Source organism: Elusimicrobiota bacterium (assembly GCA_016182905.1).
Lineage (GTDB): Bacteria > Elusimicrobiota > Elusimicrobia > UBA1565 > UBA9628 > GWA2-66-18.
Genome location: JACPFR010000044.1, coordinates 57,672 through 113,092, shown reverse-complemented (window position 1 = coordinate 113,092; position 55,421 = coordinate 57,672). Strand labels below are relative to the sequence as shown.

Here is a 55,421-nt window from a genome sequence, read left to right as displayed (position 1 = left end):
GGGGGCCCTCGGCGCTTTTGCTCGAGCCGATCGCGGGCGTGCCTTCGACGCGAAACTCGTCCGGAACGATCACGTTGGATTACGCCGCTCTGGAGAAAGCGATTGTCGTCAACGGCAACGACGTGGTGATCTCCTTGCCGCGGCCCTTCGGGCCCTTCCTCGGGATCATGGCCAGATGGTCATATATTATGTCCAAGCCCTGGGCGGTCGCTCACGGAGACTGGGACGGGACGGCCGCGACCTGGAAGGATTTCAACGATCCGCCCAAGGAGAAGTCTTACTTCCACGAGCACATGAACGGCGCGGGGCCCTTCAAGCTCGTCCGCTGGGACAAGACCGCCCGGTACGTGCTGCTGGCGCGTCACGACGCGTACTTCCGCGGCCCGGCGAAGCTCAAGCAGGTGCTGATCAAGGCCGTCCCCGAGCTCAACACGCGCAAGCTCATGCTCCAGGCCGGCGACGCCGACCTCATCGAGACCCCGCGCCCGTACGCGTCGCAGGTGGCGGGCATCCCCGGCGCCGTCCTGCTCGACGGCCTGCTCCGCCTGCAGACCGACCCGGCGCTGTTCTTCACGGTCAGGATCAACCCGGTCGCCAATCCCGACATCGGCTCCGGCAAGCTCGACGGCGAGGGCGTCCCGCCGGACTTCTTCGCCGACGCCGACGTGCGCCGCGGCTTCTCCTACGCCTTCGACTACGACGCGATCATGCGCGACACCTTCAAGGGGACCGCCGCCCGCGCCTTCGGGCCTATCCCGCCGAGCGTCCCCGGCTATGACGCGAAGCAGCCGCGCTACGCCTACGACCTGAAGAAGGCCGAGGCGCATCTGCGCAAGGCCTGGGGCGGCAAGGTCTGGGACAAGGGCTTCCGCTTCACCCTCACCTACAACACCGGCTCCGAGAACCGCGAGGCGGCGGCGCAGATCCTCAAGAAGAACGTAGAGAAGCTGAACCCGAAGTTCCGCGTCGACCTGCGCGGCGTGGACTGGGCGAGCTTCCTGGACAAGGCCCAGCGGCGGCTCATGCCGCTGTTCGCCCGCGGCTGGCTCGCCGACTATCCCGACGCGCACAACTTCATCTACGCCTTCTACCACTCGCAGGGGCGCTACCCGTCGGCCCAGGGTTACGCGAACCCCGAGCTCGACGTTATGATAGAGAAGGCCGCGGCTGAGTCGTCGCCCGCCAAGCGCGCGGCGCTGTACAAGAAGATCCTGGCCAAGGGCTTCGACGAGGCGCCGGCGATCTTCACCGTGCATCCCGCCGGGGTCTACGGCGTGCGGGGCTGGGTGAAGGGCTTCGTCGACAACCCCGTGAACCTCGGGATCTACTACTACCCGATCGAGAAGCGGTGAGCGTCAAGACCGAGCGCGTCCTCAAGCTGCTCAAGGGCCTGCGCAAGCTCTATCCGGAGGCGCACTGCGAGCTCGACTACAAGACGCCGCACGAGCTCGTCTTCGCGGTCATCCTGTCCGCCCAGTGCACCGACGTCCGCGTCAACGCGACGACGAAGGTCTTGTTCAAGCGCTACAAGACCGTCGACGACTACGCCAAGGCTGAGCCCGCCGAGCTCGAGGCGATCGTGCGCTCGTGCGGCTTCTACCGGATGAAGGCGCGGGCGATCATCGAGACCGCGCGGGCCATCCGCGACGAGCACGGCGGCAAGGTCCCCGACACGATGGAGGGCCTGCTCGCCCTGCGCGGCGTGGCGCGCAAGACCGCCAACGTCGTCCTCGGCGAGATCTACGGCAAGCCCGAGGGCGTCGTCGTCGACACGCACATGAAGCGCCTCGCCTACCGCTTCGGCCTCACCGACGAGGAGGACCCGGTCAAGGTCGAGCGCGACCTGAACGCCCTCGTCCCGCGCAAGGATTGGAGGTTCTGGTCCCACGCGGTGATCTGGCACGGCCGGCGCGTGTGCAAGGCCGCCAACCCGCAATGCGCCGCCTGCCTCCTGCGCCCCGACTGCCCCCAGCGCGGCGTCGATCTGGAATAACGCTCGCGAGCCGGATAGTCCGAAAAGATATCCGCAAACTTGGTACGTGCCAAGTATGCCGGGTGATGCAACTTTTTAGGCACCTCGATCGTCTGATAGTATGGATGACCCGAGGTCGTTGTCGAGCGAGGAACTGCTGGCGAGGCTCGATCGCTTCGTGGAAGAGGAGCGCGAGCGCCTCCATTCCTTTCTGTCCTGGCTCGGCGAAGCCGACAGGCGGAAGCTTCCCGAAGAATGGGGCTATTCTTCCACGTTCGACTTTTGCATCCGACGCTTGAAGCTCAGCGAGGATGAATCATATCGGAGGATCCACGCCGCGCGGGCGACGGTCTCCCGTCCCGAGCTGCTCTCAGCGCTGGCCGACGGTCAGCTGTCTTTGTCGGCCGTTTCGAAGATAGCGCCCTTCGTTCATCGTCCGGACGCCCCGGAGATCATCTCCCGGGCGGAGGGGAAATCCGCCCGGCAAATAGACGAGATGCTCGCGCCCTTGCGGCCTGAACCGGAAAGGAGGAGCTCGGTCCGTGTCGTCGCGGTCGCTTCGGGGTCGGGGACGGATGGCGCTCCAGTCCTGCGGGTCGATTTCAGTTTCCGAGGTCCCCTGGCCCTTCGCGAGGCGATAGATCGAGCCCGTCAACTGCTGGGGCATAAATGTCCGAGCGGAGCCATCGACGAGATCCTTCTGGAGATAGCCCGGGATTATCTGGCGCGTCACGATCCGGAAAAGGGACTGCCGGGCCGCCTATCGCCCGTTAAGGGCGGGAGCTCCCTCCCGGCAAGAGTGCGCCGCTCCGTTTGGGCGCGCGACGGCGCGCGGTGCGCCTACATTGGAACGACGGGAGTCAGGTGCTTGGCACGAAGGTCCCTGGAGGTGGACCATGTGAAGCCGCGCGCGCTCGGAGGCACGGACGAGATAGGAAATCTTCGGCTGTTGTGCAGGGCGCATAACGATTCGGAGCGGCGGCGGATTCTGGGGGAGGGAACGGCTATTTCCTAGGTTCCGCCGGCAGCGACGCCAGGAATTCCCGGATCGCCTTCGGGTAGGTCGGCCCCGAGTCGAGGAAGCCCTCGTTGTGGGAGCCCTTGAGGTCGACGAGGCGCTTCTTCGCCGAGCCGGAGGCGCCCAGGTTCTTCAGGGCCATCGCGTAGGGGATGATGTCGTCCTGCGGGCTGTGCAGGAAGAGCGTCGGGATCGTCACGCGCGGCAGGCGGGCGAGGTTGTCGAAGCGCGCGCTGAGGAGGCGGACCGGGAAGCGGGGCAGGATGTGCCGGGCCATGTCGGCGGCCGAGGTGAACGAGCTGTCGACGATCAGGCCGGCGGCGGGCACGCGCGAGGCGAGCTCGATGGCCGGGGCGCCGCCGAGCGACTCGCCGTAGAGCACGAGGCGCGAAGCGGGGACGGCCTTGACCGCGTTGAGCCACGCCCAGCCGGCGAGCGCGTCGCGGTACAGGCCCGGCTCGTCCGGGGTCCCGGCGCTCTCGCCGTAGCCGCGCCAGTCGAGCCACAGCTGGGCGGCGCCCGCGTCGTGAAACAGGCGCATCTTGTCGGTTCGGTGCGAGAGGTTGCCGCCGTTGCCGTGCAGGCAGAGCATGACCGGGGAATCCTCGGATGGGCCGGGGATCCACCAGGCCCGGAGCTTCACGCCGTCGGAGGCGGTCAGGAACAAAGGCTCGTAGGCGAGGCCGACGGTGCCGGGGTGGGCGAGCATCTCGCGCGAGGGGACGAAGGTCATCGACCGCTCGAAGCGGCGCAGGCCGAGGTAGAGGAGCGCCGCGGCGAGCAGCGGCCAGAGGAGCAGCGCCGGCTTCACTCGCCCATCACCTTGACGACGACGCGCTTGCGGCGGCGGCCGTCGAACTCGGCGTAGAACACCTGCTCCCAGGGGCCGAGGTCGAGGGCGCCTTCGGTGACCGGCAGGAGCGCCTGGTGGCCGAGCAAGGTCCGCTTGAGATGGGCGTCGCCGTTGTCCTCTCCGGTCCGGTGGTGGCGGTAGTCCGCGACGGGAGCGAGCCGCTCGAGCCAGTCCATCAGGTCCTGCTTGAGGCCGGGCTCCTCGTCGTTGACCCAGATGCCGGCGGTGATGTGCATCGCGGAGACGAGGCACATCCCTTCCTGTATCTTCGATTTCGCGACGATCGCGGCGAGGCGCTCGGTGATGTTGACGAGCGCCCGGCGCTCGGGGGTCTCGAAGAAGAGGTATTCGGTGTGGGCCTTCATCGTCTCACTTACACTTGGCTGAAGCCGGGAGCCTTCATGCCTTCTTCTGGAAGGAGGTGATGTCCTGGAAGGTGACGCCCGCGCCGACCACCTGCCCGTGCGGGTCCTGGATGAGCAAGGTCGAGTAGCCGAGCGTCCGGCTCTCGCCCTTGTGCTTCCAGCGCAGGTCCCGGCGCTTGACCGTCTCCTTCTTGACCAAGGTGTCCATCAGGATCTCGGCCATCTCGGGGATCGTGAGCAAGGTCGCGTCCACCGGCTGGTTCATCGGCAGGTCGCCGGGGAGGCCGAGGATGCTCTTCGCGGCCGGGTTGCACAGCATCACGCGGCCGTGGATGTCCACCGCGACGAAGCCGCCGCCGAGGTTCTCGAGTATGGACGCGTTGTGGGCGGTGACCTTGTCGACCGTCGACTCTAAACGGATCGCGCGCAGCGCGATCGCGCAAGCCGAGGTGGCGGCCTGGACGAAGGCCAGGTCGGCCTCGGAAAAAGGCCCGCCGCGCTTGTTGATGAGCTCGAAGACGCCGATCAGCTCCATCCGGTCGAGCAGCGGCACGGCGAGGACATGGCTCGTCTTGAAGCCGGTCTCCGCGTCGAGGTCCTTCAGGAAGCGCGGGTCCGAGTAGGCGTCGACGGTCAGCACGGGCTCGCGGTATTTCGCGACCCAGCCGCACAGGCCCTTGCCCGACTCGACGCGCCGCGACTCGACGCGATGTCCCGCGGCGCCGAGCGCCGCCCGCGCGATGAGCTGCTGCGGCTTGGGCAGGAAGACGAAATAGGTCGCGGCCTCGCAGTCGAGCGACGCGGAGAGCTTGTCGAGGACGCGGGCCCAGACCTGGTCCTCCTCGGCCTCCTTCGCCGCGGACAGGAAATGAAGGATGTCGACGAGGGCGGGCAGGGCTCCGGCGCCGGGCGTGATCATGGCTTCCTCCGCGCGTTCCGCAAGAACCGCTCGAGGCCCTCGACCAGCGCCCGGGAGAGCTCGTCGCGGAACGCGGCGTCGTTGAGCAGGGCCTCCTGTTCGGGGAGGATCATGTAGGCGTTCTCCACGAGGATCGCCGGCATCGCGCTCTGACGGGAGACGAGCAGGTTGCCCCAGCGCAGGCCTTCGTCGGGCAGCTTGATCCGCCCGCGGTAGGCCTCGTGCACGGCGCGGCCGAGCTCGAGGCTTTGCGGGTGGTAGTAGAAGACGGTGAAGCCGCGCGGCTTGGCCGCCGGGTTCTCGCCGTCGGGCAGGGCGTTGTTGTGCAGGCTCACGAAGAGGTCGGCGCCCCGCTCGACGGCCTGCTTCGGCCGGTCCACGAGAGAGACCTCGTGAAGGGGGTCGCTGCGCGTCATCAGCACGGACGCGCCGGCCCGCTCCAGGCGCGCCTTCGCGGCGACCGCGATCGCGTAGTTCGCGTCCATCTCGCGCGTGCCGAGCGGGCCCGTCGCGCCGGTCGCCGACGGCATGTGCCCGGGATCGAGCATGATCGTGATCCCAGAGAACGGCTTGTAATCCGATATCTTGGGGGCGCGGCGGAGCTCGAGGCGCAAGGCGCCCCCCTCGTAGGACGGCCACCAGCCCCACAGGACCTCGTCGGGCTTGAGCAGGATGGTCACGGCCACGACGTCGCTGGCCTCTTGGCGCCAGCGGACCTCCGAGACGAGGTCGGGGGCTTCGTTGACCGCCCAATTCGTGTGGCCGACCGCGTTGTAGAGGCGGATCGTCAGCGCGTCGAGCCCGGCCGAGGGCTCGACGTCGAAGGCGGCCTTCTCCGACAGGCCGATCTTCACCGCCGCGCCGAGGGCGGTCTTGGCGACGCCGATCGTGCCCGTCACCGCGCGGGGGGGCGTGCCGGAGGAAAGCTCGACGTCCTTGGCCTCGACCCAGCCGGACAGGGAGTCGGACAGGCGCACGCGCAGCGAGCTGTTCTCGCGCCCGGTCACCGTGAGCCGGGTGCCGGCCAGCGGGAAGGAGAGGAAGCCGTTGGCGGGGCCGGTCTTGACCGCGACGAAGCCCGCGGTGCTGGTCTTCACGGTCGCGATCAGGGAATCGCGCGCCGAAGCCGAGACGCGGGCCGTGCCGGAGAGCTTGACCGACGACCAGCCTTTCCCGAGCTCGTACACGACGGGCGCCGCCTCGAACTCCTCGCCGAGCGCGATCTGCCGCGTTCCTTCATAGAGCCCGAGCGCGGCGTTGGAGCCGCGCATCTCCTGCCAGGGACCCTTGCCCACGCGGAAGCGCGCGGGCTTGCCGGGGGTCCCCTTCATTCGCGCCGTCAGCCAGTCCCCGGCGCGCAGGTCGAGGTCGGCCCTGGGCGACAGGGAGGCGGGATCGATGCCGAGCTTCCCGGGAAAGGGCTGCGCGGGCATGGGCACGAGGATATGCCTCTCCGCCGTCGCCGTCGTCGTCGAGGAGAGCGCCAGCTCGGCCCGGAAGGTGAAGGTGCCGGGCGCGATCGGCAGGAACGCGAGGAAGCCTCCGTCCCGGTGGACGGGGACGGTGACGCCGTTGATCGTGAACGGGGCGGTCGCCGGGGAGACCGAGCCGAAGATGAACTCGTTCTCGGCCGCGAGCGGCATGTTCTCCGTCGGCCAGACGAAGACGATCGGCTCGGTCGAGCGCGCCGGATACAGGGGCGCGGCCGCGGCGAGGCGGGGCTCCTCGGGGAGGGTCTCGGCCTTGATCCGGGCCTTGGTGCGGGCGTAGGCGGGCAGCGCCATGCCCAGGAGCAACGCGGCCGCGAGCGCTCGTTTCATGGCCGGGATTCTACCAACTTTGCGTCTAGTCCTGAGTGTTGGGGGGCTGGCTGGCCCAGAACGGGCGGCCGCCCAGGGCGTCGCGCAAGGTCTCGCGGAAGGACGGGCGTCCGATCAGCGGCAGGCCGACCAGGCGCGGGTTCTGCATCAGGTGGTCGGTGCCCGCGATGACGTGCACCGTCGCGCCGGACGCGTCCGCGTCGGCCGCCGCCTTGGCGACGGCGGCGTTCAGGTCGCCGTTGCGCACGACGATGGCCGCCCGCCACAGCTCGCGGTAGGAGCGCCAGGCCGCCAGCGCCGCGCGCGCCATCTCCCGGTAGTAGCGCCAGCCGCGCAGCTCGCCGTGCGCGAGGTGGTTCATCGCGAGCTGATCCATGTGGTGCTGCAGGAGCGGGTGCTTGGAGTCGTCGTAGTGGACGGTGTTCTCCCAGCCGCGCACCTCGACGAAGGCGCTCGGGATGTCCTTCTCCGCCAGGGCGCCGGGGTCGAGGCCGCGGTCGGCGAGATACTTGAGCGCCGGCCAGCCGCGCATGGCCCAGCCGGTGTAGCCCTCGACGAGGACGATGACCGGCTTCCCGGGGCGGGCGTCCGACACGAGGCGCCTCATGTTGGCGCTGATCAACTCGCCGTCGGTGTGGCGCTCGCCGTAGAAATAGACCTTCGCGTCCGCGCGCTCGGCGGCGCCGGGAAGCTCGAAGCCTTTCGCGTAGGCGCTCTTCTTCTCGCCGAGGACCTTGCGGATCAGCGCGTCGAGCGGGGGAAAGCCGTGGTTGGGGGACTTCTCGATCGGCTGCCAGCCGAAGATGCTGCCGGGGACCGCCACGGAGGCGTAATCGTTCGGGTCCTCCGGGCGCACTTCCTTCGGAGTCGACGGGGCGAGCGTCGCCTGCGCGGCGGCCGGCGCGGGCTCGACGGACGGTACGGCCGCGGAAGCCTCGACCTGCGAGGCGAAGAGCTCGGCGTCGGCGACGATCGCCCCGAGCGTGCCCTTCGACGCCGCGATGGACATCTCCTGGTCGAAGACCTGCCACACGGCGAGCGCGCGGCTCAGGCTCTCGACGAGCGGCTTGTCCGCCGGGACGAGGGCGCGGACGAAGCGCACGACCGCCGCCTCGATCTCCTTGACGGCCGCGGCGGCGGCGGGCGTCGGGGCGGGGGCTCCCGAGCCGCGGGCCTCGTCGAGCATGCCCGTGAAATCGGCGCCGCTCATGGTCCGCGCCTTCAGGCCTTTCGCGGCGCCGAGGTCGTCGGCGCGCGCGGCGAGCGCCTGCGAGGCGCCGACGGCGAAGGCCAGCTCCTCCGGCGAGGCGGCCGCGTCGGCCGCGGACGGCGCGGAGACGACGGCGCCGGTCAGCAGCGCTTCGATGTCCCGGCCCGCGGTCAGCGCGGCGGCGCCGGAGGCCGGGTCGGCGGCGAGCGAGGCGACGACTCGCGAGATCCCGGCGTCGAGCGCCGCGACTTTCACCGGGAGAGGGGCGTAGGCGGCGGGGCGGACGGCCAGAATGGCGGAAGGAGCGATCAGAGGCGAGGCGAGCGGAACGGCGGACAGCGACGGCGGCGCGGACAGGGACGGCGCCGGAGAGAGGCTGCCGGGAGCGGACGGCGACGGGATCGGCGCGACGCCGATCCGAAGCGGAAGAACGCTCGTGACCGGCGCGGCGACGCGCGTCTGGGCCGAGGCGGGCGCGGCCAGCAGGAGCGCGGCGAGGAGCGCGCGGATCCGCATCAGAAGCTGCCCGAGAGGCCGGCGGTGTAGAACGTCCCGCCGCCGTGGGATTGCCCGAGCATCGCGCCCGTGGTCTTCTGGCCGACCTCGGCGAAGGCGGAGACGCGTCCGAACTTCTTCTCCGCGCCGGCGCTGAGGGCGCCGCCGAAGCTCTTGGGCCCTTGCTCGGCCGCCTCGCGCTGGCTCCAGGCGTCGACGCCGACCCGGGCGCGGATCCCGGCGCCGACGTCGTCGGACCAGCGCACGGCCGCGGCCGGCTGTCCTTCGCCGGTCGAGACGGTCGTCTCGATCACATCGCCCTTCCTGCCGCGGGAGAGGACCGTCATGGAGTAGCGCGCGCCGACCTCGGAGAGCCAGAAGCCGGTGCCCGCCATCCAGGTCCGGCCGCAGAGCTCGACGCCGGGGACCTTCTGCGTGCGCTCGCCGCCGATCACGTAGCGGCCGAGATAGCCATAGGCCGAGTAAAGCCCCATCGGGTCGAGCATGTTCCACACCGCGCCGCGCACGATGTCGCCGTGCACCGCGTCGCCGCCGCGGCCGGAGCGCTCGCCGTAGAGGCGGGCGTAGCTGGTCATGTCGTTGGCTCCGTCGAGGGCGCCGGCCTGCGACGGCTTGGGGGCGGTCAGGCCGTAGGCGGTCATGTCGACCTTGCGGAAGAACATCAGCGGCCACTGCGTCCAGTCGGCCTCTCCGCGCTCGAACAGGGAGGAGCGCAGGGCGGCCGCGGCGGCCTGCGTGGCCATCGTGCCGCCCGCGTTGAAGGCCTGGCGTCCCGCGGCGGACATCCGCGCCCAGTCCTCGGAGGCGACCTCGGTGATGCGGCCGAAGGCGTAGGGGCCGTCGGCCTTGGCCCAGGACACGTTCTTCGCGCCGGCCAGCCAGGCCGATTCGAAGTGTCCGAGCTCGTGGCCGGCCAAGGTCGTCGTCCAGGCCAGGCCGAGGTCCAGCGGCGCTTTGGCGATGCGGGCCGCCATGCCGGTCCCGCCGGAGCCGGCGCCGGCCTTGTCGAGGAGAGCGTCCGTGCCGCGGCCGTAGAGCCCGTACAGGGTCTCCAGGTTCCGTCCCGTCGCCTCGGCGCGGGGCGCCGAGCCCCAGCGCAAGGTCGCGTCGAGCGGGCGATGGCCGGCCGCGTCGAAATCGGGAGCGGAGCCCAGCGAAGCGGACAGGGCCCGGCCGCGCTCGGCGGCTTCCTTGACCGCGACGGCGTCGTCATGCGCGGCGGGGACGGCGGCGGGGCCGGATGAGGAACGCGGGGCGAGCAGAGCGGCGACCGCGTTCTCGGGCTCGACGCCGCGCTCTCGGCACCACGCCGCCAGCTTCGCGCTCGATGAGGCGTCGGTCTTCAGGAACTCGTCGACCTTGGCGGAATCCTCCGCGGCGATGACCTTGGCGTCGCGGCCGGGCTCGCGGTAGGTCCAGCCGGCGTCGGCGGCGGTCAGTCCGAGGCTTTCGATGACGGCGGGATCGGGGACGATCGTCTGAGCCTGGGAGGTGATCGAGATCGCGAGAAGCGCCGACATCAGGATACCTTGGATCCTCATGGTCTAAGGATAGGCTCCGGCGCCGCCCGGCGCATGGGGCCGCGTGCCCCCGGGGCGAGGGGCCGAAGGGCCCAGACGCGGCCTGAGCCCTAAATTGTCATGTTACAAATATGTATAAGTAATATAACAATTAACAAAGTTATCCACATATCCACAGGGCGCGGAAATGAGGATAAATGATTGTTTTTACGGCATTATCCGTGAGAGATCAGGGACGCAAGGCCGCGAGGACCTCGCGGGCGAAGTCGGACAGGGAGGGGTCGCGCGCGCCCATGACGATGACGAGGTCTCCCTCTTTCGCCTCGGCGGCGATCAGGGCGGCGATGGCGGCGCGGTCGGGCACGTGGAAGGCGTGAAGGCCCTTGGCCTTCAGCGGGGCGACGACGTCGTTCGAGGAGATGTCCTTGCTCGCCGTGCCGCCGACGTAGTAGATGTCGGGCAGCCAAAGCCGGTCCTCGGGGCGCAGGCCCTCGGCGAAGGCCGCGATGAGCTCGTTCTTGAGATGGCGGGTCGGCGCGAAGCCGTGGGGCTGATAGACGGCCAAGGTCCGGCGGCCGCGCAGGCGGGCGGCGGTGAGGGTCGCCGCGATCTTCGCCGGATTGTGCGCGAAGTCGTCGACGACCTCCACCCCGCGCGCGGAGCCGAGACTCTGGAAGCGGCGCGTCACGCCCTGGAAGCCGGCCAATCCCCGGGCGCAGTCGGCCAGCGAGACGCCTTCGTTGACGCACGCCGCGATCGCGGCGATCGCGTTCTCGGCGTTGTGACGGCCGGGGACGGGAAGCTCGAATGAGACGTCCTTCACGCGGAACCGAGAGCCGGCGGCCTCGAGCTCGAGGCCTTCGGCGTGAACGGAGCCGGACGACAAGCCGAACGTGGCGTCGGCGCGGATGCCGGCCAGCGCGGCGTCGTCCCCGTTGACCAGCGCCGTCGCGACGTGGAGCCGGAACTTGAGGAGGATCTCGCGCAGGGCGGAGACCTCCAGGTGATCCTTGGTCAGGTTGAGGAACACGCCGACGGCCGGCTTGTAATTGACCAAGGAGCCGTCGCTCTCGTCCGCCTCGACGACGAGGATGTCCGACTTCCCGCGGAAGGCGTTGCCGGTGAGCCCGCGCTTCTGAAGCGCGATCAGCGCGCCGCCGGTGATGACGGACGGCCCGCGCCCGGCGGCCTCGAGGATCTCGAAGATCATCGCGACGACGGTGGACTTGCCGCTCGTGCCGGTGACCGCGATGGTGCGCATCTCCGACACGTGGCGGGCCAGGAACTCGGAGCGGTGCATCAGGGGCACGCCGCGGGCCTTGGCCGCGGCGATCTCGGGGTTGGAGTCCTCGATGGCGGTGGACAGCACCACGAGCTCCGTTCCATCGGTGAGCGCGCTGCCGTCCTGCGGGAACAGCTTCACGCCGAGGGCCTCGAGCTTGGCCTTCAGCCCCGCGCCCCGCCCGCGGTCGAAGTCCCGGTCGGAGCCCGTCGCCGGGCCGCCGTCCATGGCGTGGATCTGCGCCAGCGCGCTCATGCCCGCGCCCCCGATGCCGACGAAGTGGATCAGGGGTTTTTTCGCCATCTAGAAATACGAGCCGAAGAAGATCCGGCGCCGGCGGGGACGGGGGAACGAGAGGTCGCTCACCGCGTCGCCGGACTCGATGGCGGTCAGGGGCTGGCCGAAGCGCTCGAGGAAGGTCGTGCGCAGCACGCGCCCCGAGGACTTGCGGCTCTCGATGAGCCCGTCGCCGCCGGTGAAGATCATGACGTGGGTGATGCGCTCGCTCGTCTCGTCGTCGGTGAGGAAGATCAGGTCCCCGGCCTGCAGCGCGGCGCTGCGCGTCGGCTTGGCGTGCAGCTTCTGCTCGTGGGAGTCGCGCGGGACGTCGCGGCCGTGGATCCGGTAGGCCAGGCTCACGAGGCCGGAGCAGTCCACGCCGATCTTCGGGTCCGGCTGGACGCCGGAGCGGCCTCCCCAGTAATAGCTGGTGCCGAGGAAGAGCTCGGCGGTGCGGATGATCTCGGCGCGCGAGGCGGCGGTCGGCTCGGCGGGCGCGGCGTACAGAGATGCCGACGGGATCTCGGCGAGCGAGCCGTCGAGGAGGCGCACGACGGTCGCGCTGCCGCTGTCCGAGACGAAGGACAGGCGAGTGCCCACGGAGAGCGTCAGCAGGTCGTCGCCGCGCTGCAGCAGGGCCTGGCGCACGCGGACGATCGGCCCGGACCTGGGCGGGGGCGCCGACACCAGGGCGTCCGCCCTCATCCAGCCCGGGTAGCCCTGCCAATCGCCGGAATGCAGGAAGCTCTCCTGCTCTTCGGCGCGCACGCGGACCCACTCGCCTCTCGCCTCGAGGGCCGTCACGACCTCGCCGTAGAGGATCTGAGAGAGATGCGCCTCGTCGTCGAGCTTGACGCCGGCGCGGCGGACCGGCTTCGTCCACAGGTCGGCGACGGGCGCGCCCACGGTGAACTCGCGGGGGAAGGTGGGGCCGATCAGGTAGGCCAGACCGCGCTTGCGCCCGCGCCAGACCTTGTGGAACGCGGCCCGCGCGTAGACGCGGCGCACGCCCTCCTTGCCTTTGCCCGCGGGGTCGTAGGCGACGACGTCGCCCTCGGCGGTGAAGCCGCCGACGACCATGACGTGGCCGCGCGTCCTCTTGATCGGGGCGTTCGGCAGCTCGCCCTCGGAGAAGGTCACGCTGACGATCACCGGGCGGCCGTGCCCGACCTCGGACTCGACGTCGGCCAGCGACTCGAGGCGCGCGACGCGGCCTTCGAGGCCGAGCGAGCCGGCGTAGGCGACGTTCGCGGGCCAGTTCCCGAACAGCTGGGAGCCGCGGTCCTGCGCCGCGAGGGCGACCGCCTCGAGGTCGAGCTTCCGGCCCCAATGCTCGAGGACCATCGCCAGCGAGGTCGGCGAGCAGATGTCGTGCTTGTACTTCTCCTGCGCGTCGCCCTGCGAGCGGGGGGAAAGGCCGAGGTCGCGGACCCACGGCCCGGACGCGAACGCGGGCGGCGCGGCGGGGGCCTCCGCGTCGGACACGGCGACGGCGACGGAGCGCAGGCGCACCGGCTTCCTGCCGGCCTTGAGCTTCACGCGGTAGCGGAACGCGGAGGCCGGCTTCTTGAGCTTGAGGGTGTCCACGTCCACGGCCGCGGGCGCGTCGACGGCGGCGGCGGCGGGGACGGCGGCGGGCGAGCTCCAGCCGTCGGAGCGGAGGCTGCCGAGCGAGAACCACTCGCTCCAGCCGTCCGCGAAGCGGACCTTCACGCTCAGCTCCGCCTCGCCCCCGGCGGGAACCTCCGCTGCGAAGGAACCCACGAGGTCGTCGAACGGGAACGGGGCCTCGAGATCCCGCGACTCGAGCGAGGCCGTCGCGGCTTTGGTGCGGTACAGGCCCTCGGCGAAAGGCAGACGCTCGAGGCCCGCGGCGCGGGACCCGGCGGTGTCGAGCGGCGTGCGATGCAGGACGTTATGGTTCATGGCGTGAGCGGCGGACGCGGACAGTATAATGAAAAAGCCGAGCGACCAGAGCGGCCGCCCGGCTTTTTCATTCGACGCCAACTTACTTGACGAGCTTGTTGGCGGGCTTGTGCGGAGGATCGTTGGGGGCGCGGGGCGTCACCTTGGGGTGGTCCTTGAAGGTCGGGGCGAGCTCGGCGTTGACTTTCGCCCAAGCGGGATCCTCGTCGGCCGAGCCCTTGATCGCGCCGATCGGGCACTCGGGGAGGCAGACGCCGCAGTCGATGCAGACCTCGGGGTTGATGATCATGAACTTCTCGCCCTTGTAGTCTCCCGGGTGGATGCACTCGACGGGGCAGACGTCGACGCACGCGGCGTACACTTCGCCCAGACAGCCTTCGACGATGATATGAGTCATGTGATTCTCCCTTGCGCCTCCATGGCGCGTCACGGCAAAACGCGTTATACTTATTCTGCGTGGTCCATCGTACATCATCGTCCATTTCTTGTCAAATTTTCCTCGGCTTTCTGCTGACGGCCTCCGCCGCGCCCGCCCGCGCGGAGACGGCGGTCTCCGCTCCGGCGGCGATCAGCCCGGGCCTGACCCGCGCGCTGGAGACGCTCGCCAAGGTGAGGCTGTTCGGCGCCGCTTCCCTTAATTGGCGCAACGTCGGCCCGCGTGAACCCGGCTTCGAGACGCAGATCCAGAACCAGGTCTACCTGGCGGACATGTACTTCGGGGCCGAAGGCCCCGTCACCGAGGGCGTTCCCGTCCTCATCGAGTGGAACCTCCCGACCGCGGGCCGGGGCGCGCCGCGCCTGAGCCAGGCCTACGTGGAGTACGACAAGGTGCGCCGCATCAAGTTCCAGTTCGGCAAGTTCATGGTCCCGTTCGGGCGCTACAACGAGCTGTACCGTCCCGACCAGTATCTCGCGGTGACGCGGCCGCTCCTGTACGCGTCGCCCGACAGCCTCGACCTCGTCGTGCGTCCCAACTCGCCGCGGCCGCCGCTCAGCTACGGCTACAGCGACATCGGCCTGCGCTGGAGCTGGTATCCGGTCCGGGTCCACCCGCTGGTGCCCAGCGAGGCCACTCTGTTCGTCGTCAACGGCGTCGGCGAGCAGAAGAACCGCCTGCGCACCTTTCCGAACCCGTCGAACCTGGGCATACCCGGTCCCGGCACCGAAGGCGTATCGCCGGACTTCGGCCACGACAACAACAACCTCGCCGACAACAACAACGCCAAGTCCCTCGGAGGGCGCGTCGTGTTCGGGCTCGGCGACCTGCGCCTGCCCTGGCCGGTGCCCGAGCGCGCCGCGGACCTGACGGGCACGCACCTCGGCCTGTCCGGCATGGGCGGCAACTACGATCTCGAGGGGTACCTGAACTACGAGATGTGGAGCGCGGACTGGGCCTTCGACTATCGCGGGATCAACCTGTCCGGGGAGGTGATGTACAGCAAGAACCACTTCCTGACGCCGATGCTCGCGCCCTCCTCCACGGAGTCGTCGCCCGTGCTCCTGTCGACCGGGAGCCATTCGCGCCAGGTCGAGCATCTCTACGGCTACTTCATCCAGGCCTCCTTCCCGCTGATGCGCCGTCCGCCCTACGGCCGGCGCCTGACCGGGCTGCTCGTCTACAACGAGATGTACCGGCGCGGGCCGCTGCTGGACTTCCTCTTGAACTTCAACGACGGGACCACGACCTTCGACTCGATGACGGCCTACCGCGCCGCGGCGCCGTTCGTCACGCGCCGGATCCGCAAATACACGGCCGGCGCCCATTGGCAGCTGGCCGAGCATTTCGCCGCGAAGTTCGAGTACTCGTATTGGGTCATGGGCAAGTCCACGGTCCGCAGCGCGACCTCCCTCGGCCTCAACGACATCTACCAAGGCGCGTTCTCCTTGGTCATGGGGTTCTAGCCGTGACGGGGACCGCCGCCGCGCTCGCGCTGCTGCTGGCCGCGCCGGCCGGGGCCGCGGGCCTCGCGGCGCCGGGCAAGGACTTCAAGATCTCGATCGTCGAGGTCAGCACGGCGCCGGGCCGGACCGACTACCTGCTCAAGTTCCCGTCGGCGGCGAAGAGCCCGTGGCCGGCCAACGACACGGTCTGGGCGCACCTGTCCGTGCCTGACGCGGCGAAGCGGAAGAGCGGCGCGGCGGTGCTGGTCCTTCCCGTGATGGCCGCGCCGAACGTCTGGATCGAGACGCGTTTCGTGGACCGCTTCGTTTCGGACGGCCTCGTCGTCATGTGGATCGAGATGCCCACGCAGTTCCACCGCCGGCCGCATCCGTCCATGCCGAGCGGCCAGGTCTTCCTCGCGCGTACGACCGGCCAGCTCGCGCGGAACTTCCGCCAGTCGGTCTCGGACGCGCGGCGGGCCTTCGGCGTGCTCGCCGCCCGGCCCGAGGTGGACCCTGAGCGGGTGGCCCTGTTCGGCATCAGCCTCGGCGCCATCGTGGGCTCGGTGACGTGGTCCGTGGACCCGCGGCCGGCGGCCGGCGTGTTCGTGATGGGCGGGGCCGATTTCCCGGGCATCGCGCTCAACGGCTCGTTGAGCGGGCCTTTCGTCAAGAAGATGGGCCTCCAGGCGGGGGATCTTCGGACGGCCTGGACCGGCCTCGACCCCTTGGACTACAAGGCGTCCAACGCGGGCAAGAAGGCCCTCCTGATCAACGTGAACTCGGACACGGTCATCCCGAGGGCCAACGCCTTGAGGCTCAAGGAGGCCTTCCCCGACTCCCGCCAGGTCTGGCTCCCCTTGGGGCATTACACGGCGATCCTGCATCTCGTGTGGCTGCCGGGCTCGGTGTCCCGGCGCCTCCAGGAAGCCCTTTTAGCGCGGTAAAAAAACGATTAAAAGGGCTTGCAAGCCTTGACAGCCCATCTTGGCGGGCATACACTGTCTTCATACGCAGGCGTCACGTTTTGGGAGAATCGACATGAAGAGCCTATCGTTGATCGTTCTCGCCGTGGTCTCCTTCGGAGCCATGGCCCTATCCGGGTGCAGCGGCTGCATGCCCGCGGAGGAGGCGAAGCAGACCGCGGCTCCGCCGGTCACCTGCGGACCGGGAACGGTCGCCCAGGGAACTCAGTGCGTCGGGAAGGTGAAATAACCCCGGAGGCTTATGAAAAATCTACACAGACTCTTCGCCGTGATCCTCAGCCTCGGGATGCTGGGCGCGGCCGCTTGCAGCGGCTGTTCGCAGCAGCCGGAAGAAACCTCCTCGACCTCGTTGTCCCAGCCGATGTCCTACAAATGCGGCGCCGGCACGCACAGGGTGGGGAACCAGTGCATCGGCGACACCGAGTCGTCGAGCAGCTCCAAACCTGCGACCACGCTCAAGACCACCGGGAACAACTGACCCTCGTCTCCGCGTGAAAAAGGCCCGCCCTCGATCGCGAGGGCGGGCCTTCCTTTTCCCGGTCGGGGTCAGCGTCCGCCGAGGGGGCGGAATCCGTTGGGCGCCGCTTCCGGGGCCTTCTCGGCGTCCTTCGCGTCGAGCGGCACGGCGGCGGGCTGGTTCTTCATGGCCTTCTTCATGTCCTCGGAGTTCATGATGTCGGACATGACCTGATCCCGGTTGACGGCCTTGGCTTCGCCCCCGTCGAGGAAGCCGGTCAGGCTCGCGGGAAGGCCGACGGCCTTGATCACGGTGCTTACGAGACTCTTCGCGACGCCGTCGTTCTGGGCGACCCCGCCGATCGCGGCCGTCAGGCTCGGAGGCGCCTCCTTGATGCCCGTGACCAGGGCGTCGCGGATCCCGGGATCGCCCGCGTATTTCTTCACCAGCTTGCTGAAATCGTTCGACTTGGCCAGGCCGTAGGCGAACTTCAAGGGATCCCTGTCCTTCCAATACGCGTCGCGCAGGGCGCGCAGCTCGGGGGACGCGGCCCAGTCCCGGCCGTATTGCGTGATGGACGTGTGCTTCTTCTCCATGCGCCGGACGAAGGCGGCCACGATCTTCTCGTTCTTGAGCGCGGCCTCCTTAAAGTTCAGCGCCGCCGCCTGCCGCGGGTCGGTCGGGTTCGGAGTCGCGCCGGAGGCGCCCGCCGGCTTGGGCGTCGAGGCGCCGGGGCCGGCGACGCGCATGCCCGCGTCCCCCTTGACCATGCCCAGGCTGGTCTGCTGGGCCGGCGCGGGATCGGCGGGGCCGGGCGCCGGGAACGAAGGCGGCGCGGCGGACTGGGCGGGGTCCGGCGCGGCGCTCATGTCGAAGCCGGAGGTGTCGAGGCCGGCGCTGCGGTTGGACATGAGGTGCCAGCCCGCCACCCCGACGGCCGAGCCGCCGACGGCGATGAAGACCAGGATCACGCCGAGCCGGCTCGTCTTGTGCGGGTGCTCCTCGCTCATGTCTTCATTATGGTGTGGGCGGGCCGTCCTGTCAAGGCGTCCAATACTTAATTCCGTAATGGCTAACGGCTATAATCCGCAAGATGACGAGAAGGGCTTTGGCGCTCCTCCTCGTCCTCGCGCTGGCCGCTCCGGACGCCGGAGCCGTCGCTTACAACGACGTACTGCCGGGCGCGAGGGCGATGGGCATGGGAACCGCGTATTCGGCGATCGCCGACGACGCGTTCGGCCTTTTTTACAACCCCGCCGGCTCGGCGAACACCCCGTACACGCAGGGCGCGGGCACCATCGGCCGGATGCTGTCGCCGCGGGGGCCGTTGTCCTTCGCCACCGGCGCCTACATGCGCCCCTACGAGCCGATCAACACCGCCACGATCGGCGCCGCCTACCACCTCGAGCGCCAGCGCAACGGCGGCGACATCGACTCGCTGATCTTCAACTACAGTCAGGAGTACCGGGTCCGCCAGATCCCGTTCTCGAAGCCCCTCAAGATCGGCGCCAACGCCAAGATCGTCAACTCCGACGCGGGCAGCGGCGGCAAGTTCGGCCTCGGGTTCGACGTCGGCGCGATCGCGCGCACGAACATGGGCCTCTCGGCGGGCATCGTGCTCAGCGATTTCGTCACCTCCTTGGCGTATCCCCGCCCGGCGATCACGCTCGCGACGGCGTACGCCTGGGGCCGCCGCCTCACTTTCGCCGGCGACTTCCGCGTGCGCGGCGGCCTGGCGGAGTTCTATCCCGGCGTCGAGGCGACCTTCCATCAGGGCCTGCTGCGCGTGCGCGGCGGCAAGGGGCTGAACCTCGACGGGGTGAGCACCTTCGCGTTCGGCCTCGGCCTGAACTTCTCGCCGATGATCCTGGACATCGCGATGTCCCTGCCGACCGCGGGCCTCAACCGCTCCGGCGGCGGCTATCAGGCCACCTTCAGCTACCGCTTCGGCGCCCCGTCCTTCACCGGCCAGTTCGTCGGCCAGGCCGCCGCGCAGGCGGAGACCCTGCGCACGGATCTCTCGAACCTCGAGCAGAAGCAGAAGACGATGTCCCAGCAGGCCGGCACGGCCGAGACCAACAAAGCCGCGGCGGAGAGCCAGCTGCGCGTGCTCGAGAAGCGCGTGGCCGAGGCGCAGGACGAGTACCGCGCCCTGCTCAAGCGCAACGACGAGCTCGACTACCGCGCCGCCGAGAAGGCCGCCGGCCTCATGGGCCGGCCGAAGCCCGTCGAGATCAAGGTCCGCGCGCGGCCGGCGCCGCCGGCGTGGCCGAAGCGCCACGTGGTGAAGGCCGGGGACACCTTGCGCACGATGGCCAAGGAGTACTACGGCGACCCCAACCTGTGGGAGAAGATCTACGACGCGAACCGGGAGAAGGTCGAGCGCGGGCTGCCCGCCGAGGGCGCCTCGCTGCTGATCCCCGCGCCGAACTGACATGGCCGCCATCGGATTGCTGGCGAAGGAAGCCGCGGACCGGGAGCTCCTCGGGCTCATGCTCGGCGAGCTCGGCCACCGGACCGAGGGCGCCGGCCGCCTCGAGGAGGCGCTCGAGTTCGCGCGCGAGCGCAAGACGAAGGCCTTCCTGCTCGTCGACGGGGGCGGGGCCGACGCCGAGAGCCTGACGCGCGAGCTGCTCCGCGCCTTCCCGCTCATGCCCGTGGTCGTGGCGCTGAAGGTGCGCGACGCGAGCCGCGCCGTGGCGCTGATGCGCGTGGGCGCCGCCGAGGTCGTGGCCCCGCCGTGGACGCCCGAGGACCTCAAGGCCTCGGTCTCCAAGGGCCTGCGCTTCCAGGGCACGGCCGTCTCGGTCGCGAGCGCCGCGCCCCTGAGCCGCTCGCCGATCTGGTACGCGCTGGCCGTCGGCCTGTTCCTGGCCGCAGGGCTCGGCGTCGCCTCGCTCAAGCGCGTCGAGGCCAACCGCGCCGCCGCCGCGGCCCGCGTCGACCGCTGGGAGCTCCCGGTCCGCCATCCGGCCGGGCTCGCCTTCGACGGCAAGTCGCTGTGGCTCGTCGAGTGGTTCACCCAATCCTTCTACGCGCTCTCGCCGGACGACACCGCCGTCCGGGTCGTCCGCCACCTGACCGCGGACACGCCCGTGGCCGCGGCCTTCACCGCCGAGGCGATGTGGACGGTCTCCGCCGACGGCACCGTCATCCGCCGCATGCGCGACGACAAGATGACCCCGCTCGCCCGGTACGCGAAGGCCGCGCCGAACTGCGCGGGCCTCGCCTTCGACGGCCTCTATCTCTGGACGCTCGACGCCCGCGCCAAGGTCCTGCGCAAGCACCTCGTCGACCGCGAGCTCAGCGTGCTCGCGACCTACAGGTGGCGCGGCTCGAAGCCCGCCGGCCTGGTCTTCGACGGCCGTTCGCTCTGGACGCTCGACGCCGCCGACCGCCGCCTCGTGCGCTACGCCCTGGAGCGCCCCGAGGAGCCCATCGACGGCCTCCCGCTCCCCGAATACGCCGAGGGCGACTTCATCCCGACCGGCGTCTCCTGGGACGGCGCGCGGTTCTGGACCGTCGGCGAGGCGAAGGACGGGCGGGGTCCGGCGCGTCTGGTCCGGCATAAAGAGGAGCCGCGATGACGCGGGCCCCTTACCTCGTTCCGGCGCTGCTCCGCTTCCCGGGCTCCTCCGCGCGCCAGGATTCCTGGGGCCGTCTCCTTAAGATAACGGCCGGAGGGGCGGAGCTGTCCACCGCGGCCCGCCTCGCGAAGGGGGAGACCGTCCTCGTCCAGTTCGAGCTGGGCGGCGAGCGCCTGCTCATCCCCGCCCTCGTGCACCACGCCTATGACGACGACGACGGCGCGCGCTTCGCCGAGCTGCGCTGGAACGACATGGTGGAGCGCCGCCGCCTGGCGCGCGTGCTCCTCGACGTCCTCGCGAAGTCCTAGGCCGCCGGAACCCGGCCCATGTCCCCTCGCCGCGGCTAGTTCGGCCCCACGACGAAGCCGGGGGGGTGGCTCATCAACTGCAGCATGTCCGCGTACTCGGCGTTCTTCGAGTTCCTGAGGCGCACGTAATAGGTCGTATCCAGCCTCATGTCGTTGGTGTTGAATTTCTTGACCCAAGCGCCGTTTTGATAGGACCAGTTTTGGCCCGGCAGCTTCGTGAAGCGGCTGAAATCGGCGTACGGAGAGCAGACGGCGATGTCGGCATGGGTCGCGTCGTCGCGGATCTGCGTGCAGACAAAAGCGTCCTTCTCGTCGAATCCGAAAATATGGACCTCGACGATCTCCCCTCTCTTGTACGGCGAGTTCTTGACCTTGCCGTCGACGAAGTGGCGGCCCAGCGCGGAGGGGTGCGTTTCCGAGCCGGTGGTACGGAACGTTTTGACCGACTTCTCGCCCTTCGAGTTGGTCACTGAGATGCGCAGCGTGTCGTACCAGTAGATGCTCTTGTACCTCGCTTCCCATATCCCGTTGGCGTAGGAGAATCTCCCGTTGTTGTAGCTGATCGAGTAAGTCGTGTCGGGCAATTTCACGAAATCGGCGCAGTCCCCTAATAGGTCTCCCTTCATGACCAGGCTCTCCAGGCAAACGGACGTGTCCTTCTCGTCGTAGCCGAAGATCTGGAAATAAACGGTCTGCGTGTCGAAGAACGAGCCCGAGGCGATCGGGTTCTTCTTGTCGTCGACGACGCGGATCCCTTGTTTGGGCGGCTTCGCCGGGCCGCTGGGACCGGAGGACGTGATCGGCTTCGCGGGAGCGGTCGAGGCCCCGTTCGAGCCGCCCCAGTAGCGCCTCGCGGGATTGGCGCCGGGGCTCTTGTCCTTCGCGCCGGTACCGATGCCGGCTCCGACGACGGCTTCGACTTCGCCCATGACCGGGGCCGAACTCTCCACGTTCGCCTCGGCGTGGATGCCTCCGGGCCGGACGACGCGAAAGACGCGAGGGGCCGAGCGGGCCGGACGCGACGCCGCGGCGGCAGGGGCCGGCGACGCCTTCGCGTCCTCGCCGGACGCGTTCGGGTCGGCGGCCTCGTAATGGCGCGTGCTTTGGGCCGCCGCCGGCGGCGCGAACGGCGCCAGCGCCAGCAGCAGGCTTCCGATCGCGCGCGCCGGGGCCGAAACGGAGGGATTCGAGTTCATGGTTCTCCTGTTCGCTTCTCGTTAGTATGAAGGCCCTGCCCGCGCCTCGACCATGACCATGGTCATAAAACGGCGAATCCGGCGCCGTCGCGGGCGGTGGCCGCGGTCATTGTCGGACTTATTGCTAAATGCTAATTTAGTCATATGTCCACCTCGGCTGTCGCGCGTCGCACGGCGCTGTACGAAAGCCACAAGAACCTGGGCGGTAAGATCGTCGATTTCCACGGGTGGGAATTGCCGGTCCAGTACGAATCGATCATGAAGGAGCACGAGGCCGCGCGCCACCGCTGCGGCCTGTTCGACGTCTCCCACATGGGCCAGGTGTTCGCGACGGGCCCCGGCGCGCTCGCCTTCCTTCAGAAGGTCAACGCCAACGACATCTCCCGCATCGGCCCGGGCAAGGCGATCTACTCCCACCTGCCCAACGAGAAGGGCGGGGTCGTCGACGACGTCATCGTCTCCTGCCTCGCCAAGGACCGCTACCTGATCGTCGTCAACGCGGCCACGGCCGACAAGGACTTCGCCTGGTTCCAGAAGCACGCGAAGGGCTTCGACGTGAAGCTCGAGAACAAGTCCGACCTCTACGGCATGATCGCGGTCCAGGGTCCGAAGGCGGCCGAGATCGCGTCGATGATCGCCCCCGCGATGGCGTCCCTGCCGCGCTTCGGCGCGCTTGAGCTCGAGCTGTACGGGCAGCCCTCCTTCATCACCCGCACCGGCTACACCGGCGAGGACGGCTGCGAGTTCATCGTGCCCAGCGAGATCGTCGTCCGCGTCTGGGAGGACCTGCTCGCGCAGGGCCGTTCGCTCGGCGCGGCGCCGTGCGGCCTCGGCGCCCGCGACGTGCTCCGCCTCGAGGCGGGCTACCTCCTGTACGGACAGGACCTCGACGACGACCTCAGCACCTTCGAGGCCAATTACGGCTGGGTCGTGAAGCTGGACAAGGGCGACTTCATCGGCAAGGCCGCCTTGGTCAAGCAGAAGGCGGAGGGCATCAAGAAGAAGCTCACCGGCGTGAAGCTGCTCGAGCGCGGCGTGCCGCGCGCGGGCGCCTCGGTCATGCTGGACGGCAAGGAGATCGGGAAGTTCTGTTCGGCGACGTACTCGCCGAGCCTGCAGGCGGGCATCGGGACGGGGTACCTTGATAGACCGGACCTCCCGCCGGGAACGAAAGTCTCGGTCGTACTTCACGGACGGGACATCGCCGCGGAGATCGTCAAAACGCCGTTTTACATCTCACCTAACCTCAAGAAGGGGGCCTGATTTATGCTCGATCCGAAGAAATTAATGTACATGAAGTCGCACGAGTGGCTGGACCTGCAGGGCGACGCGGGCACGGTGGGCATCTCCGACCACGCGCAGAAGGAGATCACGGACGTGGTCTTCGTCGAACCCCCGAAGGTCGGCCGCACGGTCAAGCAGGGCGAGGCGTGCTGCGTCGTCGAGTCGGTGAAGGCCGCCTTCGACATCTACGCCCCGGTCTCCGGCGAGATCACCGCGGTGAACGCGGACGTCGTCAAGGACCCCGCGCTCGTCAACGCCGAGGCCTTCGGCAAGGGCTGGCTGTTCAAGCTCAAGGCGTCCGCTCCCGACGAGGCGGCGAAGCTCATGACCGAGGCGGCGTACGAGGAGTTCCTGAAAGCCGAGGCCGCGCATGGAAGCCACTAAGGAGCGCCCTACGAAAACCCCTCTTCCTCCCGCCGACGATTTCGCCCGCCGTCACATCGGCTCCGGCTCCGCCGACCAGGCGGCGATGCTCGCCGCGCTCGGCCGCCCGTCGCTCGACGCCCTGATCGACGCCGTCGTCCCGCCGGCGATACGACTGAAAAAACCGCTCGACCTCCCCGCCGCGCTCTCCGAGGCCGGGGCGCTGGCCGAACTCAAGAGGATCGCGTCGAAGAACCAGGTCTGGCGCTCGTACCTCGGCCAGGGGTACAACGACACCGTGACCCCTCCCGTGATCCTTCGCGAGATATTGGAGAACGCCGGTTGGTACACCGCGTACACCCCTTATCAGCCGGAGATCGCGCAGGGAAGATTGGAAGCATTGCTGAATTTCCAGACATTAATAATCGATCTGACGGGCCTGCCCGTCGCGAACGCGTCGTTGCTGGATGAGGGGACCGCCGCGGCGGAGGCCATGGCGATCTGCCTCCACGCCGCGGAAGATCCAGGCGATAGGATATTCTTCGTCTCGAGCGAGTGCCACCCGCAGACCATCGAAGTCATCAAAACCCGCGCCACGCCGCTAGGCGTGAAGGTCCAGGTCGGCGAACCCTCGCAGATCGCGGGGAAAAAGCTGTTGGGCGCCTTGGTCCAGTACCCCGATACGTTCGGCGCCGTCAAGGATTGGTCCAAGTTCGCGGACGCCGTTCACGCCGCCGGGGGCCAGTTGGTCGTGGCGGCGGACTTGCTCGCCCTCACTTTGTTCAAGGCCCCCGGAGAATTCGGCGCGGACATCGCGGTCGGTTCCACCCAGCGCTTCGGCGTGCCGCTCGGCTTCGGCGGGCCGCACGCGGCGTACCTGTCGGTCAAGGAAGCGTTCCAGCGGCGGATCCCGGGGCGCATCATCGGGGTGTCCAAGGATTCGCACGGCAAACCCGCCCTGCGCCTGGCCCTGCAGACGAGAGAGCAGCACATCCGGCGCGAGAAGGCGACGAGCAACGTGTGCACGGCGCAGGTGCTCCTGGCCGTCATCGCGGGGATGTATGCGGTGTATCACGGGCCCGAGGGGCTCAGCCGCATCGCCCTTCGCGTGCGCGCCTTGACGCAGAAATTAAGGAACGGATTGAACGAATTGGGCGTGGATACGGGTGCCGACCTGGCGTTCGATACGATACATGCTCGCGTCGCCTCCGGCGACGCGGTTAAAATAAGAACGGCGGCCGAGGCGAAGAAGATAAATCTTCGTTTTTACGGCAACGGAGTGGTGATCTCTTTGGACGAGGCCACAACGGAAACGGATGTGGCCGACATATTGACCGCCTTCGGCGGTCGGGTGATGCCCGGCGGGCCTATCGTTGAGATACCCGCCAACTTAAAGAGGACATCCAAGTTCTTGACGCACAAGGTCTTCTCCGAACACCGTTCGGAGACCGAGATGCTTCGTTACCTTCGCAAGCTCGAAGGGAAGGACCTGTCGCTTGTGCACTCCATGATCCCCTTGGGATCATGCACCATGAAGCTCAATGCCGCGTCCGAGATGCTCCCGGTGACGTGGCCTGAGTTCGGGAAGATGCACCCTTTTGCGCCTTCGGCGCAGACGGCTGGATATCTCGAGATGACCTCCCAGCTCGAGTCGTGGTTGGCCGAAATCACCGGGTTCGCTGCGGTGAGTCTCCAACCCAACGCCGGCTCCCAGGGCGAATACGCCGGTTTGTTGGCCATACGCGCGGCCCAGAACGCCCGCGGCCAGTCTCACCGCAAGGTCTGCCTGATCCCCGTCTCCGCGCACGGCACCAACCCCGCGTCGGCGGCGATGGCGGGCATGAGCATCGTCACGGTCGCGTGCCTGGAAGACGGCGACATCGACCTGGCGGACCTCAAGAAGAAGGCGGACGAGCACGCCAAAGACCTGGCGTGCCTGATGGTCACTTATCCCTCGACGCACGGCGTCTTCGAGGAGGGCATCAAGGAGATCTGCGCGATCGTCCACGGCCACGGCGGCTTCGTTTACATGGACGGCGCCAACATGAACGCCCAGGTCGGCCTGTGCCGTCCCGGCGACATCGGCGCCGACGTCTGCCACCTGAACCTGCACAAGACCTTCTGCATCCCTCACGGCGGCGGCGGGCCCGGCATGGGGCCGATTGGCGTGGTCAAGGAGCTCGCGCCGTTCCTGCCCGGCTCGAAGGACGTCTCCGCCGTGTCGTCGGCGCCGTTCGGCTCGGCCTCGATCCTGCCGATCTCGTGGATGTACATAAGGATGATGGGGCCGGACGGTTTGGCCGACGCGACGAAGAACGCCATCCTGAACGCAAATTACATCGCCAAGCGCCTCGACGCCCTGTTCCCGGTCCTTTATAAAGGGAAGAACGGCTTAGTGGCCCATGAGTGCATCGTGGATCCTCGCGCGTTAAAGGCAACGGCGGATGTGGTCGTGGATGATATCGCCAAGCGCCTGATGGATTACGGCTTCCACGCCCCGACGACGTCTTTCCCCGTCGTGGCGACTCTCATGATCGAGCCGACGGAGTCGGAGTCCAAGGCCGAGCTCGACCGGTTCTGCGACGCGATGATCTCGATCCACGGCGAAGCCGAGAAGGTGCGCAAGGGCGAGTGGCCGAGGAACGACAACCCGTTGAAGAATGCGCCGCATACGGCGCAGTCCGTCGTCTCCGACTCTTGGACGCATCCGTACTCGCGCGAGACGGCCGCGTATCCGGCCGCCTGGCTGCGGGAGCGGAAATTCTGGCCGTCCGTGGGCCGCGTCGACGGAGCCTACGGCGACCGCAACTTCTTCTGCTCGTGCTCCGCGCTGAGCTGAGCCGCCGGCTCGTCCTCGACGCGGCGGGCCATATGGCTCTCGACGAGGCCGTGCTGCTCGAGTCGCCGCCGGACGCGCTCGTCCTGCGCGTCTACGAGTGGAAGGGCGAGGGCTGCACGTTCGGCTACTCGCAGAGATATGAAGACGCGAAGGCGGCCTGCAAGACCGGCGTAGCGCCCGTGCGCCGGGCGACGGGCGGGGGGATCGTTCATCACGACGGGGACGTCACCTTCAGCCTCGTGTTCCCGTGGGACCGGACGTGCGCGCCGGAGACGATCTACAAGAACATCCACCGGGGGATCCATCAGGCCCTGAAGGCGCGCGGGACCGTCAACGGGATGTGGAGCCCCAAGGACAAAGCGCCGGGGATCGCGGCCAGCTGTTTCGCCCGGGCGGAAAAAGCCGACCTCGTCGACGCGGACGACAAGAAGATCTTAGGCGGGGCCTTGCGTAAGAAAGGCGTTAAAGGGTTATATCAGGGCTCGTTGCGGGTCAGCGTGCCCGAAGCGACGATCATCGAAGGGATCACTCGCGAATTCGGTCGACCTTCGGTCGACCTTCTTCCGTCATGGATCGCCAAAGGTCTGGAACTCGAATCACGCTACCGTTCGGCCGAATGGAATACTAGGAGATGAGCATGAAGACCTTCGTCTTGTGCAAGCTGACGCCGGGCAAGGAGCAGACGGCCGTGCGCGCGATCCGGGCGATCGAGGGCGTCAACGAGGTGTACATGGTGTTCGGCGGCTGGGACATGGTCCTCTCGGCGGAGTCCGACACCGTCGACAAGCTCTCGAGCCTGATCGTCAGCCGCATCCGCTCGGTGGACGGCGTCGCCGCCACGGAGACCTTGGTCACGACGAGCCTCTGATCCGGTGACGCGGCGCGGCCGGGACCTCCTGATCGTCGCCGCCTTCACCGGGCTCGCGCTTTTCCCGTTCCTGGGGAAGGCGTTCCACGTCGACGAGCCTTTCTTCCTCGCCATCGCGCGCCGGATACTGCGCGACCCCCTGCACCCGTTCGCCTTCCGGTTCAACTGGTACGGCGACGCCGTGCCGATGTCGAGCATCAACAACACGCCGCCGCTGCTGGCCTACCTCCTGGCGGCGGCTCTGCGCCTCACCGGGGGCGGCGAGACGGCGATGCGCCTGGCCTTCCTGCCTTTCGACCTGGCGTCGAGCCTGGCGCTCTACCTCCTGGCGGCGCGCTATCTGAAGCGTCCGCTGCTGCCCGCGCTCATCGTCGTCGCCTCGCCCGCCTACATGATCGACATGAACCACCTGATGGCGGAGAAGGTCATGGCGGGCTTCGCCTTCCCGAGCCTCTACGCGCTCGCGCGCGGCGCGGAGGAGGACCGGCCGGCCTGGCTGTGGGCCTCGGCCGCGCTGTTCGCCGCCGCGCTGCTGGCGAAATACAACGCGATCTTCCTCGCCCTGCCGGCGTTGTGCCTTCTGTGGGGACGCGTTCCTCCTCGGCGTCTGGCGGGATACTTCGCCTTGGCGGCCGCGCCGCTGGCGTGCTGGCTGTTGGGGGGAGCCCTTCTCCGCAGCGGGGCGTGGGATTCGGCGGCGGGCGTGACGGCGGACGCGTCGCGGATGTACTGGTCCGCCTGGTCCCACAAGCTGCGCTCGTTCCTGTCCTTCACCGGGGGCTGCGGCGTCGTCGTCGCGTTCTGGCCCCTGCTGGCGAGGCCGTCGAAAGCCCTGGTCGCCGCCTGCGCCGCCGCGGCGATCGTCTTGTTCCTGCCCGCGTTCGACCTCGCCCCGCTCGTGCGTCCCGTCGACCGCGCGGCCGGCGTCCTGTTCTCCTTCGGAGCCCTGCTCGCCCTGTCGGCCCTCTTCCGCGCCGAGGGCCGCGGCGCGAGGCTGTGGGCCGCGTGGACCGCCTCGGTGTCGGCCCTCCTGCTGTTCGCTTATTGGGCGATCCTCGCCCGGCTCGTCCTGTTCCTGATCCCGCCGCTGGTCTTCTCGCTGGCGGAGGCGCTCGAGGCGCGCTGGCCCGAAAAGCGTCTGCGCCTCGCGCAGGCGGTCAGCCTCGCCGGGGTCGCGGCCCTGAGCGTGCTGCTGTCCATCGTCGACTTTCAGTACGCCGGGGCTCAGCGGACGATGGCCCGCGAGGCCGCCGCGGAGCGCGCGGCGAAGGGCGGGCGCCTCTGGTGCGCCGGCCATTGGGGCCTGCAGCACTACGTCGAGGAGGCCGGCGGAGCCGTGCTCGACGCCTCCGCGGGCGGCTGGTCCGGGGTCCGGCCCGGCGACGCCGTCATCGTGCCCCGCGTCAACTCCAACATCCTGAGGCCGGCGGGGAGCCTCAAGGCCGTCGTGCGCGAGGTCCGCGTCGGCAGCCCGATCCCGCTGCGCCTCATCAGCGGCTGGACCGGGGAGGCCGGCTTCTACTCCAACGGCTTCGGCTTCCTGCCCTACTCGCCGAGCGCCGAGCCGGTCGAGGAGTTCACCGTCGTCGAGCCGCTGTAGACCTCGGGCTCGACGATCGCGTCGTCGTCCTCGCCGGGATCCTCGGTCGCGTCCGGTCCCGCGGCGTCGGCCGCGTCCCCGGCCGGGGTCTCGGCCGGGGGTTCTCCCGCCGCCGCGGCCCGCGCCCGGTCCGCCGCGGCGATGCGGCCCATGATCCGCGCGGAGTTGCGCTCCACGTAGGGGCCGCGCTTGGCGGGGCTCCAGCGGCGGGGATTGGGGAGGACGACGGCCATCGCGACGGCTTCCTCGTACGACAGGTCGGCGCAGGATTTCTGGAAGTAGACGCGCGCCGCGGCCTCGCAGCCGAACACGCCCTTGCCCCACTCGACGACGTTGAGATAGAGCTCCAGGACGCGCCGCTTGCCGAGCTCGCGCTCGAGGCGCCGCGCGATGAGGATCTCCTTGGCCTTGCGCAGGGGGTTCTTGCTCGGCGACAGATAGAGGTTGCGAGCGAGCTGCATCGTGATCGTGCTGCCGCCGGCGGCGAAACGCCCCGCCTTGCGGTTGCGCTCGTAGGCGGCGCGGATCGCGTCCCAGTCGACGCCGTCGTGGCGCCAGAACTCGTCGTCCTCGGCGGTCACGACGGCCCTTTTGAGGTCCTCCGATATCGCCCCGGAAGGGACCCAGGTCCAGCGCAGGTCGAGCTTGCGGCCCTTGGCCTTCGCCTGCTTCTTGCGCAGCTCGATGTAGGCCGTGGTCGCGGGCGGGCTCTTCTTGAGCGGCGAGACGTCCGGCAGCCATACCACCCAGAGGGCGGCCAGGAACGCGCACGTCGAGGCGGCGGCGAGTCCGGCGAGCAGCAGGCGGACGAGGCGGGGGGGACTGGCGGGATTCATTTTGAGGGGGTATGCTAGCAAGTCGAAAGCGCCGCACCCATGGAGATAACGAAATGAGAACCATCCTGTCCGCCGCCCTGCTGCTCACCCTGATCGTCCCCGTCCGCGCCGAAGACAAGCCCGCCGCCGGCGGCCCTCCCCCGGAGATCAAGGCCGAGCATCAGGAGTTCAAGAAGGAGATGAAGGCGGATCGCCAGGCCTTCAAGGAGAAGCAGCACGAGAAGCGCAGGGCCCACAAGGAGAAGATGAAGGCCATGCGGCGCAAGGCCAAGGAGGAGCGCAAGGAGAAGAAGACCGAGGCCGCTCCCGACGCCGCGCCCGCGCCCGTCGCGCAGTAGCCCGTTCTAGGGCGCTTCAGGGGTGACCTCCATGCCGTACTACCTCTATGAAGAGGGAAAGCCGGTCGGTCCGTTCGAGGCCGCGCAGCTGGCCCTGCGCCCGGGATTCAAGAGGGAGACCTTGGTCTTTCCGGCCGGCGCGACCACGCAGGACGCGTGGAAGGCGGCGGCGAGCTTCCCCGACCTGGCGAAGGCGCTGGACCCGGACTCGAGCGGCATCTTCCTGACCGCCGCCCCGCCGCGCGCGGAGAAGCCCGTTGCTCCGCCGGCCGCCGCGCCGCTGCCGGCGGCGCCGGCGGAGACGACCGTGGCCGATCCCGCGCCCGCTCTCGCGGCCCCGGGCGACAAGCTGATCCTGGTCGTCGACGACGACGAGACCGTGCGCAGCTTCCTCGAGATGAGCGCGAGCCTCCAGGGCTTCCGCGTGCTCACGGCGGTCGATGGGCTCGACGCCGGCGCGAAGCTCGAGTCCCAGACGCCGGACCTCATCATCACCGACCTCATGATGCCGGGTCAGGGCGGCTACGAGTTCCTGCGCTCGCTCCAGGGCGGGGCGACCGGGCGCATCCCGGTCTTCATCGTCACCGGCAGCGCGCTCGACGACTCGACGATCAAGATGATCCGCGCGGAGGCGAACGTCGTCGAGTTCGTCGCCAAGCCGGTCAAGATGGCCAAGTTCGTCTCGGCCCTGCACAAGACGCTGAAGACCGCCCCGCGCTGAGGCTCAGGCGACGCGGCGCAGGAGCTTGATCCGGGCTTCGAAGGAGTGGCGCTCGGAGAGCGTCGCCTCGGGGCGCTCCAGGAGGGACTTCAGGATGTCCCGGCACTCGTCCTTGCGGCCGAGGCGCATCAGGTAGTCGGACTTGCGGAAGGCGGCCTGGAAGCGGCGGTGCGGCGTCTCGAGGGCCGCGGCGCGGTCGTACGCGGCCAGCGCCCGGTCCGCCTCGCCGAGGCGCTCGTGGGCCTGCGCGGCCTGGCAAAGGAGGCGCGCGCGGTCCAGGTCGGGAAGGTCGGAGTCCGCGAGGCCGTTCAGCTCGGACAGCAGCGCGCGGTCGTCGCCGGAGGCGGCGAGCTTGTCGATGCGCTCGACGCGGCCGCGGAATTCATCGAGATCCATGGGCGGCCATTATAGAACAACCGGCGCGGCTCATCACTCGCCCGGCGGATCGACGATCCCGGCCTGCGTCTCGTCGAGCAGGACCTTCTCCCCGCCGGCGGGGTCCTTGCCCAGCACCTTCAGGTGGGTCTGCTCGAAGTTCACGGCGTCGAGGCCGGCGGGGGACAGCTTGATGCGCCAGCGCAGGATCGCGGTCTCGCCGGGCGCCAAAGTCGCGACGCTCTTGGTCACGGGCTTCGCCACCGGGGCGCCCGGCGCCCCGTCGGCGGTGTGCGCCTCCTGCACGGAGGCGACCGTCAGGTCCGTCAGGGCGGCCGCGCCGTCGTTGCGGACGCGGACCTCGACGTCCACGGCGTCCCCGGCGAAATACAGCGGCAGCTCCCGCATCAGCGACTCCGGGATGGGCCTGCGGCTCGGGAGCAGGCGCTCGTAGCCGTCGGAGAGCTTCACGCGGAAGCCCTTGGCCTCGCCCTGCGTGACGCCGAAGGGGTTCATGTAGTCGACGCGCGCGCGGACGTCGCCGCGGCCCACCCACTCGCCGGTGAAGCGCGGGCGCAGGGGCTTGAGGTCGGCGCGGAACTCGCGGATCGAGGCCAGCTGCGCCGCGAGCCCGGAGGCGAGGACGCGGCGGCCCTCCATCGCGATGAGCATGCGGTCGGCCGGAGGCTCGGGGTTCGGGAGCGACGCGACGGAGACGAGCTCGGCGGACGCGGCGGCGGAGAAGGACGCGAGCGCCTCGGGGGCGACCGTCTCCTCGACGGCGGCGGGCGCGGCGAGGGCCGCGGTCAGCCGCTCCTCGACCCAGCGCGCCACGACGGCGGCGGAGACGAGCCAGGGCTCCCGCGCGGGCTTCACGGCGCGCTTCGCGGGCTGGGCGGTCCTCGGCGGAGGGGCCATGCGTCCGGGCGGAGGCAGCATCATCCCGCGCGCGAAGACCGGCGCGAGGTCGGCGGCGCCGGTCGACTGGACGAGGAAGGAGACGCACAGGCCGGCGGCGAGGAAGGAGCGGGATCGGCGCATGGGGTACCTCTCGGCGGGAGTATAGCCCCGGCGCTCCTCCGGCGCCATATCCTGACGGCAAAAATACGGTAAAATGAGGCCATGGCCGAACCCGAAGAAAAGGCGAAGCTCGTCCTGATCATCGACGACGACGACGGCGTGCGCGACCTCCTGACCTTCATGATCAAGAAGGAGGGCTTCCGCGCGGAGGTCGCCGTGGACGGCGAGGACGGCGTGCAGAAGGCGGAGCGCCTCAAGCCCGACCTGATCCTCCTCGACCTGATGATGCCCCGCTACGGCGGGTTCGAGGTCCTGCGCCAGCTGCAGGGAAGCGACCTCTCCCTCATCCCGATCGTGATCATCACCGGCCGCTACACCGACCGCTCGACCGCCGAGATGATCCGCCAGGAATCCAACGTCGTGGACTTCCTCGAGAAGCCGCTCAAGCCCAGCGTGCTCGTCGCGACGCTCGAGCGCCTCCTCAGGCCGCGAGCCCCGGAGGCCGCATGAGCGATACCGCCGGAGCGCCGTCCAGCAAGCTCGTCCTGCTCGTCGACGACGACGAGTCCCTGCTCGACCTGATGGACCACGTCGTCAAGAAGGCCGGCTTCCGCACCGAGCGCGCGGAGGACGGCATCGAGGCCCTGGCCAAGGTCGCCGCGCTCGAGCCCGACGCGATCGTGCTCGACTTCATGCTGCCCAGCATGGGCGGCTACGAGGCCCTGCGCGAGCTCCAGTCCCGCGGCTTCGGCCACATCCCGATCATCGTCGTCACCGGCCGCGCGATGGACGCCAAGAGCATCGAGATGGTGCGCCAGGAGCCGAACGTGAAGGACTTCCTTCAGAAGCCCGTGCGCCCGGCGATGCTCACCGTGGCGCTGCACAACCTGCTGGGCACCGCGCCGCCCGGCGACGCGGCATGAACGGCCGGGCCTGGGTCCGGTCGGCCCTGATCGCGGCGGCGCTCGTCGCGGCCGTCTACGGCATGGCCCGCGTCGACCTGGTCCTGCGCTCGCGCTCCGCCTATCTCGAGGGCGAGAAATGGATGGAGTGGAGCCGCAGACCCGAGCTCAAGAAGGCTCACTTCGACGCCGAGCTCGCGGCGCGCGAAGGCGAGCTGTCGCGGGAGCTGGCCAAGGGCATGCTCGACCGCGCGGCGTACGAGCGCAAGGCGGGGCTGGCGCGCTTCGAGCGGGACCAGGCCGTGGCCGAGAGCTCGCTCAAGTACGCCTACGTCTGGTATCAGACCGCCGCCGAGCTGTTCAGCCCGCCCGAGAACCGCTGGAGCGTCCTCGCGCGGGGAAAGATGACGGAGACGCGCGAGCTCTGGAAGAAGGAGCTCGACGCCCGCAAGATCCCCTACCAAGACTACATGCTGGAGTAGAGGGTGCTGCGCCTGCTGATCGGCGTCCTCCTCCTCCCGCTGTCCGGCTCGCTGCTCTGGGTGTCGGCCAAGACGCTCGCCGGCGTCGCGGTCCATTCCACGTCGGCCGCGCCCTTCGGGGCGGGCCTCGGCCTCGCCTTCGCGCTGTGGGCGATCCGCCGCTGGCTGCTCGTCGATCCGGTCGGGCCCGCGGCCTGGGCCGCGCGCGGCGCGCGCTGGAGCTACGTCCTGGGCCACGAGCTCACCCACGCGATGGCGGCCTGGGCCACGGGCGGCAGCGTGTACGCGATCTCCGTCGGCGAGAAGGAAGGCCACGTCGACCTGTCGCACTCGAGCGCGTTCGTAGCACTCGCTCCCTACTGCGTGCCGTTTTATGCGCTGACCGTCGCCATGGCCTACCGCATGCTCCTCTGGCTGCGGCCCGACGCGGGAGGCGAGGCCTTGTTCCTGTTCCTCCTCGGCGGCGCGCTGGCCGCCCATCTCCTGTTCACCTGGGATTCCCTGACCCAGACTCGCCAGCCGGACCTCGACGCGGCCGGAGGCGTGCTGTTCTCCGTCGCCTTGATCGCGATCGCCAACGCCCTCATGCTGATGGCCCTGCTCAAGGGGCTTTTCCCGGACGCGGTGACCCTGCTGGCGAACCTGCGCGAGGCGGGCGGCCTGACGAAGCGCTTCTGGAGCCTGGCGTGGCTGTGGAGCCGGCCCGCGTTCGAGTCGGCGCGCAAGGCGGCGTTCTCATGACGAGCGACCTCCGCCGGGAGTTCGGCCGCAAGACCTTCCACATGCTGTCCTTGGCCTACCTCGGCGCGTTCCATCTCGTCGGCTGGCCCCGCGTCGGCTGGATGATGGCCGTCTGGCTGCCCGTCGTGCTCCTCATCGAGACCCTGCGCCTGAAGGTCCCCGCGATCGAGCGCGCGCTCGTCGGCTTCTTCGACGGCATGATCCGCGAGACCGAGCGGAAGCACTTCAGCGGCATCTTCCACACCACGGCCGGGAGCCTGGCGGCCATGCTCATCGCGCGCGGCGAGCCGATGATCGTCGGCGCGGCGATCCTGCAGCTGGCGCTCGGCGACGCGGCGAGCGCTTTGGTCGGCAAGGCGTACGGCCGCACGAAGCTGTTCGGCGGCGCGAAGTCGCTCGAGGGGAGCCTCGCCGGCCTCGCGGTCGGCTTCGCCGCGGCGCTCGCCTGCGGCCTCCGGCCGGGCGCCGCGTTCGCGGCCGCCCTCGCGGGCGCGCTGGCCGAGCTCCTGCCGACGACTCCCTGGTCCAACGACAACCTCTGGATCCCGGTCGCCTCCGCGACGATCCTGCGCATCGTGGGGGTCCGGTGAAGAGGAGGTTGGCCGTGGCGGCACGGCGGGTCGAGGGATTGTCGGGCGCCGCGCGCATGATCGTCGAGCACGCGCGCCGCCTCTCCCGCGGGGATTGGGAGGTGCACGTCTTCGCGGAGAAGCTCGACAAGAAGGCGCTGCTCGACGCCGGCGCGGTCCCGCACTGGGTCCCGGCCTGGCCCTGGGGCTCGTGGATGAAGCGGCGCGCCTTCGCGGCCGCGGCCGAGGGGATGACGAAAAAATTCGATCTCGTGCACGGCCACGGCGACCTGCTCGACCAGGACGTGCTGAGCCTGCACAACTGCGTTCATGCCGCGCATGAATCCCTTCATAAACGCCCTCTACCCGAGGACGACGCCGTGGGGCGCATGCACTCGATCCAGTTGTCGCAGGGGCGCTTCCGCGCGCTCGTCGCGAACTCGAACCTGATGAAGGACGACGTGACGCGCCGCTTCGGAGTGCCCGCCGAGAAGATCACGGTGATCCATCCCGGGTTCGACTCGTGCCGCTTCAATCCCGGAGGACGCGCGGACTTCGGCGCCGCGACGCGCGCCGAGCTCGGGGTGAAGCCCGGGGAGCTCCTCTACGGCCTCGTCACCTCCGGGGACTTCGAGAAGCGCGGCTTGAAGCCCTTCCTGCGCGCCTTCGCCGCCGTCGCGCGGAGGCGCTCCGAGGCGCGCGCTTTGGTCGTCGGCAAGGAGTCGCGCCCGGGTCCTTACCTCGCGCTCGCGCGCGAGCTTGGGGTCGCGGATCGCGTCGTCTTCCGCGACCCGCTCCCCGAGGTCTGGCGCTTCTACCACGCGCTCGACGTCTACGTCCATCCCGCGAAGTGGGAGGAGTTCGGCATGAGCGTGCTCGAGGCCCTCGCCTGCGGCCTGCCCGTGGTCACCGGCGCCTCGGTCGGCGCCGCCGAGCTCCTGAAGGGGGAGGCCCGGGACTCCGTCCTCGCGGACCCTTCCGGCGAGGCCCTCGAGTCGTCGATGCTCGCCTTCGCCGACGCGGAAAAGCGCGCCCGCGTCGGAGCTTCCGGTCCCGCCGCCGCGCTCCCCTGCGCCTGGGACCGCGGCGCCTCCGCCCTCCTCGAACTGTACGAAAGCCTAATAAGGTAAAATCATTCCTTATGAGGCTCCATGGAAGGCCCTAAAGGGGCGCTTCGACTCCTTGCCGCCGCCTTCCGGACCGTGCTCCGCGGTTTCGGCCTCTCCTTCGTCGTCCTGGTCCTGATCGTCGCCGGCGTCGGGATCTACGCCCAGCACAAGTTCGGCCCGGAGGAGGCGCGCGCCATCGCCGTCTCGCAGCTTCAGGCCCTGCTGCACCGCGAGGTCACGATCGAGAAGATGATCCTCAGCCCGCGCGGCCTGAAGATCAAGGGCCTGCGCGTGCGCCGCGCCTCCGGCTCCGAGGGCGACCAGCTCGTCTGCGACACGGCGCTCGTCACCGTCAAGCTCCGCCCGCTGCTGCGCCGCCGCCTCGAGTTCGACGCGGTGCGCCTGGAGTCTCCCCAGATCTTCCTGACGCGCGAGGCGGACGGGACCTGGGACATCGCGGACCTGTTCACGGCCACGAAGGCCGCGCCCGGCGGCGCCCTGCCGCTGGCGCTCGCCGCGGCGGAGACCATCGTCAACGACGGCGTCCTCAAGTTCGACGACCGCAAGCGGGGCCGGAAGATCTCCTTCGAGCGGCTCACGCTGCGCGCCGACAGCTTCGACCAGGATCAGCCCTTCCCTCTCGAGCTGTCCTTCGTCAACGCCGTCACGTTCGGCACGCGCACGCTGACGACGAGCGTCTCGGCCGAGGGCGTCATGGACCTCGCCGGCCTGCGCTGGTCGAGCGCCACGGCGACCGCGCACCGGTTCACGGCCGAGGCGGACGGCGTCACGGTCACGGGCTCGGGCTCGGTCGCCGGCTTCCAGCGCCCCGTCTTCGAGATCGAGGCCGACGTGCCCGCCCTCGGGGCCGAGCGCTGGCCGCGCTGGACCGGCCGCGACCTCAAGCTGTCCCTGCCCGCGACGAAGGTGAGCGCTCGCGTGAACTGGTCCGCGCAGACGATCTGGAACGTCGAGCGCCTCGCCGTGGCGACGCCCGCGGGCACGGCGAACGCGAGCGGCGTCTTCGACCTGACCTCGGACACCGCCTCCCTGAGCGCCCGGATCGCGACGAAGGACGCGGTGCTCGAGAACCTCAAGGACTGGCATCCGTCCTGGGCCGCCCGAGATCCCCGCGGCAAGGCCGCCCTGAGCGGCACCATCGAGGGCAAGCTCGGCGCCCTGCAGCTCAAGGAGGCCGTGATCAGCCTGCGCGGCTTCGGTGCGGACTGGGGCGACCGCCGCGTCGAGATCCTCGACCTGGACGCGTTCGTCACCGACGAGTTCGCCTCGGTCAAGGCCTCGGTCACGAAGGGCCGGGTCGTCGCGTACGGCAACGCCTTCGACGACATCGCCGTCACCCTGTCGGTGGCCAAGCAGACCCTGACCGTCGAGAACCTCGCGCTGCGCTGGGGAGAGTCCCGCCTGCGCCTGAGGGGGCGCGTGGACCGCCTTTCCGCGCCGAAGGAGGTCCTGATCTCCGGCAACCTCGATAAGATCGTGTGGGAGGACGCCCAGAAGCTCGTGACCGGCATCGCGGCCTCGATCTCGACGCGCACGCTGTCGCCGCAGGAGCTGGAGCGCCGCCAGGCCCGGCCGTGGGTCAGCACCTTCAAGTACGTCATCCCGCGCGGCTTCCCGGACACCGCCGGCCACCTGCGCGTGACCGAGGTGAGGCAGGAGAACTTCTGGTGCAAGGACCTCGACCTGCTCTGGTCGATCCGCGGCGTGACGCCCGCGCTCGACAAGGTCGGCGGCGAGGCCCGCGTGCGCTTCGGCCCCGGGCGCGTGGCGGACATCCCGGCGGTGCAGGACTCCCACAAGCTGCTGCGGGTGATCTTCCTCCCTTTCATCTACATGCACAAGATGAACAAGTTCTCCATCTTCAGCACGGCCACCGCCTACCCGAAGACCCTCGACTTCCAGAGGATCGAGAGCGAATACGGCCTGACCAAGGGCGTCGCCACGACGCGCTACTTCCACGTCGACTCCCCGCAGCTCGCCGCGTTCGCCGAGGGTACCGCCGACTTCGCCCGCGAGCAGGTGGACATGAACGTCCTGACGCGCCTGGCGAAGTACGACGGCGTCCTGCCCGAGTGGTGGGTGGACGAGGCCGGCCGCCCGTCCATCGGCTTCCGCGTGAAGGGCGACCTCAACAAGCCCGAGCTCGAGCCGCGTTTTAAGAAAATCCCCGTGGATGAAATCGAGCGGAAGCTCGAGGAAGGCCGCTCCTCGGGCAAGAAGCGCTTCGACGCGATCGAGAAGCTGCAGACTCTGTGACCAGGAGAACGAGATGAGCCGAATGAACAAGATGGACGTGCTGGGCCTGCTTCAGGAGCACGGCGCGGTGGCGAGCGGGCACTTCCGGCTCGCGTCGGGCCTCCACACCCCGGTCTACCTCCAGCCCGCTTTGGTCCTCCAATATCCGCACGTCGCCCAGAAGGTCGCCAAGGCGATCGCGTCCAAGTTCCTGGCCGCGGTCGACGTCGTGATCTCGACGGGCATGAGCTCGGTCGTCCTCGGCCAGGAGGTCGCCCGCGCCAAGAAGAGCCGCGCGATCTTCACCGAGCGCGTCGGCGGCACGATGGCGTTCCGCCGCGATTTCCGCCTGGAGCGCGGCGAGCGCGCGCTCGTCGTCGTGGACGTCCTCACGACGGGCCGCTCGAACGGCGAGGTCGTCGCGCTCGCCCAGGCCTACGGCGCGCGCGTCGTCGGCGTCGCCGCGATGGTGGACCGCTCGAAGGCGCCGCTGTGCCTCGGCGTGCCCGTGCGCAGCCTGATCGGCTATCCGCTCGAGGCCGCCTCGCCCGAGACCTGCCCGCAGTGCGCGGCCGGCGTCCCGCTCTCGACGGCCAAGCGCGAGATCGAGCTCGGCAGCGACGGCGAATGACCAAGCCGAAGACCGCGCTGAACGCCCTCCTCCTCTGCCACGGCGTCCTGGTGGCGGGCTTCGCGCTGTCCTTCCCGTTCCTGACCCTGTACTTCCACGAGCAGCGGGGGATGCCGATGGGCCTCGTCGGGCTCGCGGTCAGCGGCGCGATCGCGGCGGCGGCGGTCGGTCAGGCGCTCGGCGGGGAGCTCGCCGACGTGTGGGGCTGCAAGCGCGTGATGGTCCTGTCGGTCGCCTCCCGGGCGGCGTTCACCGCGCTGCTGGCGGCGGGCGTCGCCGGGGAATGGCCGGTGGCCGTCATCGTCGCCGTGCACGTCCTCGGCGCGTTCCTCGGTCATTTTTATTCCCCGGCGGTGCGCGCGTGGATCGCGCACGAGCATCCGGCCGGAGGGCGCGCCCGCGCGTACGGCGCGCTGCGCGTCGCTCAGAACGCGGCGTGGGCCGTCGGCCCGGCGATCGGCGGCTTCATGGCGGGGTACTCGTACGCGTTCATGTTCGCGGCGACCTCGGCGATGTGCCTGCTCTGCGTCGGGCTGCTCCTCGGCCTCGTGCCCGCGGCGCCCGCGGCCCGTTCCGGCGAGGGCTTCGCCTGGAGCGGGAGCCTGACGGCGGCCCGCGACCCGCGCTTCCTGGAGCTAGGGATCCTGAGCCTGCTCGTGACCTGCTCGATGTCCCAGCTCGTCGCGCCGCTGTCGGTGCACGCGACGGCCCACGGGGGCCTCGCCACGGCCGAGGTCGGCTTCCTGTTCGGGGTCAACGGAGCCCTCGTCGTCCTGTTCCAGCGGGCGGCCACGCGCGCCGTCGAGCGGGTCGCGCTCACCCGGGCCGCCGCCGCGGGCTGCCTGTTCTACCTCGCCGGCTGGTCCTGGGTCGGCTTCGCGCGCGGCTGGTGGCCGCTCGCGCTCGGCATGGCGATCGTGACGCTCGGCGAGATCGTCGTCTCCCCGAGCGTCGAATCGGTCGCGGCCAACCTCGCGCCGGCCGGGCTCAAGGGCCGCTATCTCGGTTTTCACGGCCTGCTGCAGTCGCTCGGCCAGGCGCTCGGCCCGCTGTTCGGCGGCCTCGGCTACGAGCATTTCAGCGGACGCTGGACGCCCGTGCCGTGGCTGGCCGCGGGCGCGCTCGCGGGCGCGGCCGGCTGGGGCTTCCATCGCCTCGGACGCAGCCTCGACCGCGCCGAGGAAGGTCTCGTTCTACAGGAGGTCGCATGATCCCACGCTACACCCGCCCCGCGATGGGCGAGATATGGTCCGACGACAACCGCCTGCGCGCGATGCTGCGCGTCGAGGAGGAGCTGCTCAAGGCGATCGCCCCGGAGAAGGGCGTGCCCGCCTCCGAGCTCAAGACCTTGCGCAAGCTGCTCGAGAAGTCCCTGCTCGACGCCTCCCGCCGCAAGGAGTCGAGCGCCGGCCACGAGGTCATCGGCATGCTCGCGGCCGTCGCCGGCGAGCTGAAGAAGACCGCTCCCAAGGTCGACCGCTACCTGCACTTCGGGATGACCTCCTCCGACGTGCTCGACACCTCGATGGCGCTGCAGCTGCGCGACTCGGCCGACCTGCTCGTCGCCGGCGTCGAGGCCGTACTCAAGCGCCTGAAGGCCCTGGCCAAGAAGCACGAGCGCACCTGGATGGTCGGCCGCACCCACGGCGTCCACGCCGAGCCCATCACCTTCGGCATCAAGGTCGCCGGCTGGCACGCCGAGGGCCTGCGCTGCCTGCGCCGGCTGCGCGCCGCGCGCGAGCTCATCGCCTACGGGAAGGTCTCCGGCGCCGTCGGCGCGTTCTCTCAGCTCTCGCCCGAGGTCGAGGCGAAGGTCCTCGACGCGCTCGGCCTGCGCCCCGAGCCGGTCTCGACCCAGGTCGTGCCGCGCGACCGCTACGCCGAGTACTTCCACTCGCTCGTGCTGACCGCCTGCTTCGTCGAGCGCATCGCCCTCGAGATCCGGCACCTGCAGAAGACGGAGGTCCTCGAGCTCGAGGAGCCGTTCTCCGACGGGCAGAAGGGGTCTTCCGCGATGCCCCACAAGCGCAACCCGGTGCTGTGCGAGAACCTGTGCGGCCTCGCGCGCCTGATCCGCACCTACGAGTCGGCGGTGACGGAGAACTGCGCGCTGTGGCACGAGCGGGACATCTCGCACTCCTCGAACGAGCGCATGATCATCCCCGACGCCCACATCGCCCTCGACTTCATGCTCCATCGTCTCGAGCAGGTGCTCGACGGCCTGCAGGTGTTCCCGGAGAACATGAAGCGCAACCTCGACAAGATGAACGGCCTCGTCTTCTCGCAGAAGGTCCTGCTGCGCCTCATCGACGCCGGCCTCGGCCGCCTCGAGGCGTACGACCTCGTGCAGCGCAACGCGATGAAGACCTGGAAGGACGGCCGCCCGCTGCGCGAGCACCTGGCGGGCGACCCCGACGTGTCGAAGCGCCTGTCCGCCAAGGAGCTCGACGCCTGCTTCTCGCTCGAGCCCTACGGCGCTTCCGCCCGCGAGATCCTCAAGCGGGGAGGCTGCCTCTAGTTTCTTGTACAGTTAATCGAACCACCAAGACGCCAAGTCGCTAAGAACGACGTTTCCTTCGCGTCTTTGTGTCTTCGTGGTAAAAAAATAGAGGGGCGGCTGCCTTTAGCCGAACCCTGACGCAAGGAGAATCACCATGACTGACGCCGCCAAAGCCGCGCCCGAAGCCGCCGTCGCCGAGAAGCCGCTGCGCATCATCCTCAACCCGGACCGCGACAAGCGCGTCAAGGCGGGGCACCTCTGGATCTTCTCCAACGAGATCAAGGAGGTCCTGTCGGACCACCCTCCCGTGCCGGGCGACCTCGGCGTCGTCGTGACCGCCGGCGGGACCTCGCTCGGCATGGCGTTCTACAACCCGAACAGCCTCATCGGCGGCCGCGTGATCACCCGCGACCCGAAAGAGATCATCGACGAAGGCTTTTTCAGACGGCGCCTGGCCGAGGCCATCGCGTACCGGGAGAAGGCGCTGCCGGGCGAGACGTCCTACCGTCTCTGCTACGGCGAGTCGGACGGGCTTCCCGGTCTCGTCGTGGACCGCTACGGCCAGTACCTCGTGCTCCAGGTGATGTCCGCCGGCATCGAGCGCCGCATGCCGTGGATCCAGGCCGCGCTCGAGGAGCTGGTCAAGCCGAAGGGCATCTTCCTCAAGAACGACCACAAGGTGCGGGCCCTCGAGGGCCTTCCCCTCGAATGCCGGACCTTGACGGGCACGGTCCCCGAGCGCGTTCCGATCACGGAGAACGGCCTGCGCTTCGCGGCGCCCCTCGGCGAGGGCCAGAAGACCGGCCACTACTTCGACCAGCGCGAGAACCGCGCCTTCCTGCGGCCTTACTTCTCGGGGCGCAGCGTGCTCGACCTGTACTGCTACACCGGCGGCTTCGCGATCGCCGCGGCCAAGGGCGGGGCGAAGTCGGTGCTCGCGCTCGACAGCTCGGGCCCCGCGGTGCAGCTCGCCCGGGAGAACGCGAAGTTCAACGGCGTGGACGGGATCGTGTCGGCCGACGAGGGCGACGCGGAGACGGTGCTGGAGTCGTTCGCGCGCGGCCAGCAGCCCTTCAAGCCCGACATGATCGTGCTGGACCCGCCGAGCCTCGTGCCGGCCAAGAAGCACCTGCCGCAGGCCCTGCGCCTGTACACGAAGCTCAACGCCCAGGCGATGCGCGCCCTGCCCAAGGGCGGCCTGCTCGTCACGGCGACGTGCTCGCATCACGTCTCGCGCGAGGACTTCGTGCTGATGCTGCGCAACGCGCAGGCGAAGGCCGAGCGGCCGATGCGCTTCGTGACTTTGCGCGGCCAGGCGCTCGACCATCCGATCCTGCTGTCGATGCCGGAGACGGAGTACCTGCACTTCGCCCTGCTGGAGATGATCTAAGCCCATGGACCAGCCCCACTTGGAGGAGGACCGTTCCTCCAAGTTCTCGCCGTCGAAGCTCTCGGTCTATCAGAACTGCCCGAGGCGCTACCAGTACCGCTACGTCGACAAGATCTCCCGGATGCGCAAGACGCCGGAGACCGTGGTCGGCGTGGCGGTGCACTCGGCGTTCGAGGAATTGTACGGGCTCGTGACCGGGGGGAAGGTCCCGTCGCTCCCGGAGCTCCAGGAGATCTACGAGCGGGAGTTCTCGGACGGCTGGGACGAGACGGTCGTGGAGAAGGACGCGCGCTTCGCCAAGGACGACTGGAGGAAGGTCGGGCGCGACTGCGTCCAGCTGTACTACGAGGGCCACCAGCCGTTCTCCGCGGACCGCACGGTGGCCGTCGAAAAACGAGTCGGGTTCCCGATCACGGTCGACGGGCACGAGTACCGCATCGAGGGCTTCGTGGACCGCCTCGCGCTGGCGCCGGACGGCGCCTTCGAGATCGTGGACTACAAGACGGCCAAGTCCCTGCCGAACCAGCAGCACGCCGACGAGGACTGGCAGCTCGCGCTCTACGAGCTGGCCGTGCGCCGCGAGTGGCCCGACACGAAGGAGGTCCGCCTCAAGTGGCATTACGTGCGCCACGGCAAGACCTTGGTCTCCATCCGCGACGACGCCGCGCGCGCGAAGCTCCTGGCCGACGCGTCCGAGCTGATCTCGAGGATCAAGCACGACCATGAGTTCCCGACGAGGCAGTCCTCCTTGTGCGATTGGTGCGAGTATCGCGACCTGTGCCCGCTCTTCCGGGACGAGCATCGGGTGGCGGCTCTGCCGCCGGAGGAGCGCGCGAAGGACGGAGGCGTGAAGCTCGTCGCGCGCTACGCCGAGATCGAGGGCCGCCGCAAGCGGCTCAAGGACGAGCTGAAGGTGGTCGAGGCCGAGCGTGAAAGGGTCGAGGAGGAGATCGCCGACCTGGCCGAAGCCGAGAAGCTCGCCGTGATCGCCGGCGAGCGCGCCCAGGCGTCGGTGACGGTCAAGGAGGAGATCCACCTGCCGACGAAGACTGGGGAGGCCGAGAAGCACGCGGAGCTCGAGGCCGAGGCGAGGAAGACGCCGCTATGGGCGGAGGTGGCGAGGCTGGACGGGCACGCGCTTCTGGACGGGCTGAAGGCCCGCAGGTGGACGGGAGAGCTTCTGGCCCTCGCGGAGTCCCTCGTCGCGCGTTTCGGTCACAGGGTCCGCAAGCGGACCGTGCGCCTCAAGCGCCGTGCCGACTCCGAAGAGGACTAGCCGCAGTCCTAGTCGTAAGCCGCTTTATCGGATCCGCCGATCCCGAGCTGGACCGCGAGGCTCATCCAATCGGTCTTCAGGCGGTCATGCTGCGCCTCGAGCTCGTTCCAGCCCTGCTCGAACTCAAGCGCCTTGCCGCCCTTCGCTTTCCGAGAGGAAACCTTGTGGTGCCGGACCGACTTCGCCAGTGTTTTCTTCATGTCGTCCTCAAACGCAGTATAGCCCCGGCTCCCGTTTTCGTCAACGGCTTTTTTCCGGAGCGCCGTCGAGCGCGGCGCGCGCCGCCGCGTGCTCGCCGAGGCGCTCGTACAGCGTCGCGATGCGCCGCCGGTCGTCGGGATCGGGCGCGCGCTCGCGGGTCTCGGCGAGGAACGCGAGCGCCCCGGCTCGGTCGCCGACGTCGGCCGCGAAGTAGGCGCGATTGAGCCGGAGCTGCGGGTCCTCGGGCTGCTCGGCGATCAGCGCGTCGATCATGAGGCGCGCCGTCTCGTGCTCCTTCAACTCCTCGTAGACCAAGGACATGTGCTGGCGCTCCTGGAGGTCCGGCTCGAGCTCCTTCGCCGCCGCGAGCGCCTCGAGCGCCGCGGCGCGCGCGCCGCGGCGCGCCTCGAACTCGGCGAGCTCGATCCTCGGCCCCGGCTCGCGCGGCGCGTCCTTGACGAGCCCCGCGAGGACGGCGCGGGCCTCGCCGTGCTCGCCCAGCCCTTGATAGAAAAGCGCGGCGCGGCGGCGGCCGTCGGGGTCGAGGCCCGCGCGCAGGGCCTCGGCCATGGCGGCGAGCGCCGCGTCGCGGTCTCCGGCGCGCTCGGCGAGCGCGGCGGCCTCGAACCTCAGCCGTCCGTCCGCGGGCGAGTCCTTGATGAGGCCGTCGAGCAGCGCGCGCGCCCGGCCGGATTCGCCCAGGTCGCGGTACAGCCCGGCCATGCGGCGGCGCTCCTCCGGTCCCGGCTTCAGCCTGCTCGCGGCGGCGAGGTGCGCGAGGCCCGCGTCGCGTTCGCCGCTCTGCGCCGCCAGCGAGGCTCGGTCGAGCCGGACGCTCAGGTCCCGCGGGGACTCCGCGATCAGCCCGTCGAGCAGCTCCCGCGCCGGGGCGTAGTCCTTGAAGTCCTGGTGGAGGAAGGCCATGCGCTGGCGGTCCAGGGCGGTCGGGCCGAGCCGGCGCGCCTCGGCGAGGGCCTTCAGCGTCGCGGCGCGGTCGCCGGCCCGCGCGACGATGGTCGCGAGGTAGAGGCGCAGGCGCGGCTCGCCGGGAGACTCGCGGATCAGGTCGTTCATCATCGACTCGGCGGCGGCGTAGTCCTTGAGGTCGGCGTACAGCAGGGCCGCGCGCTCGCGCCGCTCGGCGCCGCCCTCCCGGGGCCGGGCCGCGGCGAGGAGCTCGAGGGCCCTCTTGCGCTCTCCCGTCTTGAAGGCCGCCGTCGCCTCGTCGAGCGAGGGGGGCGGCGCGTCGGCCGGCGCGGCGGCGCACAGGGCCGCGGCGAGGACGGCGGCCGCGAGCGGCGCCCGCACGGCTATTCCAGGAGGTCCGCGGCCGCGGCGTGGCCGCGCTTGAGGGCGAGCTCCCGCGCCGTCAGACCGTCGCCGCTCTTCAGCTTCGGATCCGCCTTCGCCGCGAGGAGCGTCTTCACCGTGTCGGTCCAGCCGCCGTGGGCGGCCCACATCAAGGCGGTGTAGCCGAGGGCGTCCTTCGCGTCGACCTTGGCGCCGGCCGCGATGAGCCGGCCCGCCGCGGCGGCGCGGCCGAGCTGGGCGGCGCGGGTCAGCGCCGTGAGCCCGTTCGAGTCGCGCGCGTCGACCTTGGCCTTGCACGCGAGCAGGGCCGAGACGGCCGGCGTCGAGACCGCCGCCGCGTAGGCGAGCGCGGGGACCCCGGCGGAGTCCTTGGCCGAGCAGTCGAGGCCTTTCGCGGCGAGCAGGGCGACGTTCGCCGCCTTGCCGCCCTTCGCGGCCTCGACGATCGCCGACCAGCCGGGCTCGTCCTTCGGCGCGGGGTCCGCCCCCGCGTCCAGCAAGGCCTTCAGCGTCGCCCCGTCGGCGTGCCCCGCGGCCCACATCACCGCGGTCCAGCCGTGGGCGTCCTTGGCCCCGAGGTCCGCTCCCGCGGCGAGGCGCGCCTTCAGGCCCGCGGCGTCTCCCGCCTTGACGGCGTCCACGAGCGGCGGATCGGCGGCGGGCTGGGCGAGGGCGGGCGCGGCGACGGCGAGGAGCGAGAGCGCGGCGAGGTATTCGATCATCAGGTCAGTATAGACCGCGTCCGCGACGGCGTCAATACGGCCCGGGACGGAGGGCCTAAAAATAGTGACCTATTGGACCCAAATTCGACTAGGCCTTTCGGACCGGAGTATGCTAGATTCGGAATCGTCGACGGTACTTCTGAGACGACGTTTAGAGGAGTCATGAAAAAACTGATCGCGTTGTCGATTCTCGCCGTGCTGCTGCCGGTGTGCGCGTCCGCCGCGGGCGCCAAGCGCTATCTGATCGCGTTCAGGGACGGCACGACCCCCGCCCAGCGCGAGGCCGCCCTGCGCGAGCTCGGCGCGACCAAGGCCGACGATCTCTCCGAGATCGGCGCGCTCGTCGCCCTGCTCCCCGAGGCCAAGATGTTCTCGGCCTTCGCCGAGAAGGCCGCCGCCATGCCCGAGGTCCTCGAGGTGCAGGAGGACATATATAGGAACTGGCTGCTCGAGGCCCCCGTCTTCCACGCGCCCTTTCCTTCTTATGAGTCCGTCCGCGCCGCCCTTCCCGCCGTCGCCGCTCCGCCGGCGCGCCCCGTCTTCCCGCTTCCGGCGGGCGTGGACGCCGCCGAGGTCCCGTGGGGCATCGCCCGGGTCGACGCTCCCGCCGCCTGGGCCGTCACGAAGGGCGAGGGCGTGAAGGTCGCGGTCATCGACACCGGCATCGACTGCGGCCATCCCGACCTCAAGGCCAACTGCGCCGGAGGCTACAACGCGCTCGATCCGAAGAAGCCGCCGATGGACGACAACGCTCACGGCTCGCACGTCGCCGGCACGATCGCGGGCGTCCTCAACGGCCAGGGCGTCGTCGGCGTGGCCCCGAAGGCGCGCCTGTACGCGGTCAAGGTCCTCGACAAGGACGGGGCGGGCGGGCTCACCTCCATCATCAAGGGCCTGATCTGGTGCGGCAACAACAAGATGGACGTCGCCAACATGAGCCTCGGCGCCCCGATGGGCACGATCTTCATGCGCGCCGCCCTCAAGTACGCGACGGTGCGCGGCGTGGCCGTGTTCGCGGCCGCGGGCAACGACGGCGGCTCGGTCAACTACCCGGGCGCGTATCCCGAGGCGATCACGGTCTCCGCGCTCGCCCCGAACGAGACGATCGCCAAATTCTCCAGCCGCGGCAATCAGGTCGCCTTCATCGCGCCGGGCGTGGACGTGAAGTCCTCGGTCCCCGGCGGCGGCTACGACAACTACGCGGGGACGTCGATGGCGACGCCCCACATGGCGGGCCTGGGCGCCCTCGCGGTCGCCCGCGGCGCTCACGGCGAAGCCGCCGTCCGCGCGGCGCTGCGCCGCGCGGCCGTCAAGGTTCCCGGACTTTCCGCGTCCGAGCAGGGCGCCGGCGTCGTGGACGCGGCCAAGCTCGTTCGTTAGGACCCAGGAAGAGGGCCTACGCGTTCGAGACGTAGGACCTAGGGCATAGGCCTTTAGGCCTAGACGGTGCTAGGCCTTATGCCTCAGGGCGGAAGTAGGCCTTCCGCCCATAATAGGCGCAGACGAAAGACCCGCTCCGGGTCCCCTCAACGGAGCTAAGGGGAGAACAAAGTGAAGAAACTGATGACCGGACTGATGATCGCGGCGCTCACGGCCGCCACCGCCTCGGCGGCGCCCGCGCCGAAGGGCACCAAGCGCTACATCGTGACCTTCGACGCGAAAGCCAAGAAGGCCGACCGCGACGCCGCGCTCGGCAAGATGAGCCTGAAGGCCTCCAAGGACATCGCCACCAACGGCGACACCGACAAGGAAGTGTCGGTCTCTCTCGTGGACGTCCCCGCCGGCCGGACGCTCACGACCCAGTCCGCCAAAGCGCTGTCGAGCCGCATCGTCTCCATCGAGGCCGACCGCCGCGTCAAGTGGATCGAGTCCGCGCAGGTCTCCTTCCAGGCCGCCCCGATGCCTTCCTTTAATGGAGCCATGGCCGGCTTCAACTTCGGCGCCGCCCGCGGCATCATCCAGAACCCGATGGCCTCGGCGATCGCCGCGCAGCGCAAGGAGGAGACGTGGGGCATCAACCGCGTCCACGCTCCCGCCGCCTGGCCGCTGACCGAGGGCAAGGGCGTGAAGGTCGCCGTCATCGACACCGGCATCGACGCCGGCCACCCGGAGCTTTCCGGCAGCGTGGACGGCGGCTACTCGGCGATCACCAAGACCGAGAACCCGGCCGACTACCAGGACGACAACGGCCACGGCTCCCACGTCGCCGGCACCATCGCCGCCAAGAAGGACGGCAAGGGCGTCGTCGGCGTCGCGCCGAAGGCCCGCCTGTACGCCGTGAAGGTCCTCGACGCGGACGGCTCGGGCAACCTCTCCGACGTCATCGACGGCATCGTCTGGGCCGCGAAGAACAAGATGGACGTCGCCAACATGTCCCTCGGCGCGCCGGTCGACAGCGAGGCGATGAAGCGCGCCGTCCGCTTCGCCCGGGGCTCCGGCGTCGTCATCGTCGCGGCGGCCGGCAACTCCGGCGGCTCGGTCGGCTTCCCCGGCGCCTACGAGGACACCATCGCGGTGGCCGCGTCCGACTCCAACGACAAGCTCGCGGGCTTCTCCAGCCGCGGACCCGAGGTCGACTTCATCGCCCCCGGCGTGGACGTGCTGTCCGCCAAGATGGGCGGCGGCTTCGCCTCCTACTCCGGCACCTCGATGGCGGCCCCGCACGTGGCCGGCCTCGCGGCGCTGGCCGTCTCCCAGGGCTACGTCGGCCTCAACGGCCCGGACGGCGTGTTCGCCCAGCTCAAGAAGGCGGCCTCCACGCTCCCGACCGAAGGACTCACCGTCGAGATGCAGGGCGCCGGCATGATCGACGCCGGCAAGCTGGCCCGCTAAGCCTCCCGCCCCGTTTCCCGCCCCGACCGGTACCCCTCCCGGTCGGGGCGGTTCTTTTTTGGTGTCAGTCTTACCGTTATTTCCACTTTGTCGGCGCGGGGAGGGGCGGCGAGATGGCCGCGTCAACCCCAAGCCCCTCCGGACATCATCCCGCCGCCCCCCTGACTCAAACATCGTAAAATAACCGGCAACGATGAGAACGCTGTTCATAGTCAATCCGGCGGCGGGGCACGGGCGGGCGGGGGGGCGCTGGGACAGGGCCCGCGCGCTCGCCAAGGACCTTTTCCCGGACCTGGAGCTGGCGCGCACCGAGAAGCCGGGGCACGGGCGGGAGCTGACGCGGCAGGCGACGGCGGACGGCATGGAGCTCATCGTCGCGGTCGGCGGCGACGGCACCCTCGGCGAGGTCGTCGACGGCTTCCTCGCGGTGCCCGAGCATGTGCGCCGCAACACGGTCCTCGCGACCTTCCCCGCCGGGTCGGGCTGCGACTTCGCCAATCACATGGGCGTGCCGCGAGAGCCCGAGGCATGGGCCAAGGCTTTCGCCGAGGGCAAGCGCCGGCGCCTCGACGCGGGGCGCGCGACCTTCCGCGCGGCGGACGGCGCGCCGCGCTCCCGGCACTTCCTCAACGTCGCGGCGCTCGGGCTGCCCGGCGACGTGGCGCTGTCCGTGGCCGCGCGCGGTAAGTTCCTCGGCGGCACCTTGACCTATCTCGTCGAGGGCGTGCTGTCCGTGGCGACGGCGAAGGCGCGGAGCATGCGCCTCACGGTCGACGGCGTCGCGGAGCCGGCGGCGCGCTACCACCTCGTGGCCGCGGCCAACACGAGCACCTTCGGCGGGGGCATGAGGCTCGCCCCGCAGGCGGACGCGGAGGACGGGCTGCTCGACCTGCTCACGATCGGCGACATGACGCGTCCGGAGCTGATGTCGCTGCTGCCCCGGGCGTATTCGGGCGGACACGCCGGCCGTCCCGGCGTCGTCCTGCGGCGCGCGCGCCGCGTCGAGATACACTCCGAGGAGCCCCTGCCGCTCAACATCGACGGGGACGCGGACGGGACGGCGCCCGTCGTGTTCGAGGTCCTTCCGAAGGCGATCCCCTTCCGTCTCTAGTTGGAGGAGGCGGGGGCGGCCTTCATGTCGAAGGGCCCGTTGAAGGCGGCGAGGAAGTCCGCGCCGCCGAAGCCGGCAGCCTTAAGGGAGAAGACCGTGCCGCCGGGGAGCATCGCGTAGGCGCCGGCGGTCAAGGTCTCCTTCTTCCCCGCGAGCTCGATGACGAGCTTGCCTTTCAGCACGAGGATGGTCTCGTCGGCGGTATGCGAGTGCGGGGACAGGGCGTAGCCCCGGGGAAAGCGCACCAACGTCTGCACCGCGTGCGTCTTGGGGTCCTCGTAGATCAGGTGGTACTCGGCGCCGGGCGGGAGGCTGCCCGAGGCTTTCCAGTCGACCTGCGAGGCGGATCTCACGACGGGAGCCGCGGCGGTCTGGGCGAGCGCCCAGGACGCGAGGACCGCGACGACGGCGATGGGAATAGCGCGCTTCAAAAAATGGTGGCGGGGGACAGGATCGAACTGTCGACACCCGGTTTTTCAGACCGGTGCTCTACCACTGAGCTACCCCGCCGAATCTATAAAAAATCTCAGCAGAATTTCGACCCGTCACGACCCGAATCGGGCCTCTTCCGCCGAATTTTTGTCGAGATCCTTGTCGAGATGAAACGGAAATCGGATGCCGACGGGCGATTATGCCAGTTTTAGCGCGTTGTTCGCAATATCGACGTGTAGGCCAGTCCGGGAGACCGGATGTCATTTGGCTTTCCACGGTCCCAGCGTCGCCCAGCGCATGGAGAATTTTCGGTCCACCATGCCTGCCTCAGCGATTGGGATGAGGAATTCTTTGATGGGAGCGATAGTCTCCTTGAGCGACTCCGGCGCGCCGGTGAGGCCCGTGCGCGAAAGGAACGCGCGCCATTGCGGCTGCTTCTCCTCGTGGAACGCGGACGTGAACGCCGTGGGCGTTGGCGTGAGAGTCGTGCCGCGGTGCGCGAAGGTCGTCCGGATCGCCTCGGCCAGCGTTTCGCCGTCGAAGTCGAACTGACGACTCAGCAGCCAAAGATCATAGAAGTCCTTCATTCGGGTGTTGATCATGCCGAGCTTGACCATGGCCTCGAACTTCTCCGCGACCACCGTCTCCGGCGGGTAGCCCTTGAGCTTCGGCGCGGGCAGATCGAGGATCACGGGGTAGTCGATCGCGGCCGGCGCCGGAGTCACGCTGTCGCCGAAGCCGACGTCGATCTGCATATGAATACGGGCTTGTTCCAGCTTCCCCTGGAATAGAAGCCGGACGCCCTCATAATCCACGTCCTCTTTGATCTTCTCGCCCTTCACGAGCGCCGGATCGAATACGATTCCGTCCGTTTCGATTTCGATGCGGCAGATGTCTTGGATGACTTTCACCAAATTCGCGATCGAATTTTCCGTCCGCGCCAGGAGGTCTATATCCTTGGTGGCGCGCGAGCGCGGGGTGCCCCAGGCGACGAACATCAGCGCGCCCTTGAGCACGAGGCGATCCTTGTATTCCGACCGGCTGAGCCGATAAAGGAACCGCTCCATCGCATAGTACTGAAGGATTTCGGCGAACGGGCGCTTCGATTCTTTTGCGAGGTTGGCGAGTTTTTGCCGGACTGACGCGGCAACGTTCTTGAGCGGTTTTTTCACAGCAGGGCCTCGAGGTAGGGGCGCATGACTTTCTCGACGCGGCAGATGCGGGCGTACTTCAGCAGTTCATCCGGCTTGGAGCGCTTCTTCTTGAGGCACAGCTTCAGTGCCTCGAGCGCCACATCGAGGCCGATCTTGTTGCGGAACTTGAAGCAGTCGGCCACCGTCTTCTCCGGTGAGTAGACGCGGATGTGGACGCCGTCGATCTTGTGCGTCTCGGCGCCGCTGCCATAGGCGGGCTCTTTGAACCAAGAGAAACGCGTAGGAGGGGAATCGAGCCGCGGCCGCTCCGTGCCGAAGGGCAGGGCGATATGGACCGCATGCGGAACCTGAGTCGTGATGTCGTGGAAGGAGAGCGCGGAGATCAGGCAGACGATGCCTTTGGGGACCCTGAGGGCAACCGTGACCAGATCGGGATTTGAGAGCGGGGGAGCTTTTGCGAATCGGTAGAGTCCGCGGCCGAGCCTTTCAATGAGCCCGGCGTCGCGCATGGCATAAAGAGCCCTGGGATGGATTCCCAGGCGCATGGCTTCGGACGAATGAAGTCCGCCGCGGTGTGCTTTGAAGATGTCGAGTTGGCGGGTGAATTCTCGGGGCATGGATAATAATACCTATATATAAAACTATCTATAGGTATTATTGATCTGGACAATGATTATGTCAAGCCTTTTGTTTCGATCCGATTCGGTCTGCAATCCCTGGAATTCTGACCGATCGGCTCCGTCAAGAACGGCTGCGCGATCTGGCCTGTCGGGAATGAGTTGTTTTCCCGACGGACAAGGAAGTTAGGCCCGAACAGAGTCTTTGAGGGGCAGCTCCTTTTCTTCGAGAACCGACTCGACGTCGGTGTCTACAGGCCTCTTGGCACCCGAAGCCTCCAGGCGCTTTTGAAGGTTGAAGGTGCGCTGGTGAGCTCTGGTGAGCAACGTACGGTAGAGCATGGGCTCGATGAACGTGGCATCGCCGATCTTCTCCGGGTCCAGATCAGCTTCCATCGTAGCGCCCAAAACGATGGCGCTGATGACGGTCCCGGCAGTCACGTCACCGGCCTTGCGGAGCGCCTTGGCGTAGCGCTTTGCCTGATCGACCTCACCCTGCTTCAAGTCGAAGCCACCTTTCTTCAACTCAACGATCAAGATCTTCCGGACGCCTGAAACCTCTCCGTCTTGCCCAAACGAGGCGGCCGCGTAGACGCCAATAGATCGTTCCGGGAGAGCCACAAAATCAGGGCGGCCGCGACCGACGTTCTTGGTGGTACCTCCGAGGGATTCCCGGACGATGGTCGCCAGGCCTCGATTGGAGTGGAAGTCGACCGCCTCGTATTCCGGGCCGAACATCCACAGCCCGCGCTCGAACAAGGGTTGGAGATCGTGAAGCTCGTCCGTCTTCACCGTCTCAACGAGATCCTGGAGCTTGGCGATCAGCTTGAGGCGGCGCTCGAGTTCGTTAAGGACAATCTCTGCGTGTCCCGCGGACCACTGCTTCATGAGTCCGTTCCACTTGTCGATGTCCTCAGGCGAACACGCAGCCAACTGGCCCAAAAGGTCGTAGCCCGAGGTGGTCTGTTCCATCTTCGCGTAGATTTCGACAGTCCGGGCTAAATCCTTCTCCGAAATGGTTGGACATTTCTCCTGAAGCTCGTCGATGAATTGCCCGACGTAGCGCTTCGAGGTGATGGACAACTCGCCCAGGAGCTGGCGGTGTTGGGCGAGCGTCGCACGCTTGCGCTCGCGCCTGTTCTCGGCCTGAACCAGGTTCAGGGCATGGATGATGCGCGTGTGGACCGCCTCGCGGACCGCCTCGACCTTCGGAGATGCCCGGAAGGCCACCCAGTCAGCCTTCACAGAGTCCTTCAGGATGTCCGCCTCGACCACGAAGCTGAACCGCTTGGCGAGCGTAGTGCGGCCGTCGAGGTAGTTGCCCTCACCATCCAGGCCTTCCCAGGAGGGATCGCCCACCATGCGCCCCTTCACCCACCACGTGATTCCGCGAAGTTGGGAAGTCCGATCTTGAACTTCGGAGTCGATGCGGTGAAGAACGATTTCGCCAAAGCCTTCGACGTCCACCGTCTCGGTGGCGAGACGGTGGAGGTCGACAAGAGCGACAGAACTCCCGTTCACCTGAATTTGGAAGCTCGGGTCTACAGCGAACTTGGAGCCAACGGTCTGGATGACAGTGGCTACCGGCAGGATGTTTTTGTTGGCTTCAGCAGAAATAACCGTGCCGTGGCCCCGGGCCTTGCCGACCTTCTGAACCTCACAGACGAAGGGAGCGTCGGCCTGCCGCGAAACCTGCGCCCGGAAGGAGTCTCCGTCCTTCTGAGACTCCACGATGTACGAATCGGCGAAGCAGAATCCGGCATGCCGGCCCTTGCCGTTCCGGCCGAAGGCCTGCCGCTTTTTGCCGCCCCTGCCCGGAGGGTACTGGACATCTGGACCCTGCGCTTCGAGGCGGTTGTAGCAGAGTTCTCGCCACCTCGACTCGAACTCCTCCCTGGACATCCCCGTGCCATCGTCTTCGATCACTAGTCGCCCAGGGGATGAAACAGGCCACGTGATCTTAACGTTGCTGGCGCCGGCATCATATGCGTTCGCGATCAATTCGATGATCGCGACCAGGGGGTCGACAATGATTTGCCCGGCGTGATCCTCCAGGAAGCGATCGCTGAAGGTGAACGGCAAGGGTTGGCTAGTGGCCACAGGAACCTAAGTCTAGCATACCCGCCAATTTTATATCGAGAATCTGACATCGACGTGAACATGTGGGGCGTGCTACAATACTTACTGTCGTCGACGGAGAATGTTGCCGGAAGCCGAGCCCACCTGAAGCTCCCCGCCGCCACCGTCTTCGCCTGCCGTGCCGGAAATTTTCGCTGGAAAGCAGTACGGAGGATTCACACCTATTATGGCCGAAAACGATTCCGCCCCCATCTCGCCCGCCCCGCAGAACGAAGATCATAAGTCCGCTCTCGAGCAGTTGGAGCAGACCGTCAAGCGCGCCAAGGAGTACTTGAAGGTCATCGAGGGCACCAACAAGAAGGCCGTGGATGCCGATGGCAGGCTGATCGAGCTGTTGGCCAAGGCGGGCGAAGCGCAGATGAAGGCGGATAACGAAGCGTTGCGAGCGAGCCACGCGAAGGGCCTTGTGGAGGAACACTCGGGTGCGGCTGCGAAGCTGAAGGGCTCCATGGAGAGCGACACGGCGGTCATCGCCAAGAAGCGGGCGGAGATCGAGACCATCGTCCAGAGCTTCGCCAATCTCCGCTCGACGAGCGAAGCCGACGCGACGGCGATTGCGAGCGCTCGAAAGACCGCCGACGAGGCCGCCAAATCCGTGACCGAGACGTCCGGCAAGGCCGCAGCTGTTCAGGCCAACATCTCCGAGACCAAGAAGAGCATCGAGGATCTCGCTCTGTCCGTGCGTGAGGGAACCAAGGCGATTACCG

General features: G+C 68.8%; 55 protein-coding genes and 1 tRNA gene (2 of these 56 cut by a window edge). 34 read left to right on the top strand and 22 right to left on the bottom strand.

Translation table 11 applies throughout. The features are described 5' to 3' along the window. From HYV14_13970 to HYV14_13960, 3 genes are all read left to right on the top strand, one after another. Positions 1–1,352 carry the 3' portion of an ABC transporter substrate-binding protein gene (locus HYV14_13970; GenBank protein MBI2387094.1) on the top strand. Its footprint begins 370 nt before the window's first position, so only the last 1,352 of its 1,722 coding nucleotides appear in the window; the start codon falls outside the window, past its left edge; its stop codon occupies positions 1,350–1,352. Then, a complete protein-coding gene (gene nth, locus HYV14_13965; protein ID MBI2387093.1) occupies positions 1,349–1,993 on the top strand; it encodes an endonuclease III in 645 nt (214 codons plus the stop codon). The genes HYV14_13970 and nth overlap by 4 nt, the downstream gene beginning before the upstream one ends. 100 nt (positions 1,994–2,093) lie before the next feature. Then, on the top strand, positions 2,094–2,987 hold the full coding sequence (locus HYV14_13960; protein MBI2387092.1) for an HNH endonuclease: 894 nt from the start codon (positions 2,094–2,096) through the stop codon (positions 2,985–2,987). Here the strand turns inward: HYV14_13960 and HYV14_13955 are convergent. The 9 genes from HYV14_13955 to HYV14_13915 form a co-directional block, all read right to left on the bottom strand. Continuing rightward, entirely contained in the window at positions 2,977–3,801 is an 825-nt protein-coding gene (locus HYV14_13955; protein ID MBI2387091.1) for an alpha/beta hydrolase, read from the bottom strand. The two genes, HYV14_13960 and HYV14_13955, sit on opposite strands and share 11 nt — an antisense overlap. Then, a complete protein-coding gene (locus HYV14_13950) occupies positions 3,798–4,208 on the bottom strand; it encodes a YjbQ family protein (protein MBI2387090.1) in 411 nt (136 codons plus the stop codon). The genes HYV14_13955 and HYV14_13950 overlap by 4 nt, the downstream gene beginning before the upstream one ends. Positions 4,209–4,242: 34 nt before the next feature. Next, positions 4,243–5,127, bottom strand: a complete 885-nt coding sequence (locus tag HYV14_13945; protein MBI2387089.1) for a GAF domain-containing protein — start codon at positions 5,125–5,127, stop codon at positions 4,243–4,245. After that, positions 5,124–6,947, bottom strand: a complete 1,824-nt coding sequence (locus tag HYV14_13940) for an N-acetylmuramoyl-L-alanine amidase (protein MBI2387088.1) — start codon at positions 6,945–6,947, stop codon at positions 5,124–5,126. The genes HYV14_13945 and HYV14_13940 overlap by 4 nt, the downstream gene beginning before the upstream one ends. A 25-nt stretch (positions 6,948–6,972) precedes the next feature. Continuing rightward, a complete protein-coding gene (locus HYV14_13935; protein ID MBI2387087.1) occupies positions 6,973–8,673 on the bottom strand; it encodes a hypothetical protein in 1,701 nt (566 codons plus the stop codon). After that, the gene (locus tag HYV14_13930) at positions 8,673–10,214 is read right to left on the bottom strand and encodes a hypothetical protein (protein ID MBI2387086.1); all 1,542 of its coding nucleotides are present in this window, start codon (positions 10,212–10,214) and stop codon (positions 8,673–8,675) included. The genes HYV14_13935 and HYV14_13930 overlap by 1 nt, the downstream gene beginning before the upstream one ends. A gap of 208 nt (positions 10,215–10,422) precedes the next feature. Next, positions 10,423–11,778 carry a hypothetical protein gene (locus HYV14_13925; GenBank protein ID MBI2387085.1) on the bottom strand — a complete coding sequence of 452 codons (1,356 nt, stop codon included), beginning with the start codon at positions 11,776–11,778 and terminating at the stop codon, positions 10,423–10,425. Continuing rightward, positions 11,779–13,680: a C39 family peptidase gene (locus HYV14_13920; protein ID MBI2387084.1), complete on the bottom strand. Its 1,902-nt coding sequence runs from the start codon at positions 13,678–13,680 to the stop codon at positions 11,779–11,781. It abuts the gene before it with no gap. An 82-nt stretch (positions 13,681–13,762) separates the two neighbouring features. Next, positions 13,763–14,077, bottom strand: coding sequence for a ferredoxin family protein (locus HYV14_13915; protein MBI2387083.1), 315 nt, complete (start codon positions 14,075–14,077; stop codon positions 13,763–13,765). Positions 14,078–14,136: 59 nt separating this feature from the next. Between HYV14_13915 and HYV14_13910 the strand changes: the two genes are divergently transcribed. The 4 genes from HYV14_13910 to HYV14_13895 all read left to right on the top strand — a co-directional run bounded on the left by HYV14_13910 (position 14,137) and on the right by HYV14_13895 (position 17,025). Then, complete coding sequence (locus HYV14_13910; GenBank protein ID MBI2387082.1) at positions 14,137–15,582, top strand: hypothetical protein; 1,446 nt, start codon at positions 14,137–14,139, stop codon at positions 15,580–15,582. A 2-nt stretch (positions 15,583–15,584) separates the two neighbouring features. Beyond that, entirely contained in the window at positions 15,585–16,508 is a 924-nt protein-coding gene (locus HYV14_13905; GenBank protein MBI2387081.1) for a hypothetical protein, read from the top strand. 94 nt (positions 16,509–16,602) lie between these two features. Further along, on the top strand, positions 16,603–16,776 hold the full coding sequence (locus HYV14_13900; protein ID MBI2387080.1) for a hypothetical protein: 174 nt from the start codon (positions 16,603–16,605) through the stop codon (positions 16,774–16,776). Between the two features lie 12 nt (positions 16,777–16,788). Further along, entirely contained in the window at positions 16,789–17,025 is a 237-nt protein-coding gene (locus tag HYV14_13895; GenBank protein MBI2387079.1) for a hypothetical protein, read from the top strand. Positions 17,026–17,093: 68 nt separating this feature from the next. Here HYV14_13895 and HYV14_13890 read toward each other — a convergent pair whose 3' ends face one another. After that, positions 17,094–18,014, bottom strand: a complete 921-nt coding sequence (locus tag HYV14_13890; GenBank protein MBI2387078.1) for a hypothetical protein — start codon at positions 18,012–18,014, stop codon at positions 17,094–17,096. A gap of 83 nt (positions 18,015–18,097) precedes the next feature. On the opposite strand from HYV14_13890, the gene HYV14_13885 reads away from it, so the two are divergent. The 3 genes from HYV14_13885 to HYV14_13875 are packed head-to-tail and all read left to right on the top strand — an operon-like array spanning position 18,098 to position 20,899. After that, positions 18,098–19,438 (top strand): hypothetical protein, encoded by a 1,341-nt coding sequence (locus HYV14_13885; GenBank protein MBI2387077.1) that lies wholly within the window; start codon positions 18,098–18,100, stop codon positions 19,436–19,438. A 1-nt stretch (position 19,439) separates the two neighbouring features. Next, on the top strand, positions 19,440–20,591 hold the full coding sequence (locus tag HYV14_13880) for a response regulator (GenBank protein ID MBI2387076.1): 1,152 nt from the start codon (positions 19,440–19,442) through the stop codon (positions 20,589–20,591). Continuing rightward, on the top strand, positions 20,588–20,899 hold the full coding sequence (locus HYV14_13875) for a hypothetical protein (GenBank protein ID MBI2387075.1): 312 nt from the start codon (positions 20,588–20,590) through the stop codon (positions 20,897–20,899). The genes HYV14_13880 and HYV14_13875 overlap by 4 nt, the downstream gene beginning before the upstream one ends. Before the next feature lie 35 nt (positions 20,900–20,934). Here HYV14_13875 and HYV14_13870 read toward each other — a convergent pair whose 3' ends face one another. Next, positions 20,935–22,095, bottom strand: coding sequence for a hypothetical protein (locus tag HYV14_13870; GenBank protein MBI2387074.1), 1,161 nt, complete (start codon positions 22,093–22,095; stop codon positions 20,935–20,937). Positions 22,096–22,239: 144 nt separating this feature from the next. On the opposite strand from HYV14_13870, the gene gcvT reads away from it, so the two are divergent. Genes gcvT through HYV14_13840 form a run of 6 tightly spaced genes read left to right on the top strand, consistent with a single transcriptional unit; the run spans position 22,240 to position 29,049 of the window. Beyond that, positions 22,240–23,358, top strand: coding sequence for a glycine cleavage system aminomethyltransferase GcvT (gene gcvT, locus HYV14_13865; GenBank protein MBI2387073.1), 1,119 nt, complete (start codon positions 22,240–22,242; stop codon positions 23,356–23,358). Between the two features lie 3 nt (positions 23,359–23,361). Next, on the top strand, positions 23,362–23,763 hold the full coding sequence (gene gcvH, locus HYV14_13860) for a glycine cleavage system protein GcvH (protein ID MBI2387072.1): 402 nt from the start codon (positions 23,362–23,364) through the stop codon (positions 23,761–23,763). Beyond that, a complete protein-coding gene (gene gcvP, locus HYV14_13855; GenBank protein MBI2387071.1) occupies positions 23,750–26,581 on the top strand; it encodes an aminomethyl-transferring glycine dehydrogenase in 2,832 nt (943 codons plus the stop codon). The genes gcvH and gcvP overlap by 14 nt, the downstream gene beginning before the upstream one ends. Further along, entirely contained in the window at positions 26,563–27,216 is a 654-nt protein-coding gene (locus HYV14_13850; GenBank protein ID MBI2387070.1) for a lipoate--protein ligase family protein, read from the top strand. Before gcvP ends, HYV14_13850 begins: the two co-directional genes overlap by 19 nt. A 2-nt stretch (positions 27,217–27,218) precedes the next feature. Further along, positions 27,219–27,449: an Lrp/AsnC ligand binding domain-containing protein gene (locus HYV14_13845; GenBank protein MBI2387069.1), complete on the top strand. Its 231-nt coding sequence runs from the start codon at positions 27,219–27,221 to the stop codon at positions 27,447–27,449. 4 nt (positions 27,450–27,453) lie between these two features. Then, positions 27,454–29,049, top strand: coding sequence for a glycosyltransferase family 39 protein (locus HYV14_13840; protein MBI2387068.1), 1,596 nt, complete (start codon positions 27,454–27,456; stop codon positions 29,047–29,049). On the opposite strand, the gene mtgA is transcribed toward HYV14_13840, so the two are convergent. Further along, positions 28,995–29,885 carry a monofunctional biosynthetic peptidoglycan transglycosylase gene (gene mtgA, locus HYV14_13835; GenBank protein MBI2387067.1) on the bottom strand — a complete coding sequence of 297 codons (891 nt, stop codon included), beginning with the start codon at positions 29,883–29,885 and terminating at the stop codon, positions 28,995–28,997. The two genes, HYV14_13840 and mtgA, sit on opposite strands and share 55 nt — an antisense overlap. A 53-nt stretch (positions 29,886–29,938) precedes the next feature. Between mtgA and HYV14_13830 the strand changes: the two genes are divergently transcribed. Beyond that, the gene (locus HYV14_13830) at positions 29,939–30,223 is read left to right on the top strand and encodes a hypothetical protein (GenBank protein MBI2387066.1); all 285 of its coding nucleotides are present in this window, start codon (positions 29,939–29,941) and stop codon (positions 30,221–30,223) included. Between the two features lie 22 nt (positions 30,224–30,245). Beyond that, entirely contained in the window at positions 30,246–30,944 is a 699-nt protein-coding gene (locus tag HYV14_13825) for a response regulator (GenBank protein ID MBI2387065.1), read from the top strand. Between the two features lie 3 nt (positions 30,945–30,947). Here HYV14_13825 and HYV14_13820 read toward each other — a convergent pair whose 3' ends face one another. Next, entirely contained in the window at positions 30,948–31,340 is a 393-nt protein-coding gene (locus HYV14_13820) for a hypothetical protein (protein ID MBI2387064.1), read from the bottom strand. A gap of 33 nt (positions 31,341–31,373) precedes the next feature. After that, positions 31,374–32,360, bottom strand: a complete 987-nt coding sequence (locus tag HYV14_13815; protein ID MBI2387063.1) for a hypothetical protein — start codon at positions 32,358–32,360, stop codon at positions 31,374–31,376. A gap of 81 nt (positions 32,361–32,441) precedes the next feature. Between HYV14_13815 and HYV14_13810 the strand changes: the two genes are divergently transcribed. The 12 genes from HYV14_13810 (at position 32,442) to HYV14_13755 (ending at position 44,195) form a co-directional block, all read left to right on the top strand. Beyond that, complete coding sequence (locus HYV14_13810; GenBank protein MBI2387062.1) at positions 32,442–32,849, top strand: response regulator; 408 nt, start codon at positions 32,442–32,444, stop codon at positions 32,847–32,849. Further along, positions 32,846–33,262, top strand: coding sequence for a response regulator (locus HYV14_13805; protein ID MBI2387061.1), 417 nt, complete (start codon positions 32,846–32,848; stop codon positions 33,260–33,262). The genes HYV14_13810 and HYV14_13805 overlap by 4 nt, the downstream gene beginning before the upstream one ends. Then, positions 33,259–33,723 carry a hypothetical protein gene (locus HYV14_13800; protein ID MBI2387060.1) on the top strand — a complete coding sequence of 155 codons (465 nt, stop codon included), beginning with the start codon at positions 33,259–33,261 and terminating at the stop codon, positions 33,721–33,723. Before HYV14_13805 ends, HYV14_13800 begins: the two co-directional genes overlap by 4 nt. A gap of 3 nt (positions 33,724–33,726) precedes the next feature. Beyond that, complete coding sequence (locus HYV14_13795; GenBank protein MBI2387059.1) at positions 33,727–34,464, top strand: hypothetical protein; 738 nt, start codon at positions 33,727–33,729, stop codon at positions 34,462–34,464. Beyond that, a complete protein-coding gene (locus tag HYV14_13790) occupies positions 34,461–35,054 on the top strand; it encodes a hypothetical protein (protein MBI2387058.1) in 594 nt (197 codons plus the stop codon). Before HYV14_13795 ends, HYV14_13790 begins: the two co-directional genes overlap by 4 nt. Positions 35,055–35,068: 14 nt before the next feature. Next, the gene (locus HYV14_13785; protein MBI2387057.1) at positions 35,069–36,163 is read left to right on the top strand and encodes a glycosyltransferase family 4 protein; all 1,095 of its coding nucleotides are present in this window, start codon (positions 35,069–35,071) and stop codon (positions 36,161–36,163) included. A gap of 21 nt (positions 36,164–36,184) precedes the next feature. Then, the gene (locus HYV14_13780) at positions 36,185–38,419 is read left to right on the top strand and encodes an AsmA family protein (GenBank protein MBI2387056.1); all 2,235 of its coding nucleotides are present in this window, start codon (positions 36,185–36,187) and stop codon (positions 38,417–38,419) included. Between the two features lie 13 nt (positions 38,420–38,432). Further along, positions 38,433–39,029: an orotate phosphoribosyltransferase gene (locus tag HYV14_13775; protein ID MBI2387055.1), complete on the top strand. Its 597-nt coding sequence runs from the start codon at positions 38,433–38,435 to the stop codon at positions 39,027–39,029. Next, positions 39,026–40,240: an MFS transporter gene (locus tag HYV14_13770; protein ID MBI2387054.1), complete on the top strand. Its 1,215-nt coding sequence runs from the start codon at positions 39,026–39,028 to the stop codon at positions 40,238–40,240. The genes HYV14_13775 and HYV14_13770 overlap by 4 nt, the downstream gene beginning before the upstream one ends. Beyond that, on the top strand, positions 40,237–41,547 hold the full coding sequence (locus tag HYV14_13765; protein ID MBI2387053.1) for an adenylosuccinate lyase: 1,311 nt from the start codon (positions 40,237–40,239) through the stop codon (positions 41,545–41,547). Before HYV14_13770 ends, HYV14_13765 begins: the two co-directional genes overlap by 4 nt. A gap of 136 nt (positions 41,548–41,683) precedes the next feature. Next, positions 41,684–42,919, top strand: coding sequence for a class I SAM-dependent rRNA methyltransferase (locus tag HYV14_13760; protein MBI2387052.1), 1,236 nt, complete (start codon positions 41,684–41,686; stop codon positions 42,917–42,919). A gap of 4 nt (positions 42,920–42,923) precedes the next feature. Continuing rightward, positions 42,924–44,195 (top strand): PD-(D/E)XK nuclease family protein, encoded by a 1,272-nt coding sequence (locus HYV14_13755; protein ID MBI2387051.1) that lies wholly within the window; start codon positions 42,924–42,926, stop codon positions 44,193–44,195. 8 nt (positions 44,196–44,203) lie between these two features. On the opposite strand, the gene HYV14_13750 is transcribed toward HYV14_13755, so the two are convergent. Genes HYV14_13750 through HYV14_13740 form a run of 3 tightly spaced genes read right to left on the bottom strand, consistent with a single transcriptional unit; the run spans position 44,204 to position 46,429 of the window. Next, the gene (locus HYV14_13750) at positions 44,204–44,395 is read right to left on the bottom strand and encodes a hypothetical protein (GenBank protein ID MBI2387050.1); all 192 of its coding nucleotides are present in this window, start codon (positions 44,393–44,395) and stop codon (positions 44,204–44,206) included. Positions 44,396–44,435: 40 nt separating this feature from the next. Continuing rightward, positions 44,436–45,704, bottom strand: a complete 1,269-nt coding sequence (locus HYV14_13745; protein MBI2387049.1) for a tetratricopeptide repeat protein — start codon at positions 45,702–45,704, stop codon at positions 44,436–44,438. Between the two features lie 2 nt (positions 45,705–45,706). Next, positions 45,707–46,429: an ankyrin repeat domain-containing protein gene (locus tag HYV14_13740; protein MBI2387048.1), complete on the bottom strand. Its 723-nt coding sequence runs from the start codon at positions 46,427–46,429 to the stop codon at positions 45,707–45,709. Positions 46,430–46,591: 162 nt separating this feature from the next. Between HYV14_13740 and HYV14_13735 the strand changes: the two genes are divergently transcribed. The 3 genes from HYV14_13735 to HYV14_13725 all read left to right on the top strand — a co-directional run bounded on the left by HYV14_13735 (position 46,592) and on the right by HYV14_13725 (position 50,372). Next, the gene (locus tag HYV14_13735; protein ID MBI2387047.1) at positions 46,592–47,809 is read left to right on the top strand and encodes a S8 family peptidase; all 1,218 of its coding nucleotides are present in this window, start codon (positions 46,592–46,594) and stop codon (positions 47,807–47,809) included. A gap of 171 nt (positions 47,810–47,980) precedes the next feature. Then, positions 47,981–49,261, top strand: coding sequence for a S8 family peptidase (locus HYV14_13730; protein ID MBI2387046.1), 1,281 nt, complete (start codon positions 47,981–47,983; stop codon positions 49,259–49,261). Between the two features lie 193 nt (positions 49,262–49,454). Next, entirely contained in the window at positions 49,455–50,372 is a 918-nt protein-coding gene (locus HYV14_13725; protein MBI2387045.1) for a diacylglycerol kinase family lipid kinase, read from the top strand. Here the strand turns inward: HYV14_13725 and HYV14_13720 are convergent. The 5 genes from HYV14_13720 to HYV14_13700 form a co-directional block, all read right to left on the bottom strand. Beyond that, entirely contained in the window at positions 50,369–50,803 is a 435-nt protein-coding gene (locus HYV14_13720) for a cupin domain-containing protein (GenBank protein ID MBI2387044.1), read from the bottom strand. The two genes, HYV14_13725 and HYV14_13720, sit on opposite strands and share 4 nt — an antisense overlap. Before the next feature lie 4 nt (positions 50,804–50,807). Beyond that, a tRNA-Phe gene (locus HYV14_13715) sits at positions 50,808–50,882 on the bottom strand. A gap of 182 nt (positions 50,883–51,064) precedes the next feature. Next, positions 51,065–51,871 (bottom strand): nucleotidyl transferase AbiEii/AbiGii toxin family protein, encoded by an 807-nt coding sequence (locus HYV14_13710; GenBank protein MBI2387043.1) that lies wholly within the window; start codon positions 51,869–51,871, stop codon positions 51,065–51,067. A gap of 101 nt (positions 51,872–51,972) precedes the next feature. Next, positions 51,973–52,575: a type IV toxin-antitoxin system AbiEi family antitoxin domain-containing protein gene (locus HYV14_13705; protein ID MBI2387042.1), complete on the bottom strand. Its 603-nt coding sequence runs from the start codon at positions 52,573–52,575 to the stop codon at positions 51,973–51,975. A gap of 186 nt (positions 52,576–52,761) precedes the next feature. Further along, complete coding sequence (locus tag HYV14_13700; GenBank protein ID MBI2387041.1) at positions 52,762–54,675, bottom strand: ATP-binding protein; 1,914 nt, start codon at positions 54,673–54,675, stop codon at positions 52,762–52,764. Between the two features lie 205 nt (positions 54,676–54,880). Here HYV14_13700 and HYV14_13695 point away from each other — a divergent pair, with 205 nt between their 5' ends. Then, positions 54,881–55,421, top strand: partial view of a hypothetical protein gene (locus HYV14_13695; GenBank protein ID MBI2387040.1) — the beginning only. The gene runs 806 nt beyond the window's last position; only the first 541 of its 1,347 coding nucleotides appear in the window; it begins with the start codon at positions 54,881–54,883; its stop codon lies off the right edge, out of view.

Excerpts from the sequence above, each read along its gene's own strand:
- HYV14_13960 (MBI2387092.1), top strand. The coding sequence starts at position 2,094 with ATGGATGACCCGAGGTCGTTGTCGAGCGAGGAACTGCTGGCGAGGCTC.
- HYV14_13950 (MBI2387090.1), bottom strand. The coding sequence starts at position 4,208 with ATGAAGGCCCACACCGAATACCTCTTCTTCGAGACCCCCGAGCGCCGG.
- HYV14_13945 (MBI2387089.1), bottom strand. The coding sequence starts at position 5,127 with ATGATCACGCCCGGCGCCGGAGCCCTGCCCGCCCTCGTCGACATCCTT.
- HYV14_13940 (MBI2387088.1), bottom strand. The coding sequence starts at position 6,947 with ATGAAACGAGCGCTCGCGGCCGCGTTGCTCCTGGGCATGGCGCTGCCC.
- HYV14_13935 (MBI2387087.1), bottom strand. The coding sequence starts at position 8,673 with ATGCGGATCCGCGCGCTCCTCGCCGCGCTCCTGCTGGCCGCGCCCGCC.
- HYV14_13930 (MBI2387086.1), bottom strand. The coding sequence starts at position 10,214 with ATGAGGATCCAAGGTATCCTGATGTCGGCGCTTCTCGCGATCTCGATC.
- HYV14_13925 (MBI2387085.1), bottom strand. The coding sequence starts at position 11,778 with ATGGCGAAAAAACCCCTGATCCACTTCGTCGGCATCGGGGGCGCGGGC.
- HYV14_13920 (MBI2387084.1), bottom strand. The coding sequence starts at position 13,680 with ATGAACCATAACGTCCTGCATCGCACGCCGCTCGACACCGCCGGGTCC.
- HYV14_13915 (MBI2387083.1), bottom strand. The coding sequence starts at position 14,077 with ATGACTCATATCATCGTCGAAGGCTGTCTGGGCGAAGTGTACGCCGCG.
- HYV14_13900 (MBI2387080.1), top strand. The coding sequence starts at position 16,603 with ATGAAGAGCCTATCGTTGATCGTTCTCGCCGTGGTCTCCTTCGGAGCC.
- HYV14_13895 (MBI2387079.1), top strand. The coding sequence starts at position 16,789 with ATGAAAAATCTACACAGACTCTTCGCCGTGATCCTCAGCCTCGGGATG.
- HYV14_13890 (MBI2387078.1), bottom strand. The coding sequence starts at position 18,014 with ATGAGCGAGGAGCACCCGCACAAGACGAGCCGGCTCGGCGTGATCCTG.
- HYV14_13885 (MBI2387077.1), top strand. The coding sequence starts at position 18,098 with ATGACGAGAAGGGCTTTGGCGCTCCTCCTCGTCCTCGCGCTGGCCGCT.
- HYV14_13880 (MBI2387076.1), top strand. The coding sequence starts at position 19,440 with ATGGCCGCCATCGGATTGCTGGCGAAGGAAGCCGCGGACCGGGAGCTC.
- HYV14_13875 (MBI2387075.1), top strand. The coding sequence starts at position 20,588 with ATGACGCGGGCCCCTTACCTCGTTCCGGCGCTGCTCCGCTTCCCGGGC.
- HYV14_13870 (MBI2387074.1), bottom strand. The coding sequence starts at position 22,095 with ATGAACTCGAATCCCTCCGTTTCGGCCCCGGCGCGCGCGATCGGAAGC.
- gcvT (MBI2387073.1), top strand. The coding sequence starts at position 22,240 with ATGTCCACCTCGGCTGTCGCGCGTCGCACGGCGCTGTACGAAAGCCAC.
- gcvH (MBI2387072.1), top strand. The coding sequence starts at position 23,362 with ATGCTCGATCCGAAGAAATTAATGTACATGAAGTCGCACGAGTGGCTG.
- gcvP (MBI2387071.1), top strand. The coding sequence starts at position 23,750 with ATGGAAGCCACTAAGGAGCGCCCTACGAAAACCCCTCTTCCTCCCGCC.
- HYV14_13845 (MBI2387069.1), top strand. The coding sequence starts at position 27,219 with ATGAAGACCTTCGTCTTGTGCAAGCTGACGCCGGGCAAGGAGCAGACG.
- mtgA (MBI2387067.1), bottom strand. The coding sequence starts at position 29,885 with ATGAATCCCGCCAGTCCCCCCCGCCTCGTCCGCCTGCTGCTCGCCGGA.
- HYV14_13830 (MBI2387066.1), top strand. The coding sequence starts at position 29,939 with ATGAGAACCATCCTGTCCGCCGCCCTGCTGCTCACCCTGATCGTCCCC.
- HYV14_13820 (MBI2387064.1), bottom strand. The coding sequence starts at position 31,340 with ATGGATCTCGATGAATTCCGCGGCCGCGTCGAGCGCATCGACAAGCTC.
- HYV14_13815 (MBI2387063.1), bottom strand. The coding sequence starts at position 32,360 with ATGCGCCGATCCCGCTCCTTCCTCGCCGCCGGCCTGTGCGTCTCCTTC.
- HYV14_13810 (MBI2387062.1), top strand. The coding sequence starts at position 32,442 with ATGGCCGAACCCGAAGAAAAGGCGAAGCTCGTCCTGATCATCGACGAC.
- HYV14_13805 (MBI2387061.1), top strand. The coding sequence starts at position 32,846 with ATGAGCGATACCGCCGGAGCGCCGTCCAGCAAGCTCGTCCTGCTCGTC.
- HYV14_13800 (MBI2387060.1), top strand. The coding sequence starts at position 33,259 with ATGAACGGCCGGGCCTGGGTCCGGTCGGCCCTGATCGCGGCGGCGCTC.
- HYV14_13790 (MBI2387058.1), top strand. The coding sequence starts at position 34,461 with ATGACGAGCGACCTCCGCCGGGAGTTCGGCCGCAAGACCTTCCACATG.
- HYV14_13780 (MBI2387056.1), top strand. The coding sequence starts at position 36,185 with ATGGAAGGCCCTAAAGGGGCGCTTCGACTCCTTGCCGCCGCCTTCCGG.
- HYV14_13775 (MBI2387055.1), top strand. The coding sequence starts at position 38,433 with ATGAGCCGAATGAACAAGATGGACGTGCTGGGCCTGCTTCAGGAGCAC.
- HYV14_13770 (MBI2387054.1), top strand. The coding sequence starts at position 39,026 with ATGACCAAGCCGAAGACCGCGCTGAACGCCCTCCTCCTCTGCCACGGC.
- HYV14_13765 (MBI2387053.1), top strand. The coding sequence starts at position 40,237 with ATGATCCCACGCTACACCCGCCCCGCGATGGGCGAGATATGGTCCGAC.
- HYV14_13760 (MBI2387052.1), top strand. The coding sequence starts at position 41,684 with ATGACTGACGCCGCCAAAGCCGCGCCCGAAGCCGCCGTCGCCGAGAAG.
- HYV14_13755 (MBI2387051.1), top strand. The coding sequence starts at position 42,924 with ATGGACCAGCCCCACTTGGAGGAGGACCGTTCCTCCAAGTTCTCGCCG.
- HYV14_13750 (MBI2387050.1), bottom strand. The coding sequence starts at position 44,395 with ATGAAGAAAACACTGGCGAAGTCGGTCCGGCACCACAAGGTTTCCTCT.
- HYV14_13740 (MBI2387048.1), bottom strand. The coding sequence starts at position 46,429 with ATGATCGAATACCTCGCCGCGCTCTCGCTCCTCGCCGTCGCCGCGCCC.
- HYV14_13735 (MBI2387047.1), top strand. The coding sequence starts at position 46,592 with ATGAAAAAACTGATCGCGTTGTCGATTCTCGCCGTGCTGCTGCCGGTG.
- HYV14_13725 (MBI2387045.1), top strand. The coding sequence starts at position 49,455 with ATGAGAACGCTGTTCATAGTCAATCCGGCGGCGGGGCACGGGCGGGCG.
- HYV14_13710 (MBI2387043.1), bottom strand. The coding sequence starts at position 51,871 with ATGGAGCGGTTCCTTTATCGGCTCAGCCGGTCGGAATACAAGGATCGC.
- HYV14_13705 (MBI2387042.1), bottom strand. The coding sequence starts at position 52,575 with ATGCCCCGAGAATTCACCCGCCAACTCGACATCTTCAAAGCACACCGC.